The organism is Hoeflea sp. CAU 1731 (assembly GCF_039888615.1).
In the GTDB taxonomy this organism is placed as follows: domain Bacteria; phylum Pseudomonadota; class Alphaproteobacteria; order Rhizobiales; family Rhizobiaceae; genus Flavimaribacter.
In genome coordinates this window covers 1-57,671 of sequence record NZ_JBDQQS010000025.1, presented here as the reverse complement: position 1 = coordinate 57,671, position 57,671 = coordinate 1, and the positions used below count along the sequence as shown (strand labels likewise).

Here is a 57,671-nt window from a genome sequence, read left to right as displayed (position 1 = left end):
ATGGGCGAGGCTGACTGGAGGGAAATCGACCGCCAGAGCATGGAATATGACCAGGATCTCATGAAGCGGAAGTAATACATCATGTCCAAGGCGCTCCAGGGACCGGACACGGCGCGCACCGTACGCGTTCGCAAGGGGCAACCCATTATGACCGACGGCCCTTTCGTCGAGACCAAGGAGCAACTGGCGGGCTTCATCATCATCGAAGCCGAAGACATGGAAGAAGCCATGGCGATCGCGACGGAGATCCCGATTGCGAAGATTGGCGCCGTCGAGGTCCGACCGGTCCTGGAGTTGCCCTGGAATTGAGCCCGCGCGACATCGGCATCGACGAAATCTGGCGTAGCCAATCGCGCCGCGTGCTGGCGACGCTGATCCGTCTCCTCGGCGATTTCGATCTTGCCGAGGAAGCGTTGCAGGACGCCTTCGTCGCCGCGTCCCGGCAGTGGCCGCGCGAGGGGGCGCCGAAGAACCCTGCGTCCTGGCTGATTTCCACCGGCCGTTTTCAGGCGATAGACAAGTTGAGGCGCAGCCGACGTTTCGACGATTTGCGGCCGGAGCTGATACGCCAATTGAGCGAGGAGCCCGAGGCATTGCCGGATCAGGCGATTGCCGACGACCATCTCCGACTGATCTTTACCTGCTGTCACCCTGTGCTTTCTGTCGAGGCCCGTGTGGCGCTGACGCTGCGCGAGGTCTGCGGACTGACGACGGAGGAGATCGCCCGGGCCTTCCTGCTGCGCGTTCCGGCTGTGGCCCAGCGAATCGTCCGGGCAAAGGCGCGCATCCGCGATGACGAGATTCCCTACGAGGCGCCGGAGCACGAACACTTGCCGGATCGTCTCGATGCGGTGCTGCACGTTATCTACCTCGTATTCAACGAAGCTTATTCAGCATCCTCCGGAACCGATCTCATCAGGTCCGATCTCGCCGCGGAGGCGATAAGGCTCGGTCGACTGATGACAGAATTACTGCCCGACGGAGAAACATACGGCCTGCTCGGCCTGATGCTGGTCCACGCATCGAGAAGCGCCGCGCGCCTCTCGCCTGAGGGCGACATCGTTCTGCTGGCCGATCAGGACAGGAGCCTTTGGAATCAGGATCTGGTAAAAGAAGGTTGTGATTTCGTCGAAAAGGCGTTCGCGACGCGCCATATCGGCCCTTACACCCTGCAGGCGGCGATCTCCGCAGTACACGCCTCGGCGCCGGCGGCGAAGGAGACAGACTGGCGACAGATCATCGCCCTGTACGACGTGCTGCTTCGGGTAGCCCCCTCACCGGTCGTGAGGCTCAACAGAGCCGTCGCCATCGGCATGCGCGGCGATCTTGAGGAGGGTCTGGCGCTGGTCGACGCTCTGCTCGTCGAGGGACAATTGTCCGATTATCACCATGCCTATGCCGCGCGCGCCGATCTGAATCGTCGCCTCGGCCGAGACAAGGCCGCTCTCGAGGCCTATCAGAAAGCGCTGGAGCTCTGCCGCCAGGAGCCGGAACGGCGCTTCCTGCAACGGCGTCTCGATGCGTTGGCGCAGTCCCTCTAGCGCTTGTCCGACACCGCGACGCACACATCTATCAGCGCCTGACGGCGCTCGTCGCCGATTACGGCGAGCGCGCGAGCAAGCGCAGCCGGCAGGTCCTCTCCCCTTTCGACGCGTTCGACATGGGCCCGCGACGCAGCGGCGATCTGGCAATAGTCGGGAGCGGGCTCCAGCGATGTCAGCGGCATGGTGTTTTCACGCACAGCAGCGCCCTGCGGATATCCATTCTTCACCGAGCGGCGAACCGCATTCCACATGCCGTTGTTCTTGATGATCGTAAGGAACGGAAGACCCAGCGCCTCCGACACCTGGTGGCAGGCGACCGGATTGGCGAAGATATAGGATCCGTCGCCGATAACGGCGACGCACAACCGCTCCGGACATGCCAGCCGGGCCCCGATTGCGGCGGGCATCGCCCAGCCGAGACCGCCTGAATGCGGATTGGTGAACAAGCGGTTCGGCCCTTTCAGGTCCATGACCCCGGCAAAGACGCCGAGTTCGGAGAAGACAACGGCGTCCTCTTCGAGCGCATCCGAGATGCAATGGCTCATCCACTCATCGGTCATCGGCGTCCCGGACCCTGCATCCGCAAGCGCGCGCATTGCGGCGCGGCGTTCAGATGTGGCGTGTGCGATCGCCCGGCGTCTTTCCTCGATCCGTTGCGTACTGCCAAACGGCGCGGCGCCGAGAAGCGTGACCGCCGCCGCCGGATCGGCGGTGATCGACAGGTCCGACCGGTAGCCGCGAACCGGCATGCGGTGAAAATCAGGATCGGTTCCAATATGGATGACCCGCGCCGAGGGCGCGACGTCCTGGAGCGCCCGGATCCAGGGCACGCCGCTGTCGAGCACCAGAACCAGATCGGCGTCTTTCAGCGCCCTGGCCGGGTCATGCCCGGCGAACATCGGATCCGAAGAAGCCATGACGTTGCGTATGGTGAACGGCTCGACGACCGTGATCGCGCGTCGGCGGCAAAAGTCCGGCAACACCGCGCCAAGGCGCCCCTCGACATCGCCGCGCTGACACAGGATCACCGGGTTGTCCGCCGCGGCGATCCACTGCGCCGCTTGCTCGATGGCGGAAGGATCGGGAAAGGCGACCGCCGCGGGCGGAGCAGCCTCCTCGTATCTCGGATCGGTGTGCGGCAGCGTTTCCATGAGGGGTTCGCGCGGCAGGCTAAGATAAACCGGTCCGCGCGGCTCGCTCATCGCGATCGAAAGCGCGCGGCCGACAAGTTGCGCGGCCTGTTCCGGGTAACGCATTTCGTAGTGGAACTTGACCGAGTCGGCAACGAGCGACGACTGGTCGTACATCTCCTGCCCGTATTGAATCGGCGTGACCCTGGAGCCAGGCCGGCCATATTCGGATATCGGCGTGCGACCAGACAGAACGAGAAGCGGAATATTGTCGCTCGCCGCGTTGATCACGCCCATCGCCGCGTTGGCGAGCCCGACATTGACGTGCACCATCACGGCGAGCGGCTTTCCGGAGACGAGATAATAGCCGTGCGCCATGGCGACGGCCGCCGTCTCGTGCGGAACCGTCACCGGCTGCGGCGCCTGCTCCGGCCCAAGCCGCGACAATGCTTCGATAATCGGTGGAAAGTCCGTTCCCGCATTGGCGAGAAAATAGTCGATCCCCTGTCTCTTGAGCGCGCGCAGCAGCGCCTCTGCGCCCGTGATGGCGGTCATGTCCTCAGCCATTTCGCTCGAATCCTCCATTGCGACAATTGGGACTTGTAAATCATCCCGTTCCCGTTCATTCTAGTCCAAAATCTCATTATAAGGGATTTTTGATCGGTTTTGGCTCTGAAAGCCATGCCGTCACACCGAGGGAGGAAAACCATGCGTCACCTGTTTGCAACTGCATTGATGGCATTCGGACTGAGTCTGGCCGGACAGGCACAGGCCCAGAACGTCGGCATCGCCACATCCAATCCGGGCTCGCTGTTCCACAATATCGGGACGGCCGTCGCCAACGCCGCCAACGATTCCGGTCTCAACGCCACCATTCAGCCGGCGACAAGTCCGAACCAGTTCATACCCTTCATCAACTCCGGCGGCATCGAGTTCGGCGTCGCAAATCTGCAGGAGGTCAATTACGCGCTTGAGGGGAAGGCCTGGTTCGACGGCAATCCCAATCCGAACCTGCGCGTCGTCGCGATGCTGATGCCGCTGCGTGAAGCCATCTTCGTGCGGGCCGACAGCGATATCATGTCGGTGGCCGACCTCAAGGGAAAGCGGATGGTTGACGGGTACACCGCCCAGAACACCATCCTGCCGCAGCTCGACGCCATTTATTCCACGGCCGGCCTCACGCGCGGCGACATGACGCCAGTCAACGTTCCGAGCGTGGTCGCCGGCGCGGACGCTTTCATGGCCGATGAATCCGACGGCTTCATCTTCGCCCACGGCGCAGGAAAGGTCCGCGAGGCGGACGCCGCCGTTGGCGGCTTGCGAGCCCTGCCGATCGACAATCCGACCGACGAGGCGCTGGCAAAGGCGCGCGAACACTGGCCGACCGCCTTTTTCACAACCATCAAGGCCGGAACGACGCCGGGCGTGCTGGAAGACGCTTCCTATTTCGCTTTTCCGCAAGTGATCTTCACCCATGCAAATGCGCCGGACGATGTCGTCTACGCCATGACCAAGGCGATCTATGAAGGCAAGGAATCCATGGCCAATACGTTCAAGCCCTTCAATCTCTTCGATCCTGCCGAAGTAAAGGGCGATCCGGGCGTCGCCGAGTTTCATCCAGGCGCCTTGAAGTTTTTCGAGGAAAACGGCCTGAACTGAGCCGGATTGCCCGATGAGCGAGACACCGCAAAGGGAGGCCGCCCATGGCCTCCCCTTCGCACTGGCCCGGCCGGTCGCCGACGCGTTTGCATTGCTTTTGACGCTTGCAGCGGTTTGCTGGGCTCTCTCGGTTCCGCGCTATTTCAATCTCGGCTTCTATCCCCAGCAGTTCTTTGCGATCATCCTCGCCTGCGTGCTGCCGATCGCCTTTCTCACATTACCGGCGCGCATGGGCGCCAATCGCGAGCGGGTACCTTGGTTCGACGTGGCCCTTGCCGTTCTCAGCTTCGCCGTCGTCACCTTCATCGCCATCCGCTATCCGGACCTGGTCCTGAAAATATTTTCCCGGCCGCCCGAAGTCTGGATACCGGGCCTCATCGCCATTCTGCTGGTTCTTGAAGCCCTCAGACGCGCCACCGGCTGGGCGCTCGTTATTATTATCATCTGCTTTCTCGCCTATGCGCTTCTCGGCCATTTCATACCAGGACGCCTGTCCGGCAGGCCCCAGAACTGGCAGATGCTGTCCGGCTACATGGCATTCGATTCCAACGGCATTCTCGGCCTGCCGCTTTCGGTGGCGGCGACGATCGTCATCACATTCATTCTATTCGGCGCGCTGCTGTCGATCACCGGTGGATCGCGCTTCTTCACTGACGCCGCGATGCTCGCCATGGGACGGTTCCGCGGCGGCTCGATGAAGATCGCGGTGCTTGCCTCCGGGCTTTTCGGCTCCATTTCCGGCTCGGCGGTCGCCAACGTCGTTGGCACGGGCGTCGTCACCATCCCGATGATCAAGCGCGACGGCTACCCGGCCCACAAGGCGGCGGCGATTGAAGCCGTGGCCTCGACCGGCGGCCAGCTGATGCCGCCAGTGATGGGCGCCTCGGCATTCCTGATGGCTGAATTCCTGGCCGTTCCATATTCGACCATCGTTCTCGCCGCCCTGGTGCCTGCGATCCTCTACTATATCGCTCTCTTCATTCAGGCCGACCTTGAAGCCGCACGGCTCGACATATCTCCCGTCCCGAAATCCGAACTGCCTGTCCCCTCTGCAGTGCTTGGCGGACTGCATTTCGCGATCGCTTTCGCAGTGCTCATTTATGCGCTTTTCTGGATGCGCTGGCAGCCCGAGCGCGCGGCGCTTCTGGGCTGCGTGTCACTGGTCGTCACCTCGCTGCTGTTCGGATACGGCGGCAGCCGGCCGAAAATATTCGATATCGCGGCGAGTCTTTCCAGAACCGGTCATTCGGTCGTCGAAATCATTCTCATTTCGGCGGCCTCCGGCCTCGTCATCGGCGTGCTGAACGTCACCGGCCTCAGCTTCAACCTCACCTATGTGCTTGTCCAGATCGGCGGCGGCAACGTCATCGTGCTGCTCGGACTGTCGGCCATAGTCTGCATCATTCTCGGCATGGGGTTGCCGACGCTCGGCGTCTATGTGCTGCTGGCGGCGCTTGTCGCGCCGGCGCTGGTCCAGGTGGGGATCGAGCCGATTGCCGCCCATCTGTACGTGCTCTATTACGGCATGATGTCCATGATCACCCCGCCTATCGCGCTTGCGGCCTTCGCCGCGGCGAGCATCGCAAAATCGCCGTCCATGCAAACCGGCTTCGCCGCCGTGAAGTTCGGCTGGTCGGCCTACGTCATCCCGGTGTTGTTCGTGTTTTCGCCGACGCTGCTGCTGATCGGCGCGCCGGTGGACATCGTGCTGGCGATCGTCACCGCCGTTGCTGGCGTGTGGCTGATCTCGGCAGGGCTTGCCGGCTATTTCACCAGCCGCATGAATCCGGCGACGCGATGTCTGTTCGTGCTCTTTGGCCTGATGGCGCTGATCCCGGCGCAGGCGTTTCCCGGCGCGGTCTACAGCGACATAGCCGGTGTGCTCGGCGGAGCAGTGCTGATGGGATCGGAATTCGCGCGCAAGCGCCTGCGCCTGCGCCGGGCGGAGGGCTGAGCGATGGCCGCAAGCAACAGCCTCGAGCGCGTCCTTTCGGTCCTGCAGGTCTTTTCGGAGGATCGCCTGGAGTGGACGCCGGAAGAAATGATGGCCGAACTCGGCTACAGCCGCCCCACCCTCTACCGCTATCTCAAGACGCTGAAAGACGCCGGTCTGCTGACTTCGACGCCGAACGCCGGGTTCTCACTGGGTCCAAAGATCGTGGAGATGGACTATCTCCTGCGCAAATCAGACGCGCTGGCCCTGAACGGTCAGCCTTATATCGAGGAGCTCGCCGGCCGCTATCCCAGCACCGCCCTCCTCGTGCGCTGGTACGGCAAGAAGATCCTGTGCGTCGCCTCCGAATGTTCCACGCCCGATCCTCTCAGCAGCTATCCGAGAGGCCGGCCGATGCCGCTCGCACGCGGAGCGATTTCGCGGTCGATCATGGCCTTTCTGCCCCGACGGCAATTGCTTCCGATGGTCGAGGCTAATCTGGACGAACTGCGAGCTGTCGGCCTTGGCGACACCGTCGAGGAGATCCTTGACAGCTACAGACGTGTGCGCAAGGCCGGCTTCGCGACCGCGCGGGGCGAAGTCACGCCTGGCGTGACCGGTTTCGCCGCGCCGATCTTCGACGCCGGCAAGAGTCCGATCGCAAGCATTTGCCTGACGATCGCGAGCCCCGAGCTGACGCCGGATCGCGAGATTGCGATCAGCCGGGACATCGCGCGCGCGGGCGCGCAACTCAGCAACGAACTGTCCGACCGGCGCAACGCCCTGGACGACGATGAATACCACACGATACGGGACGGGAAACAACCATGAAGAAGATCGACATTTTCAACCACATCTGGCCCGCGCCCTTCTTCAAGGCCCTGATCGACCACATCGGGGAAATGACGGATATCACCAACCGCAGCGGCGCGGTGCCGATGATGACGGATCTCGACAGACGCTTCGAGGTGATGGACATGTTCGGCGAGGATTACCAGCAGGTGCTGTCGCTCGCCTCCCCGCCACTGGAAAAGCTGGCCAGCCCCGAAAAGGCGCTGGAATTGTCGAAGATCGGTTCCGACTCGATGGCCGAACTTTGTGAAAAATATCCGGACCGGTTTCCGGGTTTCATCGGCACCGCCCCCTTGGGTAATCCGGATGGCGCCGTCGCCGAGGCCAAACGCGCCGTCGAAGACCTCGGCGCCTGCGGTATGCAGATCTTCACCAACGTGTCCGGCAAACCGCTCGACCGGCCGGAATTCGAACCTTTCTTTGAATACATGGCGTCGTCCGGAAAACCCGTCTGGATGCACCCGGCGCGCGGCGAGAATTTCCCTGATTACCTCTCCGAAGACCGCTCGGAATATGAAATCTGGTGGACCTTCGGTTGGCCCTACGAGACATCCGCCGCCATGGCGCGCATGGTGTTTTCAGGCCTGTTCGACCGTTATCCGGGCCTCAAGGTCATCACTCACCACGCCGGCGGTATGGTTCCGTTTTTCGAGGGTCGGGTCGGCCCTGGCTGGGACCAGATGGGCGCCCGCACGACCGATCGCGACCTCGCCGCTGTTCGCCAGGTGCTGAAGCGACCGCATCTCGAATATTTCAAGGATTTCTATGCTGATACGGCGTCCTTCGGATCGCGCAAGGCGATCGAGCACGCCATGGAGTTCTTCGGCGAGGATCATGTCCTTTTCGCCTCCGACGCGCCGTTCGACCCGGAAGCCGGCCCCATGTACATCCGGGAAACGATCCGGATCATCAGCGAACTCGACATATCCGAAGAGACCCGCTCGAAGATCTTTCAGGACAACGCCGTCAAACTGTTGGGGCTGTCCCTTTGACGCTCAAGACAGGTCGGCCCCATGTCTGAAGAGACAGTGAAACGCGACGTCATTATCGTCGGCGGCGGCCCGGTGGGCATGGCGCTTGCGATCGAACTCGGTCAGCGCGGCGTATGCTCCGCAGTCATCGAGCGCTATCACACGCCGCAACCCATTCCGAAAGGCCAGAACCTCAATCAGCGCACCTTGGAGCTGTTCCACTTCTGGGGTGCAGAAAAGCAGCTCCGCAACGCAAGGCGCATTCCGCACAATTACGGCATTGGCGGCCTCACCGCCTATGGAACGCTGTTGAGCGGCTATCACTACGACTGGCTCAAGCGCGAAGTCGTGCGCCCCTTCTATTACAGGGAAAACGAGCGACTGCCGCAAAACGAGACTGAAGGCGTGCTGCGCGAACGCGCGTCGGAACTGCCGCAAGTCGCCATTTCCTGTGGCTGGCGCGCCGAGCAGATCGGACAGGGCGCCGATGGCGTCTGGGCGGAGGCTCGTGACGAGACCGGCGCAACCAGACGCTTCGAAGGCCGCTACCTCGTCGGCAGCGACGGCGCCCGGTCGATCGTTCGCGATCAGGCCGGCATAACACAAACCCGCAAGGACCACGATCGCGTCATGGTGCTGCTTGTCTTTCGTTCGACCGGCCTCCACACGCTTCTGGATCGGTTTCCCGACAAGCAATTCTATTGCGTGCTCCATCCAGATCTGGAGGGTTACTGGCGGTTCTTCGGGCGGGTCGATCTCGGCACGACCTGGTTCTTCCACGCCCCTGTGCCGCCGGGAACGACGGAAGACAATTTCGATTTCACACAACTTCTTTACGACGCAGTCGGCGCGGAATTCGACGTCGCCTTTGAGCATATCGGTTTATGGGACCTGCGTTTCGCAACCACAGACAACTACCGTTCCGGACGCATCTTCGTGGCCGGAGACGCCGCCCACAGTCACCCGCCCTATGGCGGCTACGGGATCAACACCGGTTTCGAGGACGCCTGCAATCTCGGTTGGAAGCTCGCCGCAACGCTGAGCGGATGGGGCGGCCCTGCCCTGCTCGACAGCTACAATGACGAGCGCCGGCCGGTCTTCGCATCCACGGCGGATGATTTCATCGAGAATTTCATCCACGAAGACCGCGCCTTTCTCGAACGCTACAATCCTGAAGTAGACAAACCCCTGTTTGAAGCGCAATGGGCCGCGCGCGCGGCCAGCACGGCCGAGGTGAGCGCCTATGTGCCCAATTACGCCGGATCACCTGTCGTTTTCGGCCCGAAATGCGCAGAATCCGGAGCGAAAGGCGAACATGTCTATGCGGCACGCCCCGGATTTCACTTGACGCCGCAACATCTTTCGACCGGAGACAACGTCTTTGAACGACTCGGACCCGGTTACTCGCTGCTGGCGATCGATGCCGCGGCGCAGGCGGAGTTGTTTCGAAAGGCGGCGAAAGAAGCAGGCATACCGCTGACGATCGTCACTGAGGATGTTCGGAAACTGGCCGAAGCCTACGCCGCAAGGCTTATTCTGGTGCGGCCGGACCAGTATGTCTGCTGGACGGGCGATGACGTTGAACCTGACGCGATTGCTATTCTGAAACGGGTCTCGGGCGTCGTTTGACTATTCGACGGCGACCGCCACCGCTCTGCCGGCTACCTTCGGCGCATCCGTCTCTTTCGGTTCATGCTTGGGAAGCCGGACATCCTTGAGCATGATGGCGAGAAACAGCGCGACGACGAACAGGGCCACTCCGAAATAATAAACGTTGTGAAAGGCGTAGGAGAATCGTGTCACTGCTTCAGCGGCCGCGTCATCCGGCAAAGCGGAAATCATTTCCGGCGTGAGTTCGCTCAGAGGCAGGCCGAGCCGGCCGGCCATTTCCTCCGACACCAACCCTTGCCCGCGGACGAGGCCCGCCGTCAGCAAACCACCGTTGATTGCGAGCCCGAAGGCGCCGCCGGACAGCCGCACCAGGCTCAGGGATCCCGTTGTGACGCCGACATCACGATGCGGCACGGCGTTTTGTACCGCCACCATCAGGGTCTGCATATGCAGGCCGATGCCGAATGAAAACATCATCATCAGAGCTGCGACGCCCCAGACAGGCGTCTCGTTGTCAACTGTGGTGAAGATGACAAGGGCGACAAGTCCAAGCACCATAGATGCGATCGGATAGGGTTTGTAGCGTCCGGTGCGGGCAATGAGGATACCAGACCCGATGGACGCCACGAGGGTGAACATGGACGCCGGCAGAAACATCAACCCGACCATCGCCGGGTTCAGTCCCGTGACCGTTTGCAGGAAGAGGGCAAAGTAGTTCAGCATCCCGAGCGTCGACATCGAGGCGAGAAAGGATATGGCGAGCGACAGGGCGACGGTCCGGTTGGTCAGTATCCGCAAGGGCAGAACCGGTTCGCTGGCGACGCGCTCAACCATCACGAAGCCGATCAGGGACAGAACGGTCAGTACAGGCAGTATGTAGGACATGGCGTCCGGCGCGCCCGGCGCAAGCAGCTTCTGCGACCAAAGGACGCCAAGCGTCACAGAGGCTGCAAGAAGCAGCCCACCCGGGTAATCTATCTTCGGCCTGCTTCTCTTCGTCACCGGCGGCATGGCGAAAAACAGCGCCGCGATGACGACCGCACCCACGGGAATATTGATCAGGAAAACGAACTCCCAGCCGATCGACTGCGAGAGCACGCCGCCCGCAACCGGTCCGATTACGCTGGAAAGCGTGAAAGTGGCTGTGCTGTACCCCTGATAGCGGGCTCTTTCCCGCGGTTCGAAAAGGTCAGCGATCGTCGAGAAGGCTGAAGTGACAAGCCCGCCGCCGCCCAAACCCTGCAGCACGCGAGCGGCGATCAGTGATTCCATTGACCAGGCAAGCGCACAAGCGAGCGATCCGACGGTAAACAGCACGATTGCGAAAATAAAGACAGGTTTCCTGCCGAGAATGTCGCCGAGCTTGCCATAGAAGGGCGTGACAGCCGCTGTCGCCAGCAGATATGCGGCGCCCACCCAGCCGAAAAGATCGAGCCGCCCGAGATCGGCGACCATGGTCGGCAGCGCCGTCGCAATGATCTGGATGTCGAGCGTCGCCATGAACATACCGGCCAGCGCAGCCAGGTAGATGACGTACTTGCGGCGTGGCGCAAGGTCATACATCGAACTGGCGGAATGAGACATCAACGAATTCTCGGCGCTACAGGAACATCTGGCGATCTGACTGCCGCTATCACTATTTTCTTGACGGAATGATAAAGACAGCCGGCAAATATACTACCGCGCAACCAATCCTGCGTGTCAAACTTATATATATGAGAACTAATATTAACGATTGGTATTATTTGTCTTCGAGACCCGATCGCCGGCGCGAAATATCCTGCGCCCGACCGCTCGGAACGACATGAAGATTGCGCCCGAGATCGCTGCCAGCAAGCCAAATTACTGTGACAGCCAGAAGCACCTTTCTCTTGCAGGTCATTGTCGATGTCTCTCAAATCCCTGACGGCGCCGGAACGCAAAGTCGTGCGACGCGCCATGGCCGCCACGTTCCGCTATTTCGACGCTGATTTTCACACTCGCCTCGGCGTTTGGGAACACGAAATGCATGCGCTTCTCTCCGCCTGACCGGAAATCGACGACAGTGACGATGACGGACCTGCCAGTCCGGCAATCAACAATTCCCTGAACGATCTTCTCAACGGGCGTCGGGATTAGCGAGGAGGAAGCCCGGGAGTTCATCGGCGTCGATCGCGCGGACTGCGGCGCATTTACAGGAAGTGGGCCAGGGCCCGCAATTGGTCGTCGACCGGATTGCGCTGAACCGGATATCATGCTGTCGCGACAGTCCGCCCTGCCCGCCGGTTGCGGCGGGTCGACAGGTAGAGATTGGTTTCACTCGCCGCAACGCCGTCGATCAACCGGATGCGGCGCAACACCGCGTCCAGATCGGCAAGTGTTTCGGTGCCCAGTTCCACCACAAGGTCCCAGCGGCCGTTGGTCGTGTGGATGCTCTGCGCCTCCGGAATGCCCTGCAGTTGCGCCACGATGCGATCCGCCCCTTTTCCCTCGATCGCGATCAGCACGACGCCGCGTACCGGTTGCTCGCGAATGTCGCCTTTGAGCACTGCCGTAAAGCCGAGAATTTCCCCGCTCGCCATCAGCCTGTCCAGCCGGCTGCGCACTGTCGCGCGCGTTACGCCTGCCTGCGCCGCCATATCGGAGACCGACGCCCGGCCGTCATTTCTCAGTATCGCGATCAGTTTTGCGTCAATTTCATCCATAATGATCATTATCTATAGTCAATTTAGATAATATCAAGTCAATTCTGGTCACTATTATGTCTTGAATATGCCGCATGCTGAGTAGAATTATTCACTATGCCAATTCAGGAGCGGTAAATGGGTGCAATCAGGCTTATCGGTGCGCCGGTGGATCACGGCAGCGCGCAGCGCGGATGCCTCATGGGGCCGGACGCCTTGCGCACGGCCGGGCTTGAAGCGGCCCTACGCCGCCTCGGTCACGATGTCGCCGATCTCGGCAATCTGACGCCCGACGCCGTGTCGACGCGCGCGTCTGCGAATGAGGCGATCCATGATCTGGAAACATGCGCAGGCTGGGTCTCCGCGCTTGCCCGGACGAGCTACGAGGCCCGGCGGGACGGCGCCACACCGGTGTTTCTCGGCGGCGATCATCTGATGTCGGCGGGCACCGTGGCCGGCGCGGCGCGCCACAGCGCCGAGGAAAGCCGCGAACAGTTCGTCCTCTGGCTCGACGCCCACACCGATCTCCATAGTCTCGAGAGCACCGAAAGCGGAAATCTGCACGGAACGCCGGTCGCCTATTTCACGGGCCAGCCGGGCTTTGCGGGTTTCTTTCCCGATCTCGAAGCGGCGGTCAAAACCGGAAATGTCTGCATGATCGGCATCCGGTCGGTCGATCCGGCGGAGCGCGCCAAACTGGCCAACGCCTCGATCGAGATCTGCGACATGCGCCAGCTCGACGAAGAAGGCGTCGGCGCGCCGTTGCGCAATTTCCTTGCCCGCGTTGAGCAGGCGAAAGGCCGACTGCATGTCAGCCTGGACGTCGATTTTCTCGATCCGCTGATCGCACCCGCCGTCGGCACGACGGTTCCGGGCGGCGCGACCGTTCGCGAAGCGCATCTCGTCATGGAGATGCTGCATGACAGCGGCCTCGTGACGTCGCTCGACGTCGCCGAACTCAACCCGTTTCTCGACGAGCGCGGCCGCACCGCGATCCTGATGGCCGATCTGGTGGCGAGCCTTTTCGGCAAGCGCGTGATGGATCGTCCGACACGGAGCATTTGGCCATGAATACAATGATGCCTCCCAAGCCGCCCGCCGGCGTCAACATCGTGCCTTTCGTCAGTGTCGACAACATGATGAGGCTGGTCCTCCATGTCGGCGTCGAAACGTTCCTCGCAGAGCTCGCCGCCTATATCGAAGACGATTTTCGGCGCTGGGAGCGCTTCGACAAGACGCCGCGCATCGCCTCCCATTCGCGCGAGGGCGTCATCGAACTGATGCCGACCAGCGACGGCGAAACGTACGGCTTCAAATACGTCAACGGTCATCCGAAAAACACGAAGGAGGGCCTTCAGACCGTCACGGCCTTTGGCGTCCTGTCCAACGTCCATACCGGCTATCCGGCGCTCCTGACCGAAATGACAATCCTGACGGCGCTCCGCACGGCCGCGACTTCAGCGATAGCGGCGAAATATCTGGCCCCGGAGAATGCCGATACGATGGCGATTATCGGCAACGGCGCGCAGTCCGAATTCCAGGCGATCGCCTTCAAGGCGCTCCTCGGAGTCGATCGGCTTCGCCTCTTCGATGTCGACGCATCCGCAACGGCCAAATGCGTCGCCAATCTGGAAGGCCACGGCTTCAAGATCACCGCCTGCCGCTCGGCGCAGGAAGCGGTGGAAGGCGCGCAGATCCTGACGACGGCGACCGCGGACAAGCAAAATGCGACGATCCTCACCGACAACATGGTCGGATCCGGCGTTCATATCAACGCCGTCGGCGGCGACTGCCCGGGCAAGACGGAATTGCATCGAGACATTCTGCTGCGCAGCGATATCTTCGTGGAATTTCCCCCGCAAACCCGCATCGAGGGCGAAATCCAGCAACTCGATCCCGACCATCCGGTCAAGGAGCTCTGGCAGGTGATAACGGGTCGCACACCCGGACGCACAGGCCCCACGCAGACGACCCTGTTCGACAGCGTCGGCTTCGCGATCGAGGATTTCTCCGCTCTGCGCTATGTCGCCGACAAACTTTCCGCCGCACCCTATTTCGATGAGCTCGACATGCTCGCCGATCCCGACGACCCGCGCGATCTGTTCGGCATGCTGATGCGGGCGAAAGGCGCCGCCTGATTTCCACGCGCGATTACGTCACAGGTAATCGATCCCGCGACGGTGACCGCCTACACACGACCGAAACAGAGGAGACCCTCATGACGGCGTATGCTGTAGGCCATCTCACGGAAGTCGATACAGGACCCGCGATCGTCGGTTACCTCGAGGGCATCGACGCGACACTCGCGCCTTTCGGCGGCAAGTTTCGCATTCACGGCGGACAACCGGAGAAGCTGGAAGGCGACTGGCGGGGCCACCTGATCGTCATCGAATTTCCGGATATCGAGGCCGCCCGTGAATGGTATTGGTCTGACGCCTACCAGGACATCGTCGCCTTGCGGACGGATAACAGCAAGGGGCACATATTCCTGATCGAAGGCGTCTCAGACAATCACTGCGCAACAGATGTGTTGATTAACGCCTGAAGCGAACGTGTTGTACGGAATTGAAGTTCCTTTGCTAGATTGCTGCAAAATTCGCGCGAAACTTCAATTCAACCTCTCTCGCTATTCGGCAGCCTGCAGCGCCGCCTGCGCGCAGAAGCAGGACGCGGCGACCCGTTTGTCCGCCCGCGCATCCGCAAGATCGAGCCGCTGTCGCACCTGCACGATCTCCACGGTCTCGCCGCGCGCCTTCAGGCAGTCATGCAAGCCCTTGAGGCTCCAGACGTTGTCGGGATGCACCGTTGCTCGGCTCAACTGACCGCCTAACCCGAGATCCTCCCGGAAGACGGCTTCGGCCTCGTCGACGCGACCCTGTTCGAGCAGCAATGCGCCGAGCGCGTGCCGCGTCGGCTGCATCCAGCCCCAGGGCTCGTCGTAGGGCAGATTGTCGTCGATCGCGACCGACCGGCGCAGCGCCGCGAAGGCTTCGTCATAATCGCCCTTGCGGTACAGGATCTCGCCGCGCAGCATTTCCGTTGCGATCTCCAGAAGATCGACGATGCGGTTGTTGTGCAGCAACCGCGTCTCGGGAACCCTGGCCTTTGCCGCCAGAAACGCCTGTTCTTCGGCTTCCGCCTCTTCGATATGTCCAAGCGCCGCGTTGGCGACGCCGCGCGCATAATGCACATTGGCGGCGAGCGTGCAGTAAAGTTCGGGATCTTGCGGCAATTCCAGCGCCATCGCTTCCCGCCACTTGCCGAAGCGGACGAGCACATGCGGCTCGAAGCCGAGATAGGCCTCGAAAAAGTCCGCCATCGGCGGACTTTCCATGCGCAACATCTCCTCCGGCACAGTCTCCGCCGCCTCCTTGATGGCGCGCATCGCCGGCTCAAATTGACCCAGGAACAAGGCGCCATAGATGACGAAGTGATAATTGTGCAGCCGATAGCCGGAATAGATGTTGAAGGGCCCCTTGTCGCGCCAGTATTTGAGATCGGCCCTGACCGCCGCCTCGTTCCAGTGGACGACGTCGTGATAATGACCGCACAGCACATCGATATGTGTCGGCATGTGGATCAGATGGCCGCCATCCGGGACAAGGGTGCGCAGCGCGTCGCCGGCTTTCAGGGCCTTTTCCGGGAATGGAGACATCTCCATGAGGTGGACGTAGAGATGAAGGATTCCGGGATGGGTCATGGCCGCCGGATCCATGTCCATCGCCTCCTCGAGAACCGCCCGCGCCTCCTCCGTTGAAGCGCCTTCGGCCGGTTTGCCAAGCTTCAGATCCCACATTTTCCACGGCGTGCGGTTCAAAAGCGCTTCCGCAAAGACCGCGCGGACCTCCAGTTTGTCGCGATGCGCCTCGAAGGCGCTGCGCATGGCGTCGGCGAAATCGTCGTTCCAGGCCTTCATGTCGTCCAAGGGTTCGACCTGCGGATAGCGGGCCGGCAAGGCCCGGATCATTGCGGCTTCCCAGTCGCTGACCGTATCGACCATAGCGAGCGCGGCCTGCGCGGACTGATATCCGGTCGCAAGCGCCGCCGCCCGTCCTGCGTCGTCGAACAGCTCCCAGGGCATGTTGTAATTCGGCCCCGCCGCATAGCCGACGCCCCAATGCGCCATGGCGCAGGCGGGATCAGCCTCGATCGCCTTTGTAAAACAGGCGACGGCTTCCTCGTGGTTGTAGCCGTAGGTCCAGATAAGTCCCCGGTCAAACCACAACTGCGCCTCTTCGGAAGCAGTCGTAACCGGGAAATGATGTCCGCCCAGATCGTAGTAGTCGTCCATTGCCTGCCCCTGTCGTTGAAAGAAGAATACGGCCTAAGCGCACTGTCCTCCAGTATGGCAAAAGGTTAGCACATTAGGATAATCACTCTGTGAGGAACGTCACGCCCTATTCATACCGCGGCGCCGGCAACGCGAGAACCGGACAGGTCGCAGCGCGAACCACCTGTTCGGTGGTTGAACCCAGCCAACGCTCTGAAAGCGACGCCGGGCCTGAATAGACCATGACGATCAGATCCGCCGCGTTTTCGTCGGCGATGTCGGGAATGACCTCTTCCGGACGGCCCGAACGCGACAGCGATTGTAACGCGCCATTGGCCAGGTCGGGCGGCGCGAGCGGAAAGCCGAGCGGCCCGTCGCCGACATGCAGAGCCTGAACAACGCCCACAGAAGCCGCCAGTTCGCGCTCCAGCCACGTCACCTGATCGACGGCCAGTTGCGGATCAGGCTCGCTGTCGACCGGCAGCAGCACATGGTCGAACCGCAGCGACCCGTCCGCCATAACGAACCCCGGCACTCCTTCGCGCACAAAAAGAAACGGCCGGTGGATGCGTCGCGCCAGCGCCTGCGCGACCGAAGGATTCTGCATCGCCGCCATGCCGCTGCGACCGTGGGTGGCCATTACGACCATCGAAACGTCACTCTCATCGAGATAGTGCGACATCACCTCGACCGGATTGCGGCCAGTGGCTTCGATTTTCGAGATACGCAAGCCCGTTTTCGGTTCGAGTTCAGCTTGGGTGATGTCGGGATCAACCAGTTTCCATCTGGCGAGCGTTTCCCGGATATGCGGAAAGCGCGACCAGTCCTCGCGGCTCGTCCGCCCGTCGCCGACATGCATGATGGTGAGCCCGGTCCCGAGCCCGAAAGCGAGTCTGAGAGCATGTCTGAAGGCGACATGGCTGGATGCGGAGAAATCCGTCGGGTGGAAAATCGTCATGGCGTCCCCGTTGCTGTCGATCGACCGCGCGGACATCGTTACAGTTGTTCAATCGCCGCGCGCAACAAGGGTGGATAGGACGAGATCGGGAGTTTGTCCACTCCTGGCTGCAGGCCGGCTCCCGGAAAGCTCCCTGTGCCATTCGAGAAACCATGCCAATGCGAAGAGCAGCATTGTTCCTCCGCTCACCATGGCGATGTCGGACAGGTTGGTGGATCCGTGTGCGATCCGCCAGGCCTGGGCGGCCATCGATAACAAGGTTCCAAGCAGAAACACCGGCAGCGCATGTCTCCCCAGAACCGAAAGCGGATGCCTGACGGACAATCGGAAGATCTGGCCCAGTTGCGGAATCATCGCGATCAAGTAACCGGCGGCGAGTACGTGTATCAGCCGCGGCAGGGAGAGAAATGTCTTGTCGAAGCCCGTCAGAACGGCGGGAAGTCCGAAAGACGCATCGACGCCCCAGAGCGGTATGCGGACCCAGGCGAAGGAAAGAACGAGATAGGCAATGCTGGCGAGAACCAAGTCCCGACGCGCCGGCAGTGCTCCAGCGCGACGCAGATGCAGAGCCGCAGCAATCCCGATAACGAACAGGAATTGCCACGACAGCGGATTGAGGAACCATACGCCGTCATTCGGATAATTCGGCAGGCCAATTTGCAGGTATCCGCTCACCAACCAGATTGCCCCTGAAAGCGCCACCATTATTGTCAGGCTGCGCTCCCCGATCGCAAGGAACAACGGGAGCAGGAGAAGAATGATGGCGTAGACCGGCAGGATATTGTTGTAGCCGAGCTGATGGCCGAGCGTCACCAGCCCGACAAGCGCCTTGGCCGGCTCGGTCATGACCGGCCCGATGTTGATAGCCTCGAGAAGCTCGGGTTTTGCATAAACGATCACCAGAAACGAAAAGATGCCGAGCGTTGCTACCGTCGTTGCGAGATGAGCCACATACAGCACGCCCGATCGCCGCCAGATCTTCAGCGTCGTGACCAGACGGGCCCCTTGGCGATATTTCGCGCCGTAGGCGTAGGCGGCCGAGACGCCGGACAGCAGCACGAAGATTTCCGCCGCATCCGAAAAACCGAAATTCTTTGTCGTCAGCCGTTCCAGCGGATTGCCAGGAACGTGATTGACGAAAATCATGATCAGGCACAGCGCGCGAATGACGTCGATGGACGTGTTCCGGTTTGCTGTATCGCGCGAAGCCGGAACGCCGTCGCGTCCCGAATGCGGACTACCGGCTGCGTCCGTCATCAGGCAGCCTGCGCCTGTGGAGAGACTGCGTGAAGGCGATCCTTGTCGAGAAGGCCCCCGGCCCGCAGAAGAGCAGCGAACCGGCCATCGTTGCGCGCGGCGAGTTCCTCAAACGACCCGGTTTCGATGATCTGACCATTGTCCATGAAGATTACGAGATCCGCGTCGCAAACGGTCGAAAGCCTGTGCGCGATGATGAACGTGGTGCGGTTCGCCCGCAACCTGTCGATGGCGTCCTTCACCTCCCGCTCGGTTTCCACGTCGAGCGCGCTGGTCGCCTCATCGAGCACCAGTATGGGCGCGTCCTTCAGTACTGCGCGTGCGATGGCGATGCGCTGGCGCTCGCCGCCCGAGAGCTGCGCGCCGCGCTCGCCGACCACCGTGTCGTAACCGTCCCGCTTGGCGAGAATGAAATCCTGCGCGGCTGCAGCAGTGGCGGCTTCGTGGATTTCGGCGTAGCCGGCGTCGCTGCGTCCGAGACGGATGTTCTGCTCGATCGACCGGTTCAGAAGGCCGGCGTCCTGAAAAACGGTGGCGATCTGCGCGCGAAGCGACCGTCTGGTGATCGTGCGCGTATCGATGCCGTCGACGCGGATAGAACCCTTGTCAGGATCAAAAACACGCTGCAATAGATTGATGAGCGTGGTCTTGCCCGCGCCGGTTGGCCCCACGATCGCCACCGTCCGGCCCGCCGGGACTTCGAAACTGACGTCGCGCACGCCGTCCCGGCTATCCGGAAACTTGAATGAAACATCTTCGAAGGAGATGTGGCCCTTGAGCGTTTCGACCTCATGGCTGGCGGAATCGTGGCGTTCGTCCACGGCGTCCTGCATCAGGAAAAACGGCTCAAGCCTGGCGCGGGACTCGAACACCTGGTTGACGAAGGCGGTGATCTGGTCGAGCCGGCCGATCAGCAGTGTCGCAAAGCCTGTGAAGGCGACGATATCCCCGATCCGCAATTCGCCGCTTTGAACGAGAACAGAGCCGATCAGAAGCACGATCATCATCGAGATCGTCGCTGAGAGTTTCTGCAACGCGCTTGCCAGCGCCCACCAGTTGAGCACGGGATACTGCGCGTCGATCAGGTCGCCCGTGTAACGGCGAAGCGCCTCGGCCTCCTGCGTCACCCGGCCATAGGCCTGCAGGACGGAGATATTGGAAATGGAGTCGCTGACATGGGAAAACACCTGGTGATGGTGGCCCTCGACCCTTGCCTGGCCGGCCTTGGTGTTTTTCATGACGATATGGTTGATCAGGATATAGGAGGCCCCAAGACCGAAAAGGACAATCGCCATGCGCCAGTCCATTCCGATCGCAGTCGGCACGAGCAGCACCAACGTGACGGCGGTCGCCAGATGCTGACGCATGAATTCGAGCCAAAGGGAAAACAGTGTTTCGGACGCCCGAAGCAAGGTGTGCAGCACATGCGACGTGCCGTGGCGATGATGCCAGGCGAGCGACATGGTCATGATTGACTCAAAGGAATCGGTGAGAACTTCAACCCGGCGCTTGTGCGCAAGCCGGTCGGCCTCGCGCGACACCACGACCACCGCGACGATGCTTGCGCCGCCGAGCGCGGCCCAGCCCGCCATGCGGAGGAACAAATTTTCCTTTTCCGATATTGCTTCAATGATGTTGCCGAACAGGATGGGTTCAGCAATCAGGATGACGGCCAGGGCGCAGTTGGAAAAACATATGCCCGCCACCTTCCACCGCTCGGTAAAAAGCGCAGCCATCGAACGCAGATAAATCGCGAATAGAGACAAGGAGACTCCTGATTCTAGCCAAGGGGGTCGCCTTGCCCCCGGAAAACAGTGCACGGGGTAAAAACGGGCAAATTGCGGATGAGTTGCCTCAATGCAGCTACAATTATTTCGCAACGCAGTAATTCAGCGTGAACGCGGGCACGCGCGTAAAGTATTATTATTGCACCAGTTTCAGCTGCGGTTGCCGTGATAGCCTGCTGGTTTTCGATGCACGCGGCACGGATATCCGGACTTCATGCAGTCCGTCCGTCAGGGGTATGGGCCCCACTGTGTCGGTTCCGTTGAAAATCAGGCCAGCCTTGTCGCCGTGATGCATCGCGATGTTGTAACGCGCTTCGCCGATCTTGAGCGTTACGGAACAATGCTCCCAGTGCGACGGCAGGCGCGGATCGATGTGCAGACGGTCGCCTTCCCGGCGAATCCCGAGAATCGCCTCTACGGCCGCGCGATACAACCAACCGGCTGACCCGGTGTACCAGGTCCAGCCGCCTCGACCGCCTTTTTCCGCCCCCGAGTAGACATCGGCCGCAACCACATAGGGTTCGACTCTGTACCGATCGGCGGCTTCCTCGTCGCGCGCGTGATTGACCGGATTGAGCATCGAAAACGCGCGCCAGGCGTCATTGGCTCGCCCCATCTGCGCGAGCGCCATGACCATCCAGATGGCGGCGTGGGTGTATTGCCCGCCATTTTCGCGAACGCCGGGCGGATAGTTCTTGATGTAGCCCGGATCATTTTTGGTATGTTCGAATGGCGGCGTGAACAGCTTGATGATTTGATCTTTGTCATCAAAGAGCATGTCCATCACGCAGTCGATGGCGGTTTCCATCTTGTCACTATCGCCGCCGCCGGACAGGACCGCCCAGGACTGGGCTATGGAATCGATGCGGCATTCGTCGGAATGGCGGGATCCGAGCGGCGTTCCGTCGTCGAAACTGCCGCGCCTGTACCATTCGCCATCCCATCCCCTGTCGTTCAGCGCCGCCTGAAGACGATCCGCATGGGCAAGCCAGTCGCGCGCGCGCGCGCCGTCGTCGCGGCTTTCGGCAATCGGGGCAAAGTCCCGCAACGCTTTGAGCAGGAACCAGCCGAGCCAGACGCTTTCGCCGCGCCCTTTCTCGCCGACCCGGTTCATACCATCGTTCCAGTCGCCTCCGAGAATCAGCGGAACGCCGTTCTCGCCGGTCCGGCTCACCGCGAGATCGAGTGCGCGCGCGCAGTGCTCGTAGAGACTTGCCTTTTCGTCCGAGGCATCCGGCTCGAAAAACCGGTCGTGTTCGCCCTCTTCCAGCTTCGCGCCTTCTAGGAAAGGGATCTTTTCGTCGAGAATCCCGGCGTCACCGGTGACGTTGATGTAATGCCGCGTCCCATAGGCGAGCCAGACGACATCGTCGGAGATCATTGTTCGCACGCCTGCGCCGTTGCCCGGCAGCCACCAGTGCTGCACATCGCCTTCCCTGAACTGCCGCCCCGCCGCATTGATGATTTGCGTGCGCGCCAGTTGCGGATCCTGCAGCAGCAACGCAAGCGTGTCCTGGAGCTGGTCGCGGAAGCCGAAGGCGCCGCTGGCCTGATAGAAGGCGGACCGCGCGGTGATTCGGCAAGCGAGGCTCTGGTAGGGCAACCAGACATTGACCATCGCGTCGAAGGCCGGGTCCGGAGACGAGACCTGCAGCGTTTCTCCGAAATCCTCCCATCGCCGGCGGTTGTCGGCAAGCCGCTCATCGAAATCCCGATCAAGGTGTTCGCGCGCCAGGGATACGGCTTCCTCATCCGAACCGGCGTCGCCGGTCACGAACAGGACTTCCACGGTTTCGCCGGGTCGAACTTCCAGATCGCAGGCGATCGCCGCGCACGGATCGCGCCCCGCCTCGATTGTTCCGGTCAGGTCGTTGCCGCGAAGCACCGAAAGCGGCGCCGTGGTCGCCCCGCCCCGGCCGAGAAATTCCGTGCGATCGGCCGTCACCGATTGCCAGCGCGCATCGCTGGCCATGAAGGCGACGCGATCGCCATAGTCGACATGGTAGGGGTTTCGGGCGGTCAGGACGCGATTTTCCCGATTGAAACCCGGGATGACGAAGGCTGCGGCCTTGTTGCGATTGTTGCCGAGCAGCCATTCGCAGTAGGCGTAAATTCTGAATCGTCTCTTGCGGTCGCCCGAGTTCCCGAGCTTAAGGCGTTGCGCCTTGACCGGCGCTACCGCATCGACGAGCTGCGTCAGTTCCGCCGTAATGTCTCCCCGCGTCGCTTCGAACTGCGACACGCCGCGCGAATGGCGCGCGCGATACGCGGTCGCCGGATCACGCAATACGCAGGCGAGCGGCGAAAAGGCTTCATGCGTGTCAAGATCGTGCACATAGAGGGCCTCGCCCGGCCGGTTCGTCACCGGATCGTTGGACCAGGGCGTCAGCTGGAAATCGCGGCTGTTTCTGCTCCAGGTAAAGGAAGCGCCCTCGGCCGAGCTGTGGAAGCCGAACGACGGATTGGCGATGACATTGATCCACGGATGCGGCGTCACGCGATCGCCGGTGAGTTGCACGACATAGTCGCGACCGCCATCGTCGAAGCCGCCGTAGCCGTTCCAGAATTCGACGTTCGGAGGCGTGACCGCTGTATCATCACCCTTGACAGCGACGTCGGACGCGGCGCGCCTTACGGCCTCCGGCCACACCTCGTCCCGGACCGCCGTCAGTTCCGCCCGCTCGATCTGATCGAGAATGGTGCCGTTGCGCGTATGCATGACGATGCGCGCGGAAGCGATCAGGGTTCCATAGGAATCCGCATCGGCAAGGTCGCGGCGAACCGTGAAGATATGCTGTCGCGGCCCGAGTTCCCGGCCCCGCGCCCGGGCGTTGTCGCACAACAGTTCGATCGCGTTCTGCAGATCCTGCACGTATGAAGAGGCCTGTTCGTTGACGATGACGAGGTCCGCGAACAATCCGTGCGCGCGAAGATACTCCTGCATCCTCAACGCGGAGGCGACGATCTCGATGTCCGCCTCGTCGCCGATGCGCAGTGCGAATATCGGGAAGTCTCCGGAAATCGACAGAGGCCAGAGCGTGGATTGCGGTCCAAGGCGCTCGGCGATCGTCTCTGGCTGCGCGCGCAGCACCGGATCGGGATAAAGGAGATACCGGGCCAGTTTCTGAACGCCCGCAGCCTCCGACAGGCTCAGCCCCACATGCCGGACCTGCACCTGCGAGCGGGTCCAGGCGAGCATGGCCTGGCGCTGGAATATGTCCGAATAGCGAAAGCGACGGATCTCGTCTTCGATATCGCCGCGATTGGCCGCGACCACGCTCCAGAAGCTGAGCGAAACCTTCTTGCGCGCAGGAACGCGCACCTTGCAGCGCAAAGCCATGACCGGATCCATGACATGGCCGGCGTTCCCCGACAGCGTCGCGCCCGGATCGAAGGCGGCTGCGGTGTCGATCGACCGGCCCCGGCCGATGAAGGACCGGCGGTCTGTTTCGGCCTCGAGGTCGCGCGCCACGCCGGCCCCGCAGGTCATGAAGTGGGCGAGCGCAATCGACGGATCGCCGTCGGAGCGCTTCCTTCGCGTCGCGAAAATGACTTTGTCCTGTCCGTCGATTTCCGTCTTCACGAACATCTTCGAAAACGCCGGATGCGCGCTGTCGGCAGCCTCGAATGCAAGCGCGACTTCGGCGAATGACGTCAGTTCCATATGACGCTCTTCCTGACCGTCGTTGATGAGCGTGATACGGCGCACTTCGCCATTGCCCTCGCCAAGCACGATGCATTCCGTTTCCGACCGGAAGTCGCCTACGGTCTTGAAAAACGTCGCCTTGTCCTCGCAGAAGAACGCGCTCGCCTTCTCGCCCTCGATGCGTTTCGGTTCCGCGGTCGCGGACCACCAGGCGCCCGTTTCGGCGTCTCTGAGGAATATGAAGGTCCCGCTTTTATCCTCCGTCGGATCAGCCGACCAGCGGGTGACGGAAATCTCGTCGGCGCGGCTATAGCCCGTTCCCGCCGCGGTCACCATGACATGATAGTGTCCGTTCGACATCAGGTTGACGGCGCGGGACGCATTCAGCGGGTTCTCGATCAGCCGCGAATCGGGGCGATCGTCGACCACCGCGGGCTTGACCTGCTCGCTCGCCTCGCTGCGGATCGGCGCGGGGGGAATGATGCGCGGCGCCTTTTCCTGCAGCAGCAGCTCCGCGGCTTCAATCACCGGGTCGTCGTGAAACCGGTCGCGCATGCGGCCTTCGAACACCACATTGGCGACCGCGACGATGGACATGCCATGGTGATGCGCCATGAAATTCCGGACCACGGCGCAATCATGGCCTTCGGGAACCCGACCAGGCGTGAAATCCACCGCGTCGTGGAAGCCGTAGCGGCCGCAGGCGCCGAGTTTTTCCAGGCGCTTCAGATTCTCGACCGCCTCGGCCGGCCGGAACTGCGCCGCCAGCAGGCTGGCGTAGGGCGCGATCACCGTTTCCTGGCCCAGCCCGCGCTTGAGGCCCAACCCGGGCACGCCGAAATTCGTGTACTGATAGGTCATCTGGGTGTCGCGGGCGTTGTAGGCCGCTTCGGATACGCCCCAGGGTATGCGCTTCGACCGTCCATAGGCGATCTGCTTGCGGATGATCAGATGCGATGACTGGTCGAGGATGCCGCCGAGCGGCTCCTTCATGACGAGCGGCGGCATCAGATATTCGAACATCGAGCCGGACCATGACAGCAGCGCCGCCGAAAATCCGATTTCGGTGACGGAGCGGCCAAGCCGCAGCCAGTGTTCCGTCGGGACGTCGCCCTTGGCGATCGCAAAGAGGCTGGCGAGCCGCGCTTCGGATGCGAGAAGATCGTAGCAGGATTCGTCCAGCTGCTGCTCGGCGACGCGAAAACCGATCGACAATAGCTTGCGCTCGCGGTTCAGCAGGAACGAGAAATCCATGCCGAAGGCGAGATTGCGCGCCCGGTCGCCGATGCCGAGAAGCCGGCTGCGCAGGCTCGCGGCTCCGGAACCTTCGAGATGAGCGTCGGCCAGGTGAGAGCGACAGGCATTCTCGAGCTTGTTCGCCCAGAGCACGATCGTCTCGCTGTCGGCGTTGCGGATTTCCTCGTTGAGACCGCCCGCGAGATTCTTGATGTCGACAGCGATCACCGTCAGATCGATTGTCCGGAACGTGGCCGTTTCCGGCTCGTTGATCATGGTGCGAACGGAGCGCCGCATGCCTTCCAGCCGCTCGCGCATGCGCTGGCGCAACGGTCGAAGTGAGCGCCGTTCGTCCGGCAATGCGGCGTGTTGATCCTCAAGTATGGAAAGCACATCCAGAATACCGCGGAAATCGCCCTGCGCATGCGCAGCCGGCGCATCGGCCCAGTGCCGGCACGCGGAGGCCACGGCGAGCAGGTGTCCTGCCAGGTTTCCGCTGTCCACCGCAGATATGTAATGCGGCTGCAGTGGCTGAAGGGTCTCGATGTCGTACCAGTTGTAGATATGGCCGCGATATCGCTCGAGCTTTTCGAGCGACGTCAGCGTCTGTTCCAGCCTTTCGATGGTTTCCGTCAGGCTGATCCAGCCGAAGTCGCGCGCCGAGACGACCGACAGGAAATAGAGCCCGATATTGGTCGGCGAGGTTCGCGGCGCGACTACGGGAGCGGGCGTCTCCTGGAAATTGTCCGGCGGCAGAAAATTATGCTGTTCGTTGACGAAAGTCTCGAAATAGAGCCAGGTTCGCCGCGCGATGTTGCGCAGCGCCTCGCCGTCTTCCGGGCGCAATATCAGCCGGTCATCGCTTTCTGCGGAGCGGCTGATGAGCCATGCGATCGACGGCGAGGCGAACCAGATCAGGGCAAAGACTGCTGCGATCGCTGCGCCGGAGGATCCGAAAGCGATCGGTATCGCCAGTCCGGCCGCGCCGACGGCCAGCGCGCCCCACATGGATCTGTAGTGAGCGGACAAGGAGCGCGTTCCGGCCCGCGCCACCTGGGAGGCTGTGCGCCATTCCAGCAGATGCTTGCGGGTGACGAAGACACGGTGCAGCGTCCGCACGATCGCGTCGCCCATGGACCAGGCCATGTGCGCCATGAGCGCCAGTCGCATCGCCACCTGCGCCGTTCCCATCGCAAAACTGCGGCCGAACGAGGCCAGATAGCTTCGCGGCGTCATCTCCATGGTGCGCGGCATGAAGGCGTCGATGACGCCAAGGGTCAGCGAGAAGAACACGGTAACGATCAGGAAAAGCTGCCACACAGCCGCCGGCGCGAAGGGCAGCAGGCTCCAGCCGGCCACGGACGCCGCGATCCATGTAATCGGCATCAGCGACCGGCGCAGATTGTCCAACATCTTCCAGCGCGAAAGGCCGGGCAGCTTCGAGCGCGGACTGAAAATCCGGTGCAGGAGCTGCCAGTCGCCACGCGCCCAGCGGTGGTGGCGCGATGCATCGACGAGGTAGCGGGTGGGATAATCCTCGATCAGTTCGATGTCCGACACCAGGGCGGCGCGGGCATAGGCGCCCTCCAGCAGGTCGTGGCTGAGGACGGTGTTTTCGGGTATCTTCCGCCTCAAGGCCACCTCGAAGGCGTCGATGTGATAAAGCCCCTTGCCGGTGAAACTGCCCTCGCGAAACAGATCCTGATAGACGTCGGACACGGTGAAGACATACGGGTCTATGCCCCTGCCATCGGAAAAGATCCTCTGGAAGAAGGACGCCTCGTCGCCGGTCGTAAGCGACGGCGTAACGCGCGGCTGCAATATGCCGTAACCGGAAATTACGCGGCCGGACGCGTGATCGATGACCGGCTGGTTCAGCGGATGTTCGAGCTTGCCCACAAGCCGGTGCACGGCGTCCCGCGTCATGCGCGTGTCGGCGTCCACCGTCATGACATATTTGACGTCGTCCGGAAGCGGATCGTGCGGTGGAAAGAACGTGGTCTCGACGCCGCCCTTCAAAAGGGCGTTGAGTTCATGAAGTTTGCCGCGCTTGCGCTCCCAGCCCATCCAGCAGTCCTCGGACGGGTTCTTCAACCTGTGGCGATGCAGCAGGTAAAACCGCACATGCTGCGATTTCGGATAGCGGGCATTGAGCCCGGCGATCAGCATGCGGGTATAATCGAGCAGTTCGTCGTCGCGATCGGAACGTTCGATAGTGCTGTCCGGCCAGTCCGACAGCAGCGCAAAGTGAATTTCGCCATCCGCGTTGGAAAGATAGTGGACTTCGAGGTTATGCACAGCGTCGTCGACGTCGTCGCGCGTCGCAAGAATCACCGGCATCGCCACCATGGTTCTCGCATGGGCCGGAATGCCTGATTTGTATTCGTAGGCGATCAATTGTTTCGGTTCGACGAAAAGCGCCACCAGCGTGTTGAAGAGACCGAGCGCGGCTTCGCTGGCCGGCAGGGCGACGAGCAGGCAAAGAAGGACGATTCCGGCCGCTGAAAGGCCCGCATAACCCAGAATGAAAGCCGTTACCGCGACGATGATCGCGGTGAAGAGGACAACGGGAACAACCATGGCCGGCCAGCCGGCGGCGCGGATATACCGCAGCAGCCTGTCGGCTACTGGCGGCTTGTATCCGAGGCTTCGTTCGAATGCGACGCGCATCCGGCCGACAAGGGCGCAACCGATCTCGACGCTGCTTTCCGTTTCACGCCCGGCCTGGACAAAATCGATCGCCTTTGTGGCGACGTCGAACTCGCTCAGGCCGGACCGCTTGGCGAGCTTCTCAATGGTTTTTCGGTAGACATTGCGCGAGGGCGCATCGAGCAGGCCGAAATCCGTGCGCTCATGCAGCATCCGGTCGATCCGGCTCACCTGCTCGAACCAGCCGATCCAGTCCGTGTCGTCAATGAGACGCAATCCGCGAATAATGTTGCCCGTGGTGACATTGCCGCCGGAAAGCACTGCATGTTCGTCGAGCGTTATCTGCTCGGCGTCGCTGCCGCCCTCCTCCAGTCGTCTTTCCAGCCATCCCAGCGCCTGACTGAATGAATGCGAACCGTCCCGCAGACGATGCAGCAACTGGGTGGCGAAACTGCGATCAAGCGCATACTCCGAATAATCCTGCAGGATATCGATGTCGTCGTCGGGAATCGAGGCGAGCCGGTCGGCGACGTTGTTGGCGAGCTGGCGCAGCACCCGCGCCCTCTCGACCCTGAGCGCGAGCCGCCGAAGGTTTTCCAGCAGCACGAAGCGGAGCACGGAGGGAAGCGCCCACAATTCGCCGATCCGGAGCGGCTCGACATCCTGAAAACCGTCGACGATCGCCCCGAATCCCTCGCGGGACACGGCGCTGTCGGTTTGGGCGACATAGTGCCAGGCGATCGCCAGAACCCGCGACATGCCCGCGCCGTCCATCTGCGGAAGCTGCCGGTAGAATCGCGGCGGCAGATCCCGTCGAACTTCACTGATCGCCTCCTCCACGATGTGCGAATTGTCGAGCAGCCAGTTGGCCGCGGGCGTGATCGTCTCGCCCTGCTGGTTCGCGGCGTTATGTGTGGCGACGACATCGCCGATATTGCGCGCGATGACCGAGATCTGACCGTGAACGTCGAATTCCGGTATGGGCTCGGCCGGAAACATGTTTCCGGCGGCCAGCGCCTCGCCGTAGTCTCGCAAATCTCCTGAATGGACAAGCGGGGAGCGTATGGGTTCCTCGACGCCCCGAATCAACGGGATGCGACCGCTCGCCGACCTGGTGTCGGTATGCGCGTTCATGAAAGACTCATTCGGTTAACCGGGGCAAGAAAGGACACATCAATGTCCATGAAACTCCGAAAATGCGACGAAGTTCCAACGCAGTATCACACGTTTTGCAGCGCAGCGTAACCGACCGTGTCAATCCGCTTGAATATTTCAACTTTCGCAGAAATAATGTCGTCGTTCTCAGGGCGGGGTGGAAGTCCCCACCGGCGGTATGCGGCGGAAGCCGCGAGCCCGCGAGCGCCTTTCTTCAAGGAAAGGGTCAGCAGATCAGGTGAGACGCCTGAGCCGACGGTCATAGTCCGGATGAAAGAGAACGTGTCGCCGATCCCGCTCGCCGCGGATCGTGTGGCATGTGATCGCCTTGGGTGACGTGTCGTTACGAAAGGAGATCACCATGACACACACCCGATATGCGTTCATCAAGGCGAACTGGCACAAGGATATTGTCGACCAGGCCCTGGTGGGATTTTCGGAAATCATTCCTTCGGAACAGATCGACGTATTCGATGTTCCAGGCGCGTTTGAAATGCCATTGCTTGCGCGCGACCTCGCGCGTTCTGGACGCTACGGAGCCGTCGCCGCGGCCGCCTTCGTGGTCGACGGCGGGATCTATCGCCACGATTTCGTGGCGCAGGCGGTCGTCAACGGCTTGATGCAGGCGGGTCTCGAGACAGGCGTCCCGGTCTTGTCGGTGTCGTTGACGCCGCATCACTATCAGCCGAGCGAACACCATACCCGGATCTACCGGGAGCATTTCGTGCTGAAGGGTCGGGAAGCGGCGGAAGCCGCGCTCGCCGTTGGCAGAATTCGCAACGCCAAGGCCGCTTGAAGCTTCGATCGGGCGGCGTGACCGCCGCCCGTACTCCTTCTATTTCCTGACGAGAACGGCGACCGGATCGCCGCTGTCGTCGCGCAACTGCAGCGTATCACCTTCGATGGTGAAATTGCTCACAGCCGCCAGCGCTTCCTGCAATCTCTGCTCAAGAGCCCCGAGCGGCGGCGGACAGGCCTTTCGCGTCGCCGCTACCGGTCCGAAATCGATATTGTCGCCCTCGATCGCCGGAATGGACGTCATCTGGTTGCAGCCGATCGTCATCGAGATGTTTTCTTCCGGGGTAACCTCCAGGCTGGTCTTGCCTGAATCGAAGTCCTGCGCGCCGCCGATCGATTCAAACCGCCAGCTTCCCACGATTCCCCCGTCGGCGGCGTGCGAGGCGCCTCCAAGGGCCAGAGCCGCCAGTATTCCGACAAAAAGCAACTTGCGCATGGATGGGTCCTTTCCGGTTCAGCCTCGCCGGCGTTCTATCACGGCGATTGCGGGATCAATATGTCTTTGAAGCAGAATCTCGCTCAGGTCTCGCCTTTACCTGAAAGGGTATGTTTACCGCAAAGCTTTACAACAGATTTTCATCAAAAAGAATTGCCGGGGCCCAAGCGCCCGCTGAAGCTCCAGGCTGTAAAATCATGACGCTATCATTTCGCCTCACCATCACGTCCCTCGTGATGGTCATCCTCGTCACCTTGGCCCTGATGCTGATTGGCCTGCAATATCGAATACTCACGATCGCCGTCCACACTTCGGCGGGAGACAGCATGGAGTCGGTCAGCGAACGCGTCGCAACGCGGATCAACGCGCGCCTCGCCAATACGGTCAGGCTCGTCAATTTCCTCTCCGCCATTCCCTCGATCGCCGATCAGAAACGTCCGGGAGTCGACAATCAGGCGATCGAACTCTTCAGGATGATACTTGAACAGGCGGAGGGATATGAAAGCGTTTACGTCGGATACGCCGATGGCTATTGGCTGCAGTTGCTGCGCGTCTCAGAATTGACACCGGAGCAAAGACAAGTGTTCCAGACGCCAGACGGCGCTGTCTATATCCTGAATCAGGTCTTCCCGGGCGCCCCCGGGCAGCTTCCGCTGTTTCGCAGATTTCTCGACGCAGACATGCAGATGATCAGCGAAATCACCATACCGCATTTCGGATACGACGCCCGCACGCGCCCCTGGTATCTCGACGCCAAAGGTCACCATACCGCGGCCATATCGCGACCCTACCGTTCCTACGCCAGCGGCGAGTCCCTGATAACGGTCAGCGCGGAGCTCGACGGCGTCATGCAGGGCGTGGTCGGGATTGACATCCAGACCGTCGAATTCAGCCATTTCGTTTCCGAACAGGCGGAGGTCGAAAACACTGTCAGCGTCGCCTACATGGCCGACGGAACGCTGCTGGCGCATCCGCACTATAACAGCCTGCTTGCAAAAAAGCTGAGCGCCAGCGACAGCGTTGCGCTGCCGACCATCGCCGACCTCGACGACGGGCTCGTAAAAGACGCGCTTGCGGATTCGAGAGAAAAAGCAAGAGAGGCAGGCGGCGTCCACGACGACAAGGGAAGTTATTGGCTCTACCGAATCGGCCCGCTCCATATCCCGGATTTCCCCGGCGCCCATATCGTCCTGATCGCCCAGGAGACGGATTTCGCCGGCGACATCCGGCGGCTGCAATGGCGCGGCTTCCTGGTCGCCTGCGCGATCGGCGCAATCTTCTTGCCGGTGAGTTGGTTCGCGGCCAGCAGGATATCCAGGCAGTTGCTGGCGATCACCGACGAGGCCAACAGGCTGCAAACGATGCAGACGCCGCCCGACCGCCCGATTGTCTCGCTGATCAGGGAAATCCGAAATCTCGGCGAAGCCGTTCATCTCGCACAGAAAGCAATCTGGTCGTTCTCGCGCTTCGTTCCCTCGGAACTCGTGCGAAGACTGCTGAAGGACGAAGTGTCCACGGAGATCGGCGGCGTGCGGCAGGGCCTTTCAGTCGTCTTTACTGATGTCGAGAACTTCACGACGATTGCAGAAAGCACCGACCCGAATGCGCTAATGAGCCAGACGTCGCGCTATTTCAGCGCCCTGACGGACGCCTTTCTTGCCGAGGGCGGCACGATCGACAAGTTCATCGGCGACGCAGTCATGGTGTTCTGGAACGCGCCGGAGCCGCAGGACGACCATGTCAAAAGCGCCTGTCGCGCCGTGCTCGCCGCGCGTCAAGCCAGCGAAGCCATCAACAGGCAATTCGAGGCGGAAGGCCTGCCGCGCTTCCGCACCCGCTTCGGCGTCAACACCGGCGTCGCCGTCGTCGGCAATCTCGGCTCGTCGGAGCGAATGAACTACACGGCGCTCGGTAATACGGTCAATCTGGCCGCCAGGCTGGAAAGCCTCAACAAGGAGTACGACACCGACATTCTGGTCAGCGAGTCAGTTCGGGATCAGGCCGGCGACACCTTCACGTTCCGCAAGGTCGACCGAACGATCGCCAAGGGCATGACCCATGCGACGACGGTGTATGAGCTTGTCGGCGAGCAGAAGTAGCAGATTTGGCTGTATGATGAGCGGCGGGGCTGAACCCCGCCGCATCGCGTCGTCTTATTTCGCGACCTGTTCGAGCGACAGGATGTCGACCTTGTTGTCGTTGACGCCGAGAATCACGACAATCTCACCGGCCTGGTTATAATCGTCGAAGGAGATCGTCTTGCCCATCACCGTGGTGAACTCGATTTTTTCGAGCGCATCGCGGATGGCGGCCGGTTCGGCGCTACCGGCTTCCTTGATCGCCTGAGCGATGATGTTGACGGAATCGTAGCCCGCCCAGGTCTGCAGCACCGGCGAGATCTCGTGCTTCGCCTTAATCTTTTCGGCGAAGGACTTGTTCTCCGGCGTGTCGATCTCCGGCGAATAGGTCCAGGCGCTGACGGATCCTTCCATGCCGCCGGCGCTGATCAACTCTTCATTCTGGCCGCCAAGTTCGGCGCGGCCCGTATAGGGAATGGTCAGACCAAGCTGCATGGCGTTGCGCAGCAGGGTCAGCTGGTCGGAGCCTAGCTGGAAGAGAGCGATTGCGTCGGGTTTCGAGCGCGACACCTTGGTCAGGACCGGCGTGAAGTCGGGCATGCCCTGAGGCGCGAAATCGGTGGAGATGATCTCGACGCCGGCTTCCTTGGCGAAGGCCGCAAAGGATTCTGCGCCGCCGCGTCCGAAATCGGTGTCCTCACCGAGAATTGCGACCTTCTTGAAGTCGCCGGATTTGGCGAGATATCCGGCGAGCGTCTTCATCATCGCCGCGTCGGACGGATTGATGCGGAATTCCCACTTGTTGCCGCCAACGCCGGACTGGTCGGTGATGGCGGGGCTGGTCGACACGGCGGTGACCATCGGAATGCCGGCCTTCTCGATGATCGGCATGGTCGCCAGCGTCGCCGAACTGCAGTGGGCGCCGATGATGACGTTGACCTTCGCTTCGACCAGCTTGTTCGCGACGTTCACGGCCTCCGATGGATTGCACTTGTTGTCCATCGGCAGGAGTTCGATCTGCATGCCGAGCAGACCTCCGGCCTCGTTGATTTCCTCTACGGCGAGGTCGATTCCCCATTTTTCCCGCTCAGCGGCGATAGCCGCCGGACCAGTGTAGGGATTGGTGATGCCTATCAGGATGCTTTCGGCTTGGGCGGCCACAGACGCGCCCAAGATTGAGGCAACTGATAGAATAACAGGCAGTATTTTCATGTGTTCCTCCTATCGGGACAAGAATAAAGAAGTTGATCCAATTTTTCGATTGACAATAAATCCAATCAGAGCCCATCATATGACAAGTTACAGCGCTAGCAAGCCCGTTTTTTAGGCATAAGGTGAAAAACAATGGTTATAGAAACTTTAGTTTCATTTGATCTCTATATCTTATACTTTAAGAAATACATTATGACTATAAGTACTTCTTGAGAAGAAATCAGAAGTAAATGTGAAGTAATCCTCGAATTGATACATCCCTCCCGCCTCTGAACCTCTACAAACAGGCATACGCCGCCGGCGAACAGAACATGGACTACATCTACTTTTTGCAACTAACCGCGAACGGACTTGTGATCGGGCTGATCTACGCTTTGATCGCGGTCGGACTCGCCCTGCTCTTCGGCGTCCTGGGGATCGTCAACTTCGCCCATGGCGAATTGCTGCTCATTGGCGCATACGCGATGGCGATTGCGCTCCCCGCTTTCGGACTGGCCTACATTCCCGGAGCCATCGTCGCCGTGCTGACGGCGATCATCGCCGGCTGGTTCATCTATGAGATATTCCTGTCCAGGCTCGGGCATGGCGAATTCGAACGCAGCATCCTGATTACGATGGGGCTGTCGATCGTTATTCTCAATGGCATCCAGTACATCTTCACCGCCACCCCGCTGCTGGTGAACACCGAGTTCGGCTACGCTGGCGTCAACATCGGCGATATACGCGTCGCATGGACGCGCATCGCCGCAGCGGTCCTGTCGGCCGTCACCTTCGCCGCATTGTATGTATTGCTCAATTATACCCAGATCGGCCGGGCCATGCGCGCCGTCTCGCAAAACCGCGACGCCGCCCTGATGGTTGGCATGCAGCCGCGCAAGATTGGCCGCAATGCAGTTATTCTGGCGGCTTCACTCTGTGGCCTTGCCGGCGCCGCGGTCGCCCCGGTTCAACTCGTCCAACCCTATCTCGGCCAGTTTCTCGTCTTCAAGGCGTTCGCAATCATAATTATCGGCGGCATGGGCAGCATCGAAGGCGCCGTGTTCGCCGCCATTGCGCTTGGCATAATCGAGAGCTGGATCGGCGGCTTCTTTCCCGTTGTCTGGCAGGAAGCCGCAGGCTTTCTCATTATGATCACGGTGCTGCTGCTGAAACCCAGTGGCCTGTTTTCCCGAGGCGGGATGCGGGTCGGATGATAATGCCGTTGCTTGCAATCATCGTCGTCGCCGTAGCCGCGTTGCTGCCGTTGGTCGTTTCCAGCAGCTACATACTTAGCGTCGGCGTCACCATGTTCCTGTATCTCGTCGCGGCGATGTCTCTGAACGTCATTTACGGTCTGCTCGGGTTGCTGTCGCTCGCCCATATCGCCTTCTGGGGCATCGGCGGGTATTTCACGGTGATCGCCGTCATGGATCTGGGGTTGAGCTTCTGGCTGGCGTTGCCGCTCTCCGGCCTGTTCGCCGGCGTCCTGTCAATCGCAGTCGGGTTTCCGGCGCTGCGCCTCAATCGGCATTCCTTCGTGGTCGTCACGCTGATCTTCGCCCTGCTCACCACCCTGGTGGCGCGCGACTGGGTGTCTCTGACGCGCGGACCGATGGGCATTCCGGGTATTCCCTCGCCGTATTTCTTCGGTCACGAGGTCGCCGGCGCATACAGCTTCTATTACCTTGCCGGCGTTTTCGCCCTGATCAGCCTGCTTCTGCTGCACCTCTTCTTCACGTCTCGGATTGCCGACACCATGCGCGCGATCAACCAGAGCGAGGATCTTGCCCGCTCGCAGGGCGTCAATCCCACCGCCTACAAACTTCTCGCCTTCTTCCTGTCCGCATTCTTCACAGCCATGGCCGGCGGCATTTTGGCCTTTAACCAGAGGGTAATCGATCCGCTGATCTTCGATTTCTTCTTCATGCAGGCCTTCCTCATCATGGTTATCGTCGGCGGCAGGGGCAGCTTCGTCGGCGTGCTTGTCGCCGGCGCCGTGATGTCGATCCTGCCGGAGGTCCTGCGCTTCTCTGTCGATCTGCGCATGGTGCTCTACGGTCTGGCTCTGCTCGCCTTCGTCACATGGGCGCCGAACGGGCTTGCCGGATGGATCCGGGAGCGACGCGAAGAACGTCTGCGTTCGGAGTTGCAGCAATGAACAGCAAAACTCCGCTTCTCGAAGTCGAAGGACTTCGCAAGAGCTTTGCCGGCGTGCACGCCGTGGACAACATGTCCTTTTCGGTCGCGCACAACACCATCACAGGCATCATCGGCCCCAACGGATCGGGCAAGAGCACCACCATCGACTGCATCTCCGGTTTCCAGCGGCCGAACGCGGGTCGCGTCAAGCTGGACGGGCGCGACATCACCCGCCTGACGCCGCAGAAAATCGCCAAGTCCGGACTGATCCGCACCTTCCAGACCGTACACATCTACGAGTCGATGACGTTGAGGGAAAACCTGCTTCAGGCCGCTCGCCCCTTTCAGGCGGCCGGCTGGGTCGCAGACTTACTGCGCCTGCCCGGCATGCGCCGCGAGGTCGACGCCGCTATGGTGCGCGCCGACGAGTTGGTCGACATGATAGGCTTGCGCAAATATTACGATGCGCCGACGCGTATTCTGTCCTACGGCCAGAAAAAACTTGTGGCTCTTGCCGCCGGGCTGGTGCCGAAACCGCGACTGCTCGTCCTCGACGAACCGGTCGCCGGCGTCAATCCGACGCGCATACGCGAGGTGGAGGAAGTCATCCTCAACCTGCACGCCGCCGGCGAGAGCTTTATCATCGTCGAACACAATGTAGAATTTGTCATGCGCCTGTGCGAACGCGTCATCGTGTTCGTCGGCGGGAGCAAGATGACCGAAGGCGACCCGAAATCCGTGCAGCAGGACGCGCGCGTACTGGAGGCCTATCTTGGAATACCTGCTTGAGCTGACCGGCCTGACCGCCGGCTACGCCGGCAAGCCGATCATCCACGACGTGTCCTTTCGCCTCGAAAAGGGCACCATCACGACTTTCGTCGGCGGCAATGGCGCCGGTAAATCCACGCTGATGCGCGCAATCTACGGATCGTGCGATCATCTCGGCGGTGGAATCTTGTTTGACGGACGGCAAATCGAGGAAAAGACGCCCTGGGAGCGCTACGAACTGGGCATCGGCTTCGTGCCGCAGGGGCGTTGCAACTTTCCGGACATGACGGTGGCCGAAAACCTCAAAATGGGCTGCTACACCCTACCGCGCAACGAACACCGCGATCGTATCGACGCGATGCTCGAAAGCTTTCCGATGCTTGCGAGGAAGATTCGCGAAAAGGCGGGCAATCTGTCCGGCGGCGAACAGCAGGTGCTCGAGACCGCCATGGTGCTGCTGTCGGAACCCTCTCTCCTGCTGCTTGACGAGCCATCGCTCGGACTTGCGCCGAAAACCCAGGGCGAGGTCTTCGAGTTCGTCAAACGCATCGCCGCCGACGGCGTGACAGTGCTGGTCGTCGAGCAGAATGTCCACGGCGCCTTGCTGATTTCCGACAAGGCCATCGTGCTTGAAATGGGCCGGAAGTTCCTTGAGGGAACCGCGGAAGAGGTCCGAAACAACCCGAATATCCGCCACGCGTATCTCGGCGGCAACCTGAGCGAGGAGGAAATTTCCGAATGACGAATGCGGCGCGTCTGGCGGTCGATATCGGCGGGACGTTTACAGATCTTGCGCTGACCCGGGACGGGCAGCGCGTGACGGCAAAGGTGCTCACTACGTCGTCGGCGCCCGAACAGGGCGTGCTGACCGGCGTCAAGGTTATCCTCGAGAAGGCTGGACTGGCGCCGTCCGATGTCGGAATCGTCATTCACGGAACGACCCTCGCGACCAACGCGATCATCGAGCGCAAGGGCGCAAAGACGGCGATGATCGTCACCGACGGTTTTCGCGATTCCATCGACATGGCGTATGAGAACCGCTTCGAGCAGTACGACATCATGATGGACCGCCCCGCGCCGCTCGTGCCGCAGGCGATGCGCTTTCAGGCCGCCGGACGGATCGACGCGCAAGGCAATGAAATCCAGCCCCTCGACGAGGCGAAAATCGTTGAAATCTGCGACCGCCTGGCTGCGGAAGAGGTCAAATCGGTCGCCGTCTGCTTCATGCACCCCTACGCCAACATGGCTCACGAGGAACGCGCGCGCGAAATCATCTCTGCCCGTCTGCCCGACATCGCGATCACGCTCTCGGGCGAGGTCTGCCCGGAAATCCGCGAATATGACCGGTGGTCCACGGCGCTTGCCAACGCCTATATCCAGCCGGTCATGGACACCTATCTGCGCAAGCTTTCGGTCGAGCTTGAAAAGATGGGCGTCGACTGCCCATTCTTCATGATCACCTCCGCCGGCGGCTTGACCGAGGTCGAGATGGCCCGCCGCTTTCCCGTGCGTCTGGTCGAATCCGGACCGGCGGGCGGCGCGATCCTCGCCGCCCACGTGGCCGCCCAGTCCGACTACGAGGAGATCCTGTCCTTCGACATGGGCGGCACCACCGCCAAGATCTGTCTGATCGAGAAAGGCCAGCCGCATTATTCCCGCACGTTCGAGGTTGCGCGCGAATACCGCTTCCTGAAAGGCAGCGGCCTGCCGTTGCGCATACCCGTCATCGACATGGTGGAGATCGGCGCCGGCGGCGGTTCGATCGCCCGTATCGACGAGTTGTCGCGCATCCAGATCGGCCCGGACAGCATGGGTTCGGAACCGGGGCCTGCGAGCTATGGCCGCGGCGGCACTGCGGCGACTGTCACCGACGCGAATGTCGTGCTCGGCCGGCTCGACCCGGAAACCTTTGCAGGCGGATCGATCCCGCTGCTTCCCGAACGCGCCGAAACAGCGGTGATGGACCATATCGGCGCGCAGCTCGAACTCGATCCGCTCAATGCGGCGATCGGGATATCGGAAGTGGTCGAGGAAAACATGGCGAACGCCTCGCGCGTTCACGCCGTAGAACTCGGACGCAATCTCGGCGGCCGTACGATGATCGCCTTCGGCGGCGCTGCGCCGCTGCACGCCGCCCGGCTGGCCGACAAGCTGGGCATTCGGCGCGTCGTCGTTCCGGCAAGCGCCGGCGTGGGCTCGGCCGTCGGATTTCTCCTTGCCCCGATCGCCTACGAGATCAACCAGTCGCGCTTTGCAACGCTCGACGATACGTTCGACAACGAGGCGATCAACGCGTTGCGCAAGGACATGTACGCGAAGGCCTTCGAGGTCGTGTCGGCCGGCGCAGGCGACCAGCCGCTGATCGAAACCTGGACAGCCGACATGCGCTATGTCGGCCAGGGCCACGAAGTCACCGTCGACATCCCTGCAACGCCTTTCGAGGCGGAGGCCCACAAGGCGCTGCACGACCTGTTCGTGTCCTATTACACAAACACCTTCGGACGCTCGATACCGGGACTGGTGTCGGAGATCACGGGCTGGTCGCTGAGACTGGCGACGCCGGCGCCCGCGCCTGAAAAGGCCTGTCACGAGAAAACCGGCAAAACCGTCTGCCCGGCCGGCGCCCGTCGCATGGTGGACGCGGCGACCGGAAACATGATCGAGGCGCCGGTCTATAGGCGCACAGAGCTCGAACCCGGCGTCACGCTCGCCGGCCCCTGCATCATCACCGAGGAAGAGACGACCACCATCGTTACCTCCCGTTTCGACGCGGGCGTCAACTCGCTCGGGCACATCGTTCTGGACTGGAATGAGGCATGACTGACACATCGATCCTTTCCGTCATCCACTACCAGGTCATGTGGGACCGGCTGATTTCGGTCGTTGAAGAACAGGCGCAGGCGCTCATTCGCACCGGGTTTTCGACGTCGACGCGCGAAGCGGGCGACGTCTCCGCCGGCATCTTCGACACGAACGGCGACATGCTTGCACAGGCCGTGACCGGAACGCCCGGCCACGTCAACTCCATGGCCCGCGCGGTAAGACACTTCATCGACCGCTTCCCGGTCGACACGATGAAGCCGGGCGATGTCTTTATTACCAACGACCCGTGGAAGGGCACCGGCCACCTGCACGACTTCACAGTCGTCACGCCGGCGTTGCACAACGGCGCCTGCGTCGGCCTGTTCGCCTGCACCTGCCATGTCGTCGACGTCGGTGGCCGCGGCATCGGTCCGGACGGACGCCAGGTCTACGAAGAGGGCATTTACATCCCGTTGATGTACTTCGCCCGCGAGGGCAAGGTCGACGAAACCATGATCGAGATCGTGCGCGGCAATGTGCGCGAACCGGTGCAGGTGATCGGCGACATCTACTCGCTCGCCGCCTGCAATGACATCGGCTGCGAGCGGCTGGTGGAGATGATGAGCGAATTCGGCATCGAAACCCTCGACGCCCTCGGCGAACACATCCTAGACAAGACCGCCCGCGCGATGAAGGAAGCCATAGCGGACATTGCGCCGGGCACTTTCCACAACACCATGCGGGTCGACGGCTACGAACGGCCGCTCGATCTGGTCGCCGCGCTGACCGTTCACGAGGACCACATATCCGTCGATTTCGAGGGCACGTCCGCTCCTTCGCCTTTCGGCATCAACGTGCCCTTCTGTTACACGGAAGCCTACGCGACCTTTGGCGTCAAATGCGTCGTCGCGCCGAAGGTGCCCAATAACGCCGCTTCGCTTGCGGCGATCCGCATATCGACGCCGGAAAACTGCATTCTCAACGCCAAGCACCCCTTGCCCGTCGCCACACGGCACATTACGGGTCAGTTGTTGCCAGACGTCATGTTCGGTTGCCTGTCGCAGGTACGAACGCAGGCAGGAGATCCTCTCGCAGTCCCGGCGGAAGGGTCTTCGTGCCTGTGGAATCTCTTTGCGATGGGCGGCGCCGGCCGCGTCGACGCCGAACCCGAAACGCTTGCCGACGCCCGAGTATTCAACGTGATGAGCTTCCATTCCGGCGGCGCCGGCGCCCGCGCCGGCAAGGACGGGCTGTCTGCGACCGCTTTTCCGTCCGGCGTGCGAAACGTGCCAATCGAAATCACCGAGGCAGGCTCGCCCATGATCGTCTGGCGCAAGGAATACCGCACGGATTCGGGCGGCGCAGGCTATTACCGCGGCGGCCTCGGCCAGGTCATGGAAGTCGACACGCTGGATACGGCGCCCTTCGCCGTCAGCGCCAATTACGACCGGGTTGTGTTCCCGCCCCGGGGCCGTGACGGCGGGCATGACGGCGCAGCCGGCGTCGTTCGTCTTAAATCGGGCGAACACCTGCGCGGCAAGGGTCAGCAGACGGTGCCCTATGGCGAGCGGCTGCTCATCGAAATGCCGGGCGGCGGCGGCATCGGCGATCCACTACAGCGTCCCGCCGAAATGGTCGCAAAAGATGTCCGCGAAGGCATGGTGTCGGCCGAAAAGGCGCGCAGCGTCTACGGCGTCGCGCTCGATGACGACCATGCGGTGATTACCGATCAAACCAAAGCCCTGAGAACACAATTGAGGGCGAAAATGAAACAGGACACGGCAGAGGACCGGTCCGTGGAGATGGAGACAAGCAAATGATAGTAAGCGCTGGACTGCCAACTGGAATGGAGGGCCTGACCTATCCAATCCCCTTTTCTTCGACGGAAAACGTCCTGAAGATCGCTACTCATGCGGAAGATCTCGGATACCATTCGGTCTGGGGCAACGACCACATGACCACGCAGGCCTATGTTCGCGACGAATTCCCGGAGCCGCCGCGCTTCTGGGAGCCTCTGATCACCTACGCCTTCATCGCCGCGGCCACCACCAAGCTGCGCTTTGGCACCGGCATTCTGGTTCTACCGATGCGCCGAGACATCGTCGTCACGGCCAAGCAGATCGCCACGCTCGATCATTTCAGCGGCGGCCGCCTGGAAATCGGCGTCGGCGTTGGCGCCTACCGCGAGGAGTTCGAGGCGCTGTGGCCTGATTCCGGCGCAAACCGCGGCGCAATGGTGGAAGAAGGCGTGGAAGCGCTCAACAAGCTTTTTTCCGACCGCGTTTCCAGCTTCGACGGAAAATACTACCAGTATCGCGATGTCGAGCTGGCGCCCAAGACCCTGCAGAAGAAGCTGCCGATCTATTTCGGCGGCAACAGCCCAAAACATCTTCCGCGCGTCGCGCGGCTCGCCGACGGTTGGATTCCGGCCGGTATGGACGTCGGCAAGATGGGCGGCATGATCACCCATCTAAAGGAACTTGTCGAAAAGGAAGGCCGCGATCCTTCAGCCATCCAGATCGCCCCGCAGTTTACATGCTATGTCGGCAAGACCCGTGAAGAGGCGCGTGAGCGCTTCAGCCAGAGCCAGATGTACAAACATATGGTTTCGCTGAAGAAATCAACGCTTAAGAGCGAAGGCGAGCAGGATCTTTCCGACGTCAATCTCGTCGGCTCCGTCGACGAAGTGGTGGAAAAGGCGATCGCGGCGCGCGAAGCCGGCGTCACCCATCTTCTCGGTCTTTACTTTGCCGCCAACGACGTTCAGGAATTGCTCGACCAGATGCAGCTGTTTGCGGAAGAAGTGACGCCGAAAATCACATGACCAGACTGAATTCCGGAATGCTGCCCGGTAGCGCGGCAATCGGGCAACGTTCGCTTGGCGATCCCTCCAGGAGCTTCCCGCTCCTGCCGGTGATCGTCGGCGGCTGTCCGGCGACATCCACCGACGCCATGCAGTATCCGCTGGAAATCGCCTATGACTACGACAAGGTCGACCGGGCGCTGTTCGACCAGGCGCCGTTGCCGGGCCTGTCGCGCTGGGCGCCGCTTCTGCCTCCGCTTGCCGACGGCCTGTCCATGGGCGAAGGCGGCACGCCCCTTGTCGACGCTGAAGACTTCGGCTGCGAGATCGGCGTCAAGGGACGCCTCTGGCTGAAGGACGAAAGCCGCAACCCGACCTGGAGCCACAAGGATCGTCTGAACTACTGCGTTGTCAGCGCTGCGATCGCGTCGGAAGCGCGCGGTATTGCAGTGGCCTCATCGGGCAATCACGGCGCGGCGGCTGCGGCCTACGCGGCGCGCGCCGGGTTGCCCTGCGCCGTCATCGTCGCCGAAAACATGCCGGACGCCTATCTGCGTCTCATCACCGGCCTGGGCGCCCATGTCATCGCCAGCCCCACCGAAAGTCGCTGGACCGTGCTGCGTCGCATCGTCGACGAAGCGGGCTTCATGCCCGCCAGCAACCTGACCCGTTTCCATACGGGCAATCCCTACGGCCCGGAAGGCTACAAGACCATTGCTTACGAACTGTTTCTCCAGCTTGGACGCCGCGTGCCGAGTACGGTGCTGGCGCCCACCGGCTACGCCGAAATGCTGTTCGGCGTATGGAAGGGATTCCAGGAGCTCAAAACTCTCGGCCTGACCGATCATGTGCCGCGGATCTTGTCCGCCGAACCGGCCACGCGCGGACCTCTCGCACGCGCCGTCAGCAGCAACGAGCCTGCCACGGAAGTCAACGGACCGGCCTCGATCGCCATGGGCATTTCCTGCTCCGTCAGTTCCTGGCGCGGCGTGGTCGCGCTCGAAAACCAGAGGGATCGCGCGCTCACGTCGTCGGAAGAAACCTTCCAGGATATGCGCCGGCGGCTCGCCGCCAGGGGTCTGTACCAGGAATTCTCGGGCGTCGCGGGTCTCGCCGCCGCGAAGGAAGCGTCGGAGCGCGGCGTCGAACTCGACGGCGACGTGGTCGCGATCCTGACGTCCACCGGACTCAAGGACGCCGAACTCCTGGCTCCGCCCGAAAATCTCTACAATCTCGACTCGCTCGACACCCTCATCGCCGAGCTGCAGAGGACTTAGACCATGTCTTCAGAAATAGGCGTCGCGCTGAACGGCAACGAACCCTGGCCAGAAGTTCAGAAGATGGTCTCGCTGATGGACGCGACGGGGGTCGAAACCCTCTGGCTCGCGAGCCACCTTTTCCAGCGCGAGCCGGTCGCCAGCGCCGCAGCGATATTGAGCGCAACGAGCCGGCTGAAAATAGCGCTGATGGCCATGAGCCCCTTCAGCGTCCATCCGGTCTACATCGCCATGGCGGCCGCCACGCTCGATGAATTGTTTCCCGGCCGCGTTTCGCTCTGTCTCGGCGTCGGCGCGCCGCGCGATCTCGAAGCCGCGGGCATCGAGTCCGACAAGCCGCTTCTGGTCATGCGCGAAGCGCTCGAGCTCTGCCGCGCTCTGTTGAGCGGCGAGGTCGTCCAGTTCCAGGGCAATCGCTTCCAGGTGGAAGGGCGCGCGCTCGAGGCCGGCAAGCGCAACGTGCCGCTGATACTCGCCGCGTCCGGACCCAAGATGCTTAAGCTCGCCGGCTCGCACGCCGACGGCCTGCTCATCAGCGCCGCCGCGTCCGTCGCCTTCATTCAGTCCTGCCTCGCGGAAACCGCCGCAGGCGAAGCCGAATCCGGAAGCAAGATCCGTCGCATGGGTCTCGTCTACGCCGCGATCGACGAGGACGAGAAGCGCGCATTCGACAGCCTGCGCCGCAAGATGGCCTTCATCCTGCGCGGCATGCATCACAAGACCAACATCGAACTCGGCGGCGGGACGCTCGATCAGCCGGCGCTCGCAAAGGCCTATGCGAACAGCGACTGGCCGACCGTCGACAGTCTTGTGAGCGACGACATCGTGCGCAGACATGCAGTCGCCGGCAAGCCGGACGATGTGCGCAAACGCCTGTCTGAATATGAAGAGGTCGGGCTGGATCAGCTGATCGTCACCGGCGTCAGCAGCGCAGAAGAACTGGCCCCCCTTCTCAACAGCCTTGCAGCAATTCGCGACTGATGGCACGATGCTGGCCAGTAATTGGGCGTCCGGGGAGTGCGCTCAAAGTTTAGGCGCAAAGGACCGACACCATGACCAGACATCTCTCCGAACTCGACGCCAACCAGTCGCTTTCAAAAGCGCTGATGATCCTCAAGATGCTGAGCTCCACACAGGGCGATATCGGCGTTCGTGAACTTGGCCGAAGACTGGCGATCCCGCCCAGCGTCGTCCACCGTTTGCTGGCGACCCTGAAGAACCACGATTTTGTCGAGCAGGATCCGCGCACCATGCGCTACCGCACCGGATACGGGCTTTACGAGGCGGGGCAATCCTATCTCGTACAGAGAACGCTCGCCGACGCCGCATTCGAGGAACTGCAGAAAGTCGCGAAAAACTGCAACATGGCCGCCTATCTCGGCGCAATGCACGACACCGAAATGGTGTATTTCCTCTCGTTGCCGAGCCCTCCGATACACGTCTATCCCCAGCCCGGCCGAACCGCTCCGTTGCATTCGACATCCATAGGCAAGATCGCACTCGCCCGTCTGGAAAACGACGAACTGGCGACGTTCCTGCAGACGCTGGACATGCCGCGACTGACTGGCAACACGATAGTCGAGCCGATACGTCTCTATGAAGAGGTGATCGAGATTCGCAAGAACGGCTATGCGGATTGCCTGGGCGAAAATATAGAAGGCATCTACGCCATCGGCGTTCCGGTTCTTGACAGCCGAGGCGACATCGTCGCCGGCATCAGCCTCGCCTCGCCCGGACCGGAGACCTTTCAGGACATAAGGGACAGTGCGCTCGAACAGCTGCGCCGCGCTTCCTCGATCATTACCGAGCGCCTGTCGCGGCTGGTCAGCATTCCCGACGCGGTTCCTGGTTCCAGCCGCCGCCAGCACGCTTAATTGCGCGCCAGAAATTCCGATATGGCGGGAACAAGGTCCGGGTGCAGTGGATGCGAGGGATCGGTGTAGGTCGCTAGCGGCTGGTCCGGAACGTCGACTTTCAGCATGTGTGTGGCGCCCTCAAGGACCACCTTCTCGGCTTGCGGAAGCGCCTCGGCGAGCAGAATGGCGTCAATCTGCTTGACCTGTATGTCCGCATCCCCCTGTACGATCAGCGCCGGCCCCTGCCAGTCATGCGCCAGGGCAACGGGATCGTGAGAGAACAGATCGATCATGTAGCGCTGCAGGCCGGGTGAGAACATCGCCTTCAGATGCGGCGGCAGTTCCTCGGGATCGGCAGTGCGGCCGGCCTCGAGACCTGTCACGATACGATCGATCGCCGGCATCGATGGCGCCATTCCCGGCATCGCGCGCAGCTGTTCCCGCAACAATTTACCCATCGGCCGCCCGGCGGTCGAAAGCAACAACAGTCCGCATAGCGCTTCGGGCGGCTTGCGGCTCGCGACGAGCGCAACCAGCCCGCCCTCCGAATGACCTGCGATCCAGACGCACGGGGCCATCTCCGCGGCGCGCTTCAACCAGTCGCGCGCATCCCCGGCATAGGCTTCGATCGTCACGTCGTTTGGATCGGCAATCGCGGCGCTGCTGCCGAAAAAGCCGCGCTTGTCGATCCTGATCGAGGCTATCCCTTCGTCTGCGAGCGTGTCCGCCAGCATCTTGTAAGCGTCTGTGGCCAGCCCGCCCTGCGGGCTGTTGCCGTCGCGGTCCACCGGACCGGAGCCGGGTATGATGACGATCACATGACGTGCGCCGTCGACGGCCGTTGCTTCCCCGGCCAATGGACCCTCCGGTCCGTCAATCATGATCGTTTTCGCCATCGACGAGCCCGTAAAGGTGAGCAACAAGGCCAGAAGCCAAGGCAATATGAATATCGATACGCGGACGTCGCCCAACGGCATTCACCTCTCCCAGCCTGCCGGATTGATGCGGCCTGTCGCCCGCTCAGGAACTGGCGCGGCGTCGATTGAGATATCTTTGCGACTCCGGCCGGGAATCACATGTACACCAACTGGGCGGCAAACCGCCAGCACTCAGCCCATCGAGCCGGCACTGATCGGCAAAAGGATTGGACACGCGTCAAGAGATTGATCAATAGAAGAGAGGTGCTGACGACAAGCGCCGTTGGAGAAAGACGGGTTCTGCGATATCCAGGTCGCCTTTCAGTATCCGGCGTCAGGACAAACCCCTTCATGCTCCATTGTCACATCCTCGAGCACGAGTATTCCGGAATGAAGACGGATTTCACCGTGTCCTGACCAATCGCCAGGGACGTCAGGTCACCGAAGCGGCGTCCCAGCGTATAACGATCTTTTCGATAACGGAAACGATCGCAAAGCCGGTGATTGCGATGAATGAGGCCGTCAAAATGCTGGCGAAGAGCCTCGGCGTGTCGAATTCGCGGAGTAGCACAAACCGGTTTCGTCACTCGGAAATGTGAACAAAAAAGGAACAAACAGGCTGAATTGTTCGGCAATTCGTGCTATGGTCGGTTCCGCTCTCAAATCGGCGTCATCGGTTGTCTGCGGCCGTGAGGAAAGTTGAAATTCCGGATTCCCGAAACGAAGCCAGATAGCGGAAAACCCGCAAAATCACCGATTCCCGAAACAAAGCCAAATCCAAGAAAGGTGGCGAAACGCAAATTCCCGAAACAAACCCAGATACCCGGAGGTCGCTGTGGTATTGATATAAGATATTGATTTTACATTATTATTTTACTATGATTATTTTCCGGATGCGTCACGCCAGCGATAATAGCGGATGGATTGGGACAGAAACCACGGATTCCCCGTATAGAACGGCCGGGTGGAAAAGCGGGTCTTGTCGAGCGGCGTATCGCCCTCAGGGCTGCCCAGCACCTTCTGGCCGGCTTTCATTCCCAGATAGGTCGCCGTCGCGATGCCCGAGCCGCAATAGCCCATGGCGTAATACATCCCGTCATGCTTGCCGACATGCGGCATGGAATCGAACGTGAAATCGACGAAACCCATCCAGGAATGGCTGATGCGGACATCGCTGATCTGCGGGAACAGGGAAATCAACTCCTTGCGAAGCAGAGGCGCGCTTGCCCGCGAGTTGGTCTCCGTCAAGGAGACGCGCCCGCCGAACAGCACCCTGCGTCCGTCCGGCGACGCGCGGTAATAGTAAACGACCTTGCGGGAATCCGTCACAATACGGTCGTGGGGAAACATCTCGCGAACCGTTTCCGGCGGCAACATTTCCGTAGCGATGACGTAGCTGCCGATCGGAATGACGCGCCGGCGCAGCCATGGCGTCACCGCCCCGGTATAACCACTCGTCGCGATAATCACATCGTCGGCGAACACCGGCCCTTTTGCCGTCTGCAGTCGAAACCCTTTGCCCTCGCGGCGAATGTTTTCGACGCGACAATGGGAGATGAAGCGCGCGCCGGCCGCCTTGGCGCGATCAACAAGCCCGTTCTGGAGCTTGGCCGGGTCGAGCGCCGCATTTTGCGGCAGAACAGCTCCCCCGTAATAGGCGTCCGATCCGATTTCGCTGCGCTGATCGGCCCGCGGCGCCATGTGCGCCTCGACCTCCAGCCCCTTGGTCTGATTGGCGTACTTCCTGGCCATCGCCTCGTATTGCGCGGGATTATGAGCGGCGAAGAATTTGCCGTTCTGCCGATAATCGCAATCGATCTCTTCCTGCTCGATGAACTCGCGCAGGAATTCCGTCGACCGCATGCCTTCCTGAAGTATTTTGAGGGCAAGGTCTGCGCCGTATTTTCGGGTCAGCGAAGACAGCGACGGCTTGAGCGTATTGCTGATCTGTCCGCCGTTGCGCGAACTGCAGCCCCAACCCGGCTGCTCCGCGTCCAGAACCAGCGTCTCGCGGCCGCCCCGGGCCGTGGCGATCGCCGCGCACGATCCAGTGTAGCCCCCGCCAACGATCGCCACTTCCGATCTGGAAGGAAGATCCTGCTTGGGCGCCTCCGGCGCGGGGCTGACGTCCCACCAATAGGGCGTGTCCTTGTACTCGTCGGTGAAGATTTGCTGCGTCGGCATTGTCGATGACACTCTCGTGGCCTTGCTCGGATTGCCTGGCGTTCATTGACGATTAGCCCTTCCCACCTGGGACAGCAATCGGATCCATGGAGGAAAACTCAAAACATGTTCAGTTGTTAAGGATAGTCAGCAACGAATACGCGGCGAGCGCCCCATCGGTCGCCACGGAAGCGTCAGCGCTGTTTGGTTTCCGCATAATGCAGGGGGAGCTCGGTCGTCGACTTGATCGTCTCCATGGCGAACATGCAGTTCACGTCGCTCATATCCACTTTTTCGATCAGGCGCTTGTAGAACGCGTCATAGGCCTTGATGTTCGGCAAGGCGACGCGGATCAGGTAGTCGATGTCGCCGCTCAACCGGAAGAAATCGACCACTTCATCCATGCCCGAGACGGCCTTCTCGAACTTGTCGAGCCAGGCCCTGTTATGCTGGTTGGTGCGCACGGCGATAAACGCGGTCACATCGACGTTCAGCTTCACGCTGTCCAGCAGCGCCACCCGGGAGCGGATGAATTTCTCTTCTTCGAGCTTCTGAATACGCCGCCAGCAGGGCGTCGCCGACAAGCCCACGCGGCTTGCGATCTCGGTCGCCGGAAGCGTGCAATCCTTCTGAAGCAGCCCCAGGATTTTTTTGTCGATATCGTCAATCATTGTGACGTCTCCTCCCATCCGGCGCGGCGTCGCCGGCCCTTCTCGTCAGAGTCGCTGGCCGCCCGAAGCGTCAACGCATTGCCCTGTAACCCAACCGCCAGCCGATGAACACAAAAACAGCGCCACGGTGGCGACATCCTGTGGGTATCCGACCCGACGAAGCGCAATCGTGTTCGCCGTCGCCTTTGCCTTTTCGGGATCTTCGTCAAGCCGGTTCATATCCGTGACTGTGGCGCCCGGCGCAATGGCGTTGACCGTGATCCCCCGCGGACCCAGGTGATTGGCCAGGAGCTCAGTCAGACTTTCCAGCGGCAGTTCTGCGGCGAAGAGCACACGGCGCGGATACTGATAGCTCGGCCCGTTCTTTAGAGTATAGTCTTTGACGTCCTGCACGGTCAGGGACGCGGCTTCAGCCTTCACGACGAATGCAACGGGTATCTGGCTGCATTCCTCATCGGCCCGCGGCACAACGACGGCCTGGCGGATATTCACCGGTTCCGTCCGGGCGTCGATAAGAGCAACGCGGTCCATTCCACCATTGTGATCGACGAGATCGTCAGGATTTGTCCAGTTCTTCATGCAGAGCCTCCCTCATCCGGTCCGCCAGGTCGAAATGGCAGGCGTTGCGGCGCCCGCCGGACAGGCGTCACGGTAGGGAGATTCTCCGACCGGCAGCGATCTTCGCAAAAGAGGCAGCGCGTGGAGATGGCGCAGCCCTTGGGCAGGTTCGCCGGACTGGGCAGATTCCCCTGCAGCACGAATTTCTTGCGTTTCCGCAATTCCCGCGGATCGGCGACCGGCGCCGCGGCCAGCAGCGCCTCGGTGTAGGTATGCGCCGCCTTTTTCCATATTGTCTCGGCGGGACCTGTCTCGACCACGCTGCCCAGATACATGACCAGCAGACGAGGGGCTTAATGCTGGACCATCGTCAGATCGTGCAAGACGTCTTGTCAGTCTTGTCATTTAGTTCCCCTTCAAGGTCTGTCGGACTAGAGTTGGGGCGGTTTCCCTGTCCGCCCTCGTTTCGGTTATTTGCCGGGAGGTATTGCATAGGTGCCGCGGCCGATGGCCACGAGGGCGCCGCTTTCGTTGAAGACGTCCACATCGGCCACCCCGACCGCCCGCCCCAGACGTCGGACGGTTGCGGTCGATATCAAGGCGGTGTTGATCGCCGGCTTCAGGTAATCGACGCGGAAATTAATCGTCGGGATGCCGGTGTTCAAAAGCATGGCGAGCGCGAAGTCGCCGACGGTGTCGATGACAGATGCGATCGGTCCTCCGTGCCACTGGCCTGTGCCTGCGCCGAGCTCGAATTCCGGGCGCAGCGGCGCAATCATGGTGATTGTCTGCTTTTCGATATCGATCTCTGTTACCTTGAGGCCGCAGAAAGCGATGAAGGGAGAGCCGTCCAGGTATTTCTGGACCGTCGCCATATCCATGGTGGCGTTCGTCATGGCGCGATCACCAGCTTGCCATCCTCGACAGGATCAAAACCGGCGGTAGCCCCACAGGTGACCAGTCGGCCGCCCCTGACGCCTGGTCCGACCTCGACCACTTCGCCTGCAATGTCGAGGCCGACGATGAGCGGCATGGGGATCTTGATCCCGGGCATGCCTCGGCGGGTGAAAATGTCGTGGTAGTTATTCGAGCTGGCCTTGACCCGGATCACCACGTCGCCCTCTTCGGGAACGGGGTCAGGGAAGTCCTCGACATACGTCATCTTGTCGAGCCCGCCGTGCTCGTTCAATACTACTGCGCGCATATCGGTGTTCCTTTTTCTTTCAAATTTTTACGCAGCCAGGACGCGCCGCGCTTCGTGCGCCGGGTTTACTCGTGGAATTCAATCGCCAGTCCGAAGGCTGCATCCTCGCCAACGCGCAGCCGCGCGCCGAGATCTTCGAATGGCAGGCCGCCGTCCTTCAGCGCCTTCCGCGCCGCGTCGAGCGACTTGCAGCGAACGCTCAGCGCAATCATTCGCGCCTCGCCCTCTTCCGGAATAATCGAGACTGCTTCTCCGAAGCGCGCTTTGCCGGCCTCGGCGGTCAGCGCGACCACCTGCCCGGCGCCGGCCTCGATCGCCATGCCGCCGTCAACCGGCGTCATGACGCCGGGGCCGAAGAATGTGTCGAACATGGTCAGCGTCTCTTCAGGCGCGCCGCCAACGAAGACGTACTCCGAGACATCAAGCGCCGTGTTCGGATGGTTCTGCCATTCCTCGCGCCAGACATATTGCGGCGTCTTGTGATGGCAGAAGAAACTGCGCCCTTCGGCAAAACCCTTCGTCGGAAAATTGATCACCGCAAAGGCCGCGTCGAACGCGCCTTCGCCGGTCTCGACCGGGCCTACGAAATGGGTCGGATCTTCTATCTTCAGCCCGGTTTCGTCCAGGCGACTCACCACCGCGTCGAGATCCGGGCAGCGCCAGACCACAGCGGCAAGACCGCGCGGCGTGTCCATCAGTTCGGGGCGCAGAAGCTTCTTGCTTTCCTCAAATCCCAGAAGTTCAAGATAGTTGTTCTGGAAAATCGCCAAATTGTTCGACGAACCTAGCGAATGATGACCGCGTGGCGTCAAGTCGAAGCCCATGGCCTTGTATTGCTCGACCGAAGCGTCGAGGTCGCCATGCACCATGATCACAACGTGATCGAGTTCTGGAACCAGTGTTTCTTTGTCGGTCATGACCTTTGCCTTCATGCCTTGGAGATCAGGGCGAACTTTCGGAGGGAAGCAGAACGCCGAAGTGTTTCAAGCATCCGTCAATGTTTGACGGACCGATCGGCTGAATCGGGAATACTCGTTGGCAAGCGCTGCCTGACCAGGGTCGTCCAGAAGGAACAACCCCAGGGGATAACGTCGTCGTTGAAGTCGTATTTCGGGTGGTGGACCATGGCGCCCGGCCCGTTGCCGACCATGATCATCGCGCCGGGACGCTCGTTGAGCATGAAGGAGAAGTCTTCGCCGCCGAGCGCCGGCGGCATTTCTCCGGACGTGTTTTCCAAACCCGCCACTTCGGAGGCGGCGGCCAGCACATTCTCGACCGCCTCAGCGTTGTTGATCGTCACCGGATAGAGCCGCAGATATTCCAGTTCGCCTTTTGCGCCGAATGCTGCGGCGATATGTTCGACAGCGCGGCCAAGCTTCTCTTCGACCATGTCGCGCACATCTTCATCGAGGCAGCGCACTGTGCCGCGCAGGGTCACTGTTTGCGGGATCACGTTGAACGCGTCGCCGCCGTTTATCTGCGTTATCGACACCACCGCCGACTTGATCGGATCGAGGTTGCGCGACACGATGGTCTGCGCCGCCTGGACCAGCGCCGCCATCACCGGCATCGGATCGATCCCGTTATGCGGCGTGGCGGCATGGGCGCCGACGCCTTCGATTTTTATGTTGATTTCATCGACCGAGGCCAACATCGGGCCCGGGCGGGTCGTGAACTTGCCGACCTCAAGGTTGGGACGGTTGTGCATTCCGTAGAATTCCTGGATAGGGAACTTCTCCAGAAGTCCATCGTCGATCATGGCCTTGCCGCCGGCGCCGCCTTCCTCTGCAGGCTGAAAAATGACGCAGACAGTCCCATCGAAGGCGCGGCTTTCCGCCAACGCGCGGGCTGCGCCCAGGAGCATGGCTGTGTGACCATCATGCCCGCAGGCGTGCATCTTGCCCGGGATTGTGGAAGCCCATTCAGCTCCGGTGTCTTCCTTGATCGGCAGAGCGTCCATGTCCGCTCTCAACCCGATCGTGCGCCCGGATGTATTGCTCTGCCCCCGGATCACGCCGACCACGCCGGTCTGGCCGATGCCTTCGTGCACCTCATCGACCCCGGCTTCGCGCAGGAGCCGGGCCACTTCGTCTGCGGTGCGATGCACGTCGTAAAGCAATTCGGGATTGCGGTGCAGGTCGCGACGGAATTCCGTCAGTTCGCCAAGATACCTTGCAACCCAATTCTCAATAGCCATTCGCCAGGTTTCCTGTCCGTTGTTCGTGTCAGTTCAGGCCACGCCACGCAGTTGCCGGGATGCTTCCAACGGCATCCAGAACCACCGCAACTTTTTACTGTCTGCATCAAATTCAGGTCCGACATCCGGGGTATGGCGCTCGGCCAGGTCGGCAATTTCGTGGGCGATTGCCAGACAAGTCTCGAAGTCCGGCGCTGTCGTCGGCGCAGAGGCGTTTCCGAACCACATCTGGGCGAAATCCGGCGTCGCGTCTTCAACCGTCTCCACCATCCCGGGCAACGCCGCGGGATCCGGACGCCAGACGCCGCTCGCCGCGTCAAGACGATATGCAGGCAGAACCGACAGCCCGCGATGCGCGATGAATGCGATTGCGGCCTTGATCTGGTCCACCGTCTCTTCATCGAAGAACCAGCTCACCCCAAGCCGCGCCCAGCCGGGACGGAAGACCGAGTAACCGCGGGCGACGGCGCGCTCATGAGCCCAGGCGGTGGCGGAATCGATGCCCAGAAGATCGTGACCATAGGGCCCTGCGCACGAGCATCCGCCCCGCGCCTGAATGCCGAAGAGATCGTTCAGCAGAGCGACCACGAAATTATGGTGCAAAAGGCGCTCGCCAGCCCGGATATTGAAGGAATAAATGCCGAGCCGCCGCGATCGCGGCGGGCTCAGCAGTTCCACCGCCGGCTCCGACGCCAGCAGGTTGTCTAGCCGCTCGGTCAGGAATTCTTCCTGCGCCGCAACAACTTCGTCGCCCATTTGCGTCTTGAGATCGAAAACCATGCCGGCGCGAATATTGTCGATGATGGCTGGCGTTCCCGCTTCCTCGCGTCGCTCGGGATCCTCCACGTAGACATGCTTTTCGGCGGTGACGTAGGAGACTGTGCCGCCGCCCGTCATGGTTGGCCGCTTCTGGTCAAAAATCCGGCGATCAGCGACCAGGACGCCCGACGCGCCAGGACCACCGGGAAACTTGTGCGCCGAAAACAGCGCGGCGTCGATCCGGTCCGTCTCGCCGGGCGCGGATGCTCTCAGACGAACGGGAACATAGGGTCCGGCAGCCGCATAATCACAGATCAACAGACCATTGTAAGCATGGAGCAGGCGCGCCAGCGCTGGCAGGTCGGTAAGAACACCGGTCACATTGGACGCCGCCGAGAAAGCGCCGACGAATGGTCCGCCGCCCTGCCTTTCACGCAGTTCTTCCGCGAGGGTGTCAAGGCAGAGTTCGCCGGCCTGGTTCAGGGGAATGCGCACGATGCGCGCTTTGGTCTCGCGCCAGGTCAAATCGTTGGAGTGATGCTCGTACGGGCCGATAAAGACCGTTGCATCGGGTCCGAGGTCGAGCGCGCGCGCCAACTTGTCCGCCGCTGCGGTCGCGCCTGCCCCTGCGAATATCACCGCGTGGTCCTCATCGGCGCCGACGCTGGTTCTGATCGCCTGACGCGCCGCCTCGCGGACGCGTGTGGTCTGGCGTCCGCACCACGAAGTCTCGGTATGGGTGTTCCCATAGGCGGGCAGAATATGGTCGCGGATTGCATCCTCGATAAAACTCAAAGCCCGCCCAGACGCAATATGGTCTGCGTAGATCAACGAACGCGAACCAAACGGACCTCGCACCGGCATGGCGTCGCCAATCACCGAGCGGCGGATCGCTTCAAATGTCAAGGCAGGAATTTGCATCGAGAAGTCGGTTTCGCGTCTGGTTGCAGGTTTGTCGTATCAGCTTCCCCTTCATGAGGCACGCTTCCGATCAAATCGTCAAGACCAATTTGCGCGTTTTGCAGTTTTATTCTACTTTTCTTCCACATATCATCAAATTATTGGAATTCATTTGCTAAATATTCCTCAAATATAAAAAATGAAAACTAAAAGTTTCGACTGGAACATGGGCATCACTTAAACAACAGAATGCATTTTGCCGATAAAATAAACAGATACAGATCTGCGACCGCGCACATTCCAAAGCAATTTCCTCCCATTCCAGAAACGATAGGTTTCGACTCGTGAGTGGCGCCGCTACGGGCGAAAGATGTGTTGGAGGCACGCCGCCCGAACTTCGAAACCGCCGGATACCAAGGGGGTCCAAAACGCCGGCTGCGGCTGAGGCTTCTTCACCGGACAGACCCGACGCCACTCCTTGCCAAAACCGCCACAGGTTCTCACGCCGCCACACCGGTGGCCGCCCTGGCGAGGACAATTTGCGCCGTTTTGAGCATTCTGACTTCCGTTTCCCTGTAACCATCAACACCTCCTGGAGCGGGGTGTTGCGACGACCGTTTGAATCTGCCCAGTATGCCTGCAGCGACTATGTCGAACGCCTTCAAGCCGTCGGCATTTTGCCTTGCATGAGCAGTGCGGGGTGTCCCTACGTCAATGCTATGGCGGAAAGTTTCATGAAAACGCTGAAGGTGGAGGAGGTTCACGCCTCGAACTACAACAACCTGGAGTACGCCGGATCCGCCATCTGCACATTCATCGAGACTGTGTACAATCGCCAGCGACTGCACTCGGCATTGGCTTATCGGTCTCCAGACGAATTCGAAGCCTGTTCACTGGGCACAACCCAAAACGCGAACTCAGTGGACCAACTGAACTGTCACCAATTAACGTGACTCAAATTAGGGGTTCAATCCAGTACACCTTGAAATATGGTGGGCCCGGTAGGATGCAAAATTTTGTCAAGTTATTGATTTTATTATGTTATTTTTCTACTATTTCCCCGATACCCCCAAAAGTACCCCCATTTGCAGAAACCAAATTTCGACCGGATTTGCGCTTATAATCAGTTGATCGAATTATAAGGCGAGACTGCAATGATTGATGCAGCAAAGAAGGCCAGGGTCGAACAATTCATGCAGGCCTGGAGCCACAGGCTAAGGTTTGCAATCGAAGGACCAGAGGGGCGTTTCTCAACTCCGTGGGCAGTATGGGGGCACAAGGACACCGTTTATATTGCGTCCCGAAAACTCGGCGGGTCTATGAAGGTGAGTTTGCACCCGGAAGGTGGATATCGCTACGCATTTACGAAGCAATACCACCCAAAAATAGAGGGTAGGAGTTCGAAGCTAGAAAAGCGGGACATCGTAGTTTGGGACAAACCGGACATGTCCGACAAGATCACGGCTATGGTTGCCTGTGTCTACTTCCCAACTGATTTCCTGAGATCGGCTGCACCACCATCATCACCAAAGCGAAAATATCTGATCCTCCACGTTCCGAAATCAGGGTGGACCGCAAGAGTCGGATTTTTTCTATCTTACCAGCCCATTGAAATACTCGCACCCGCGCTCAAACTCATCGGACTGCTGTGCGGCCATTGGGAACTCAGTGACGGTTCGAGTATTTCAATGGTTGCGTCGGATATGTCCTTCGACCCATCGGTATTGCCATCTGGGCAGAATGGAGCGTTCACCCCTCTGAACAAGTCAGGTGTGATGGATCCAGCAAACTATGATGCTAATCTCACCGCTGTGATGTGCAACGACCCTGGCCCCGGTGAATATCTGCAAATGGTGGAAGTTGGAGGGGTAAGAATTAAGCCGCGAGAACGCTCCGAATGAGGAATTCCAGGGGGCTCATTTCAGCCGAATTATCATTTGAGACGGGCCATTCCTCACAGAAAATTCCGCACTCAATTCGCATGGTCTTCATTGGCCTACCAACGGCATCCGGCGGCAGCTCATCTAAGAACATTCTTTGCCCTTTGTAACGCACTAGGCGAACACCGAGTCGGCGTGATTGTTCAGATCGCCTCTTGAAAATTTCCGGATGCATTCGTCTCAGATGGTTCCAGTAGGTAGGACTCGTCGCTTTGACACAACCGAGACAGTTAGCGTTTGGGTACCCTAGACGATATACCAAGGGAAGCAGAATGCCGGCCGCACGAATAATCTCATAGCAATCGTCTTTCGTGATTCCAGCGTCAATGAGCACAGGCAAAACATTATCTCGTTCGGTCAGAACGAATCTCTCATGCCTTTTGCGCTCGTCTGCTGTGAACCCGAAGACATGCCAGCCGATCCGACGATGTTTTTCATAATCTTGCCGCGCCGCTTTTTTGAGCCTGTCTGTGCAAGGAGCACCGTGTGGGAACGCCATGGCATTACAATGATCCCAAACCTCTTCCGCGCTGGCGTTAGGAAATTTCGGGTTCTTCCAAAACACAATATCGGAACCGACCCATTTCGCGACATCTAATGCAAAGCGATGGTTGTCCGCGTCTTCTTCCTGAACCGGATTATTTACAGCAACGACTTCGCAAATGTCGCCATAACGAAGCACAGTCTCCATCCATGCAACTGCGCTGGCAGCACCGTTGGAGAACCACACGACAATTGTATCTCCGGCTTTTGGCTCTACCATCCGAGACTAGAGCAGCGGGCGATTAGTATGCAACGCATCCTGTTGATCTGAAGTAGTTCCAGCATTCTTGCGGTGTGAACAGGCTGCAGACATGTCCGACGGCCTTCCAAAGGTCTTCATATGTTCGAGC

49 protein-coding genes and 1 riboswitch (1 of these 50 running past the window's edge) are annotated in these 57,671 nt (G+C 60.8%); of the genes, 27 read left to right on the top strand and 22 right to left on the bottom strand.

Annotation, left to right across the window (positions count from 1 at the left end):
* The 3 genes in view from AAFN47_RS25980 to AAFN47_RS25970 are tightly spaced (at most 6 nt apart) and all read left to right on the top strand, a layout consistent with a single transcriptional unit that may run on beyond the window.
* On the top strand, positions 1-75 hold the 3' portion of the coding sequence (locus AAFN47_RS25980) for a hypothetical protein (protein ID WP_499812142.1). The gene continues 48 nt to the left of window position 1, outside the view; only the last 75 of its 123 coding nucleotides appear in the window; the start codon falls outside the window, past its left edge; the stop codon is at positions 73-75.
* A gap of 6 nt (positions 76-81) precedes the next feature.
* Positions 82-309, top strand: coding sequence for a YciI family protein (locus AAFN47_RS25975; RefSeq protein ID WP_499812141.1), 228 nt, complete (start codon positions 82-84; stop codon positions 307-309).
* Positions 306-1,541: an RNA polymerase sigma factor gene (locus AAFN47_RS25970; protein WP_499812140.1), complete on the top strand. Its 1,236-nt coding sequence runs from the start codon at positions 306-308 to the stop codon at positions 1,539-1,541. Before AAFN47_RS25975 ends, AAFN47_RS25970 begins: the two co-directional genes overlap by 4 nt.
* Here the strand turns inward: AAFN47_RS25970 and AAFN47_RS25965 are convergent.
* Positions 1,538-3,241 (bottom strand): thiamine pyrophosphate-requiring protein, encoded by a 1,704-nt coding sequence (locus AAFN47_RS25965; protein WP_499812139.1) that lies wholly within the window; start codon positions 3,239-3,241, stop codon positions 1,538-1,540. The two genes, AAFN47_RS25970 and AAFN47_RS25965, sit on opposite strands and share 4 nt — an antisense overlap.
* Positions 3,242-3,382: 141 nt before the next feature.
* On the opposite strand from AAFN47_RS25965, the gene AAFN47_RS25960 reads away from it, so the two are divergent.
* The 5 genes from AAFN47_RS25960 to AAFN47_RS25940 are packed head-to-tail and all read left to right on the top strand — an operon-like array spanning position 3,383 to position 9,718.
* Positions 3,383-4,333: a TAXI family TRAP transporter solute-binding subunit gene (locus AAFN47_RS25960; protein ID WP_499812138.1), complete on the top strand. Its 951-nt coding sequence runs from the start codon at positions 3,383-3,385 to the stop codon at positions 4,331-4,333.
* Between the two features lie 13 nt (positions 4,334-4,346).
* A complete protein-coding gene (locus AAFN47_RS25955; RefSeq protein ID WP_499812137.1) occupies positions 4,347-6,287 on the top strand; it encodes a TRAP transporter permease in 1,941 nt (646 codons plus the stop codon).
* Positions 6,288-6,290: 3 nt separating this feature from the next.
* Positions 6,291-7,097 carry an IclR family transcriptional regulator gene (locus tag AAFN47_RS25950; protein WP_499812136.1) on the top strand — a complete coding sequence of 269 codons (807 nt, stop codon included), beginning with the start codon at positions 6,291-6,293 and terminating at the stop codon, positions 7,095-7,097.
* Complete coding sequence (locus tag AAFN47_RS25945; RefSeq protein ID WP_499812135.1) at positions 7,094-8,110, top strand: amidohydrolase family protein; 1,017 nt, start codon at positions 7,094-7,096, stop codon at positions 8,108-8,110. The genes AAFN47_RS25950 and AAFN47_RS25945 overlap by 4 nt, the downstream gene beginning before the upstream one ends.
* A gap of 21 nt (positions 8,111-8,131) precedes the next feature.
* Entirely contained in the window at positions 8,132-9,718 is a 1,587-nt protein-coding gene (locus tag AAFN47_RS25940) for an FAD-dependent monooxygenase (protein WP_499812134.1), read from the top strand.
* Here AAFN47_RS25940 and AAFN47_RS25935 read toward each other — a convergent pair whose 3' ends face one another.
* The gene (locus tag AAFN47_RS25935; protein WP_499812133.1) at positions 9,719-11,284 is read right to left on the bottom strand and encodes an MDR family MFS transporter; all 1,566 of its coding nucleotides are present in this window, start codon (positions 11,282-11,284) and stop codon (positions 9,719-9,721) included.
* A 303-nt stretch (positions 11,285-11,587) separates the two neighbouring features.
* Between AAFN47_RS25935 and AAFN47_RS25930 the strand changes: the two genes are divergently transcribed.
* Positions 11,588-11,728: a hypothetical protein gene (locus AAFN47_RS25930; protein WP_499812132.1), complete on the top strand. Its 141-nt coding sequence runs from the start codon at positions 11,588-11,590 to the stop codon at positions 11,726-11,728.
* A 203-nt stretch (positions 11,729-11,931) separates the two neighbouring features.
* Here AAFN47_RS25930 and AAFN47_RS25925 read toward each other — a convergent pair whose 3' ends face one another.
* Positions 11,932-12,384, bottom strand: coding sequence for an Lrp/AsnC family transcriptional regulator (locus AAFN47_RS25925; protein WP_499812131.1), 453 nt, complete (start codon positions 12,382-12,384; stop codon positions 11,932-11,934).
* 117 nt (positions 12,385-12,501) lie between these two features.
* Between AAFN47_RS25925 and rocF the strand changes: the two genes are divergently transcribed.
* From rocF to AAFN47_RS25910, 3 genes are all read left to right on the top strand, one after another.
* The gene (gene rocF, locus AAFN47_RS25920) at positions 12,502-13,434 is read left to right on the top strand and encodes an arginase (protein WP_499812130.1); all 933 of its coding nucleotides are present in this window, start codon (positions 12,502-12,504) and stop codon (positions 13,432-13,434) included.
* Between the two features lie 5 nt (positions 13,435-13,439).
* Positions 13,440-14,501 (top strand): ornithine cyclodeaminase, encoded by a 1,062-nt coding sequence (ocd, locus tag AAFN47_RS25915; RefSeq protein WP_499812144.1) that lies wholly within the window; start codon positions 13,440-13,442, stop codon positions 14,499-14,501.
* An 80-nt stretch (positions 14,502-14,581) separates the two neighbouring features.
* On the top strand, positions 14,582-14,908 hold the full coding sequence (locus AAFN47_RS25910) for a DUF1330 domain-containing protein (RefSeq protein WP_499812129.1): 327 nt from the start codon (positions 14,582-14,584) through the stop codon (positions 14,906-14,908).
* A gap of 81 nt (positions 14,909-14,989) precedes the next feature.
* On the opposite strand, the gene AAFN47_RS25905 is transcribed toward AAFN47_RS25910, so the two are convergent.
* The 5 genes from AAFN47_RS25905 to AAFN47_RS25885 all read right to left on the bottom strand — a co-directional run bounded on the left by AAFN47_RS25905 (position 14,990) and on the right by AAFN47_RS25885 (position 29,300).
* Entirely contained in the window at positions 14,990-16,654 is a 1,665-nt protein-coding gene (locus AAFN47_RS25905) for a tetratricopeptide repeat protein (protein WP_499812128.1), read from the bottom strand.
* Between the two features lie 106 nt (positions 16,655-16,760).
* The gene (locus AAFN47_RS25900) at positions 16,761-17,591 is read right to left on the bottom strand and encodes a universal stress protein (protein WP_499812127.1); all 831 of its coding nucleotides are present in this window, start codon (positions 17,589-17,591) and stop codon (positions 16,761-16,763) included.
* 48 nt (positions 17,592-17,639) lie between these two features.
* A complete protein-coding gene (locus tag AAFN47_RS25895) occupies positions 17,640-18,848 on the bottom strand; it encodes an OpgC family protein (protein WP_499812126.1) in 1,209 nt (402 codons plus the stop codon).
* Positions 18,848-20,614 carry a glucan ABC transporter ATP-binding protein/ permease gene (locus tag AAFN47_RS25890; RefSeq protein WP_499812125.1) on the bottom strand — a complete coding sequence of 589 codons (1,767 nt, stop codon included), beginning with the start codon at positions 20,612-20,614 and terminating at the stop codon, positions 18,848-18,850. Before AAFN47_RS25890 ends, AAFN47_RS25895 begins: the two co-directional genes overlap by 1 nt.
* A gap of 157 nt (positions 20,615-20,771) precedes the next feature.
* Positions 20,772-29,300, bottom strand: coding sequence for a GH36-type glycosyl hydrolase domain-containing protein (locus AAFN47_RS25885; RefSeq protein WP_499812124.1), 8,529 nt, complete (start codon positions 29,298-29,300; stop codon positions 20,772-20,774).
* Positions 29,301-29,460: 160 nt separating this feature from the next.
* Positions 29,461-29,607: riboswitch (FMN riboswitch) on the top strand.
* A gap of 75 nt (positions 29,608-29,682) precedes the next feature.
* Between AAFN47_RS25885 and AAFN47_RS25880 the strand changes: the two genes are divergently transcribed.
* Entirely contained in the window at positions 29,683-30,117 is a 435-nt protein-coding gene (locus AAFN47_RS25880) for a 6,7-dimethyl-8-ribityllumazine synthase (protein ID WP_499812123.1), read from the top strand.
* A 39-nt stretch (positions 30,118-30,156) separates the two neighbouring features.
* On the opposite strand, the gene AAFN47_RS25875 is transcribed toward AAFN47_RS25880, so the two are convergent.
* Entirely contained in the window at positions 30,157-30,555 is a 399-nt protein-coding gene (locus AAFN47_RS25875) for an META domain-containing protein (protein WP_499812122.1), read from the bottom strand.
* Positions 30,556-30,752: 197 nt separating this feature from the next.
* Here AAFN47_RS25875 and AAFN47_RS25870 point away from each other — a divergent pair, with 197 nt between their 5' ends.
* Positions 30,753-32,654: an adenylate/guanylate cyclase domain-containing protein gene (locus AAFN47_RS25870; protein ID WP_499812121.1), complete on the top strand. Its 1,902-nt coding sequence runs from the start codon at positions 30,753-30,755 to the stop codon at positions 32,652-32,654.
* Between the two features lie 54 nt (positions 32,655-32,708).
* Here AAFN47_RS25870 and AAFN47_RS25865 read toward each other — a convergent pair whose 3' ends face one another.
* On the bottom strand, positions 32,709-33,845 hold the full coding sequence (locus tag AAFN47_RS25865) for an ABC transporter substrate-binding protein (protein ID WP_499812120.1): 1,137 nt from the start codon (positions 33,843-33,845) through the stop codon (positions 32,709-32,711).
* Positions 33,846-34,156: 311 nt separating this feature from the next.
* On the opposite strand from AAFN47_RS25865, the gene AAFN47_RS25860 reads away from it, so the two are divergent.
* The 10 genes from AAFN47_RS25860 to AAFN47_RS25815 all read left to right on the top strand — a co-directional run bounded on the left by AAFN47_RS25860 (position 34,157) and on the right by AAFN47_RS25815 (position 45,487).
* Positions 34,157-35,038, top strand: coding sequence for a branched-chain amino acid ABC transporter permease (locus AAFN47_RS25860; protein WP_499812119.1), 882 nt, complete (start codon positions 34,157-34,159; stop codon positions 35,036-35,038).
* Positions 35,035-35,982: a branched-chain amino acid ABC transporter permease gene (locus tag AAFN47_RS25855; protein WP_499812118.1), complete on the top strand. Its 948-nt coding sequence runs from the start codon at positions 35,035-35,037 to the stop codon at positions 35,980-35,982. The genes AAFN47_RS25860 and AAFN47_RS25855 overlap by 4 nt, the downstream gene beginning before the upstream one ends.
* Positions 35,979-36,752, top strand: coding sequence for an ABC transporter ATP-binding protein (locus AAFN47_RS25850; protein WP_499812117.1), 774 nt, complete (start codon positions 35,979-35,981; stop codon positions 36,750-36,752). Before AAFN47_RS25855 ends, AAFN47_RS25850 begins: the two co-directional genes overlap by 4 nt.
* A complete protein-coding gene (locus tag AAFN47_RS25845; RefSeq protein WP_499812116.1) occupies positions 36,736-37,473 on the top strand; it encodes an ABC transporter ATP-binding protein in 738 nt (245 codons plus the stop codon). Before AAFN47_RS25850 ends, AAFN47_RS25845 begins: the two co-directional genes overlap by 17 nt.
* Positions 37,470-39,551, top strand: coding sequence for a hydantoinase/oxoprolinase family protein (locus AAFN47_RS25840; RefSeq protein WP_499812115.1), 2,082 nt, complete (start codon positions 37,470-37,472; stop codon positions 39,549-39,551). The genes AAFN47_RS25845 and AAFN47_RS25840 overlap by 4 nt, the downstream gene beginning before the upstream one ends.
* A complete protein-coding gene (locus AAFN47_RS25835) occupies positions 39,548-41,353 on the top strand; it encodes a hydantoinase B/oxoprolinase family protein (protein ID WP_499812114.1) in 1,806 nt (601 codons plus the stop codon). The genes AAFN47_RS25840 and AAFN47_RS25835 overlap by 4 nt, the downstream gene beginning before the upstream one ends.
* Complete coding sequence (locus AAFN47_RS25830; protein ID WP_499812113.1) at positions 41,350-42,357, top strand: LLM class flavin-dependent oxidoreductase; 1,008 nt, start codon at positions 41,350-41,352, stop codon at positions 42,355-42,357. Before AAFN47_RS25835 ends, AAFN47_RS25830 begins: the two co-directional genes overlap by 4 nt.
* Complete coding sequence (locus AAFN47_RS25825) at positions 42,354-43,613, top strand: threonine synthase (protein WP_499812112.1); 1,260 nt, start codon at positions 42,354-42,356, stop codon at positions 43,611-43,613. Before AAFN47_RS25830 ends, AAFN47_RS25825 begins: the two co-directional genes overlap by 4 nt.
* Positions 43,614-43,616: 3 nt before the next feature.
* Positions 43,617-44,594: an LLM class flavin-dependent oxidoreductase gene (locus AAFN47_RS25820; RefSeq protein ID WP_499812111.1), complete on the top strand. Its 978-nt coding sequence runs from the start codon at positions 43,617-43,619 to the stop codon at positions 44,592-44,594.
* A gap of 71 nt (positions 44,595-44,665) precedes the next feature.
* The gene (locus AAFN47_RS25815) at positions 44,666-45,487 is read left to right on the top strand and encodes an IclR family transcriptional regulator (protein ID WP_499812110.1); all 822 of its coding nucleotides are present in this window, start codon (positions 44,666-44,668) and stop codon (positions 45,485-45,487) included.
* Here AAFN47_RS25815 and AAFN47_RS25810 read toward each other — a convergent pair.
* Complete coding sequence (locus AAFN47_RS25810; protein WP_499812109.1) at positions 45,484-46,446, bottom strand: alpha/beta hydrolase; 963 nt, start codon at positions 46,444-46,446, stop codon at positions 45,484-45,486. The genes AAFN47_RS25815 and AAFN47_RS25810 overlap by 4 nt on opposite strands.
* Before the next feature lie 99 nt (positions 46,447-46,545).
* Here AAFN47_RS25810 and AAFN47_RS25805 point away from each other — a divergent pair, with 99 nt between their 5' ends.
* The gene (locus AAFN47_RS25805; protein WP_499812108.1) at positions 46,546-46,803 is read left to right on the top strand and encodes a multicopper oxidase domain-containing protein; all 258 of its coding nucleotides are present in this window, start codon (positions 46,546-46,548) and stop codon (positions 46,801-46,803) included.
* Positions 46,804-46,819: 16 nt separating this feature from the next.
* On the opposite strand, the gene AAFN47_RS25800 is transcribed toward AAFN47_RS25805, so the two are convergent.
* The 10 genes from AAFN47_RS25800 to AAFN47_RS25755 form a co-directional block, all read right to left on the bottom strand.
* Positions 46,820-46,957, bottom strand: coding sequence for a hypothetical protein (locus tag AAFN47_RS25800; RefSeq protein ID WP_499812107.1), 138 nt, complete (start codon positions 46,955-46,957; stop codon positions 46,820-46,822).
* Positions 46,958-47,268: 311 nt separating this feature from the next.
* The gene (locus AAFN47_RS25795; RefSeq protein WP_499812106.1) at positions 47,269-48,570 is read right to left on the bottom strand and encodes an NAD(P)/FAD-dependent oxidoreductase; all 1,302 of its coding nucleotides are present in this window, start codon (positions 48,568-48,570) and stop codon (positions 47,269-47,271) included.
* A gap of 173 nt (positions 48,571-48,743) precedes the next feature.
* Positions 48,744-49,217: an Lrp/AsnC family transcriptional regulator gene (locus tag AAFN47_RS25790; protein WP_499812143.1), complete on the bottom strand. Its 474-nt coding sequence runs from the start codon at positions 49,215-49,217 to the stop codon at positions 48,744-48,746.
* Between the two features lie 48 nt (positions 49,218-49,265).
* A complete protein-coding gene (locus AAFN47_RS25785) occupies positions 49,266-49,799 on the bottom strand; it encodes an SDR family NAD(P)-dependent oxidoreductase (protein ID WP_499812105.1) in 534 nt (177 codons plus the stop codon).
* Positions 49,796-50,113 (bottom strand): oligopeptide/dipeptide ABC transporter ATP-binding protein, encoded by a 318-nt coding sequence (locus tag AAFN47_RS25780; protein ID WP_499812104.1) that lies wholly within the window; start codon positions 50,111-50,113, stop codon positions 49,796-49,798. Before AAFN47_RS25780 ends, AAFN47_RS25785 begins: the two co-directional genes overlap by 4 nt.
* A 135-nt stretch (positions 50,114-50,248) precedes the next feature.
* Positions 50,249-50,674, bottom strand: coding sequence for a PaaI family thioesterase (locus tag AAFN47_RS25775; protein ID WP_499812103.1), 426 nt, complete (start codon positions 50,672-50,674; stop codon positions 50,249-50,251).
* Positions 50,671-50,982, bottom strand: coding sequence for an alcohol dehydrogenase catalytic domain-containing protein (locus tag AAFN47_RS25770; RefSeq protein WP_499812102.1), 312 nt, complete (start codon positions 50,980-50,982; stop codon positions 50,671-50,673). The genes AAFN47_RS25775 and AAFN47_RS25770 overlap by 4 nt, the downstream gene beginning before the upstream one ends.
* Positions 50,983-51,047: 65 nt before the next feature.
* Positions 51,048-51,899: a VOC family protein gene (locus tag AAFN47_RS25765; RefSeq protein ID WP_499812101.1), complete on the bottom strand. Its 852-nt coding sequence runs from the start codon at positions 51,897-51,899 to the stop codon at positions 51,048-51,050.
* A gap of 77 nt (positions 51,900-51,976) precedes the next feature.
* Entirely contained in the window at positions 51,977-53,179 is a 1,203-nt protein-coding gene (locus AAFN47_RS25760) for a M20 aminoacylase family protein (protein ID WP_499812100.1), read from the bottom strand.
* A gap of 33 nt (positions 53,180-53,212) precedes the next feature.
* Complete coding sequence (locus AAFN47_RS25755) at positions 53,213-54,844, bottom strand: aminotransferase class V-fold PLP-dependent enzyme (protein WP_499812099.1); 1,632 nt, start codon at positions 54,842-54,844, stop codon at positions 53,213-53,215.
* Positions 54,845-55,377: 533 nt separating this feature from the next.
* Here AAFN47_RS25755 and AAFN47_RS25750 point away from each other — a divergent pair.
* Positions 55,378-55,791: an integrase core domain-containing protein gene (locus AAFN47_RS25750; protein ID WP_499812098.1), complete on the top strand. Its 414-nt coding sequence runs from the start codon at positions 55,378-55,380 to the stop codon at positions 55,789-55,791.
* A 201-nt stretch (positions 55,792-55,992) separates the two neighbouring features.
* Entirely contained in the window at positions 55,993-56,739 is a 747-nt protein-coding gene (locus AAFN47_RS25745; RefSeq protein WP_499812097.1) for a hypothetical protein, read from the top strand.
* On the opposite strand, the gene AAFN47_RS25740 is transcribed toward AAFN47_RS25745, so the two are convergent.
* A complete protein-coding gene (locus AAFN47_RS25740; protein ID WP_499812096.1) occupies positions 56,714-57,508 on the bottom strand; it encodes a hypothetical protein in 795 nt (264 codons plus the stop codon). The genes AAFN47_RS25745 and AAFN47_RS25740 overlap by 26 nt on opposite strands.
* Between the last annotated feature and the right edge of the window lie 163 nt (positions 57,509-57,671).

Excerpts from the sequence above, each read along its gene's own strand:
- AAFN47_RS25865 (WP_499812120.1), bottom strand. The coding sequence starts at position 33,845 with ATGAAAATACTGCCTGTTATTCTATCAGTTGCCTCAATCTTGGGCGCG.
- AAFN47_RS25895 (WP_499812126.1), bottom strand. The coding sequence starts at position 18,848 with ATGACGGACGCAGCCGGTAGTCCGCATTCGGGACGCGACGGCGTTCCG.
- AAFN47_RS25785 (WP_499812105.1), bottom strand. The coding sequence starts at position 49,799 with ATGAAGAACTGGACAAATCCTGACGATCTCGTCGATCACAATGGTGGA.
- AAFN47_RS25955 (WP_499812137.1), top strand. The coding sequence starts at position 4,347 with ATGAGCGAGACACCGCAAAGGGAGGCCGCCCATGGCCTCCCCTTCGCA.
- AAFN47_RS25745 (WP_499812097.1), top strand. The coding sequence starts at position 55,993 with ATGATTGATGCAGCAAAGAAGGCCAGGGTCGAACAATTCATGCAGGCC.
- AAFN47_RS25825 (WP_499812112.1), top strand. The coding sequence starts at position 42,354 with ATGACCAGACTGAATTCCGGAATGCTGCCCGGTAGCGCGGCAATCGGG.
- AAFN47_RS25880 (WP_499812123.1), top strand. The coding sequence starts at position 29,683 with ATGACACACACCCGATATGCGTTCATCAAGGCGAACTGGCACAAGGAT.
- rocF (WP_499812130.1), top strand. The coding sequence starts at position 12,502 with ATGGGTGCAATCAGGCTTATCGGTGCGCCGGTGGATCACGGCAGCGCG.
- AAFN47_RS25860 (WP_499812119.1), top strand. The coding sequence starts at position 34,157 with ATGGACTACATCTACTTTTTGCAACTAACCGCGAACGGACTTGTGATC.
- AAFN47_RS25855 (WP_499812118.1), top strand. The coding sequence starts at position 35,035 with ATGATAATGCCGTTGCTTGCAATCATCGTCGTCGCCGTAGCCGCGTTG.
- AAFN47_RS25930 (WP_499812132.1), top strand. The coding sequence starts at position 11,588 with ATGTCTCTCAAATCCCTGACGGCGCCGGAACGCAAAGTCGTGCGACGC.
- AAFN47_RS25760 (WP_499812100.1), bottom strand. The coding sequence starts at position 53,179 with ATGGCTATTGAGAATTGGGTTGCAAGGTATCTTGGCGAACTGACGGAA.
- AAFN47_RS25935 (WP_499812133.1), bottom strand. The coding sequence starts at position 11,284 with ATGTCTCATTCCGCCAGTTCGATGTATGACCTTGCGCCACGCCGCAAG.
- AAFN47_RS25775 (WP_499812103.1), bottom strand. The coding sequence starts at position 50,674 with ATGACGAACGCCACCATGGATATGGCGACGGTCCAGAAATACCTGGAC.
- AAFN47_RS25925 (WP_499812131.1), bottom strand. The coding sequence starts at position 12,384 with ATGGATGAAATTGACGCAAAACTGATCGCGATACTGAGAAATGACGGC.
- AAFN47_RS25820 (WP_499812111.1), top strand. The coding sequence starts at position 43,617 with ATGTCTTCAGAAATAGGCGTCGCGCTGAACGGCAACGAACCCTGGCCA.
- AAFN47_RS25870 (WP_499812121.1), top strand. The coding sequence starts at position 30,753 with ATGACGCTATCATTTCGCCTCACCATCACGTCCCTCGTGATGGTCATC.
- AAFN47_RS25910 (WP_499812129.1), top strand. The coding sequence starts at position 14,582 with ATGACGGCGTATGCTGTAGGCCATCTCACGGAAGTCGATACAGGACCC.
- AAFN47_RS25780 (WP_499812104.1), bottom strand. The coding sequence starts at position 50,113 with ATGTATCTGGGCAGCGTGGTCGAGACAGGTCCCGCCGAGACAATATGG.
- AAFN47_RS25815 (WP_499812110.1), top strand. The coding sequence starts at position 44,666 with ATGACCAGACATCTCTCCGAACTCGACGCCAACCAGTCGCTTTCAAAA.
- AAFN47_RS25905 (WP_499812128.1), bottom strand. The coding sequence starts at position 16,654 with ATGGACGACTACTACGATCTGGGCGGACATCATTTCCCGGTTACGACT.
- AAFN47_RS25950 (WP_499812136.1), top strand. The coding sequence starts at position 6,291 with ATGGCCGCAAGCAACAGCCTCGAGCGCGTCCTTTCGGTCCTGCAGGTC.
- AAFN47_RS25835 (WP_499812114.1), top strand. The coding sequence starts at position 39,548 with ATGACTGACACATCGATCCTTTCCGTCATCCACTACCAGGTCATGTGG.
- ocd (WP_499812144.1), top strand. The coding sequence starts at position 13,440 with ATGATGCCTCCCAAGCCGCCCGCCGGCGTCAACATCGTGCCTTTCGTC.
- AAFN47_RS25795 (WP_499812106.1), bottom strand. The coding sequence starts at position 48,570 with ATGCCGACGCAGCAAATCTTCACCGACGAGTACAAGGACACGCCCTAT.
- AAFN47_RS25940 (WP_499812134.1), top strand. The coding sequence starts at position 8,132 with ATGTCTGAAGAGACAGTGAAACGCGACGTCATTATCGTCGGCGGCGGC.
- AAFN47_RS25885 (WP_499812124.1), bottom strand. The coding sequence starts at position 29,300 with ATGAACGCGCATACCGACACCAGGTCGGCGAGCGGTCGCATCCCGTTG.
- AAFN47_RS25975 (WP_499812141.1), top strand. The coding sequence starts at position 82 with ATGTCCAAGGCGCTCCAGGGACCGGACACGGCGCGCACCGTACGCGTT.
- AAFN47_RS25850 (WP_499812117.1), top strand. The coding sequence starts at position 35,979 with ATGAACAGCAAAACTCCGCTTCTCGAAGTCGAAGGACTTCGCAAGAGC.
- AAFN47_RS25960 (WP_499812138.1), top strand. The coding sequence starts at position 3,383 with ATGCGTCACCTGTTTGCAACTGCATTGATGGCATTCGGACTGAGTCTG.
- AAFN47_RS25805 (WP_499812108.1), top strand. The coding sequence starts at position 46,546 with ATGTACACCAACTGGGCGGCAAACCGCCAGCACTCAGCCCATCGAGCC.
- AAFN47_RS25965 (WP_499812139.1), bottom strand. The coding sequence starts at position 3,241 with ATGGCTGAGGACATGACCGCCATCACGGGCGCAGAGGCGCTGCTGCGC.
- AAFN47_RS25810 (WP_499812109.1), bottom strand. The coding sequence starts at position 46,446 with ATGCCGTTGGGCGACGTCCGCGTATCGATATTCATATTGCCTTGGCTT.
- AAFN47_RS25765 (WP_499812101.1), bottom strand. The coding sequence starts at position 51,899 with ATGACCGACAAAGAAACACTGGTTCCAGAACTCGATCACGTTGTGATC.
- AAFN47_RS25770 (WP_499812102.1), bottom strand. The coding sequence starts at position 50,982 with ATGCGCGCAGTAGTATTGAACGAGCACGGCGGGCTCGACAAGATGACG.
- AAFN47_RS25875 (WP_499812122.1), bottom strand. The coding sequence starts at position 30,555 with ATGCGCAAGTTGCTTTTTGTCGGAATACTGGCGGCTCTGGCCCTTGGA.
- AAFN47_RS25900 (WP_499812127.1), bottom strand. The coding sequence starts at position 17,591 with ATGACGATTTTCCACCCGACGGATTTCTCCGCATCCAGCCATGTCGCC.
- AAFN47_RS25945 (WP_499812135.1), top strand. The coding sequence starts at position 7,094 with ATGAAGAAGATCGACATTTTCAACCACATCTGGCCCGCGCCCTTCTTC.
- AAFN47_RS25840 (WP_499812115.1), top strand. The coding sequence starts at position 37,470 with ATGACGAATGCGGCGCGTCTGGCGGTCGATATCGGCGGGACGTTTACA.
- AAFN47_RS25830 (WP_499812113.1), top strand. The coding sequence starts at position 41,350 with ATGATAGTAAGCGCTGGACTGCCAACTGGAATGGAGGGCCTGACCTAT.